We start from the raw sequence: 57,671 nt of genomic DNA, 5'->3' as shown, positions 1-57,671 counted from the left end.
CAGGTTATTATCCATTTTTTTATGTACTTTTGAGTTTGATTTTTACTTTATTTTGTGCTTTTGGAAGTTTATTTTATTTGCAAAATTTTCATATTATTCTAGGAATTTTAGCTTTTGTTTTATCGTTAGTGTTTTTACCAAAAATGCTTTATAAATTAGGCAAGAAATTAGCTGTTTTTTGGATAGCTAGAATTTGTTCTTTTTGCGCAAACTGGGAGAAAAATTCTCAAGGCGAACTTGAATTAAGAATGGATGATTTTGCTAGGGTTATTTTTGAAAAACTAAAAGAAAATGTAAAAGATAAAAATTATGAGATTATCTTAAGCGCACATAGCGTAGGAACGGTACTTTGCATAAATGTTTTAGCAAAAGTGCTTAGAAAATGTGAAAAAGAAAATATTTCTTTTGAAAATTTAAAGGTTTTAACTTTAGGTGAGTGCATACCTTTGGTAAGCTATCAAAAAAAATCTTTTGAGTTTAGAAAAGACTTAGAGTATTTAGGAAGTAAAAATTTAATATGGTATGATTTTACCTCTATTATCGATGGGGCTTGCTTTGCACAAGTTGATTTTATACGCACAAGCGGAGTAAAAGCACAATTTAGCCCAAAATACCTTTCGGCTAAATTTCATACCTTATATAAAAGCATAGATTATAAAAAAATTAAAAAAGATAAATATAAAGCACATTTTTTATATTTATTTGCCACACAAATTCAAGGAGTATATAACTTTTTTGAATTTATCATAGGTAAAAATAAACTAGAAGAAAAAATCAAATAGGAGAAAAACATGGGTCAGTGTCCTTTTCATCCAAAGCCTTATAAAAATAAAGCTTCTACATTAACTACTTTTTTACTAAAAAGAAGATCATGGCTTGATGGACTTTATGAGCGAAGCTATAAGATGATGATGGGTAGAGTAAAAATGCCTGGATTTGATTTATATGTAGTAAATGATCCAAAAGAAGTTAGACGCATTATGGTAGATGAGGTTAGAGAATATCCAAAAAGCCAACTTTTACATGAACTTTTAGAACCACTTTTAGGTATAAGTATTTTTACAACTAATGATAGAGTATGGGAAAAGCAAAGAGAACTTTTAAGACCTTCTTTTGAAATGACAAGGATTTCTAAGGTTTTTAATTTGATGAGTGAAGCAGCTTCTGATATGATGGCAAGATTTGCAAAGTATGAAGATAAAGTGATTATAGAAGTAGATGAAGCTATGACTTTTGTGACTGCAGATGTGATTTTTAGAACTATTATGTCATCAAAACTTGATGAGCAAAAAGGTAAACTTGTTTTGGATGCTTTTGTAACTGTGCAAGAAGAAACAGTTAAAACAGCTATGCGAAGAATGTTTCGTTTCCCAACTTGGCTTTCAAATCTTTTAGGTGAGAAAAAAAGACTTAAAGCAGGTGGAGTTATACGCAAGGTTTTATCAGATATTATAAAGCCAAGATATGATAATGCTCTAAATGATCAAGGAAAATATGAAGATATTTTATCATCATTGCTTATGGTGGTAGATGCAGATACTAATGAGAGATTTTCTTTTAATGAAATTTTAGACCAAGTTGCCATGCTTTTCTTAGCAGGCCATGAAACCACTGCAAGCTCGCTAACTTGGACGCTATATATTTTAAGTATTTCTCCAAATGAGCAACAAAAAGCCTATGAAGAAATCATGCAAGTTGCGGGTGATGAAGAGTTTAAAATAGAACATATTAGAGCAATGAAATATCTTACAAATGTGTTTAAAGAAAGTTTAAGACTTTATCCACCAGTTGGCTTTTTTGCTAGAGAAGCAAGAAATGATAACAAAATGAGAGATAAGCTTATTAAAAAAGGTTCAGGTGTAGTAGTAGCTCCATGGCTTATTCATAGACATGATAGTTTTTGGGAAAATCCACATGAGTTTGATCCAAGTCGCCATGAAGATAAAAGCAAGATTAAAAAAGACACTTATATGCCTTTTGGTATGGGAGAGCGTGTGTGTATAGGGCAGGGTTTTGCTATGCAAGAGGCTGTTTTGATTTTAGCTAATATTTTAAGGACTTATAAGTTAGAATTAGAAGAAAATTTTGTACCTGATATAGTAGGAAGACTTACTATAAGATCGGCAAATGGTATGAATATAAGATTTATAAAAAGGCAAAAATGAAAGAAAAATTAGCAGGAACTATACTACTTTGCGCTATCGTTCCTTTGGCGGTGATTAGTTATCTTTTTATTGTTATAGTGGGTACTTTTGGTAATCCTGCTAGGGTTAGGCAAGGTGTGAGAGCGCTTGATCATTTTGTCAATGCTACTTTGTTTAATGGTTATGCTTGGGAGTCTTTATCGTCTCATGCTTGGAGAGAGCGTGATAAAAGATGGGCTAAAATAGTTATTAAAATCACAGATTTTTTTGATAAAAATCACTGCCAAAAGGCAAATAAAAGAGAACAACCTATAGTGGATTTAGTTTTAGAAAGAAAGCTTACCGAACAAACTGTCGGTAAGCAGCTTTAATTTTCTCCAAATAAAGCTTTAAGATTTTTAAACGCTTCTTCTTGGTTATTAGTTTTATCTTCATTATTTACTTCATTAAGTTCTATCTCATATCCAAGAAGCATGCTAGCTAGGCGTATATTGATACCACTTTTTCCTATGGCTTTGCTTTTTTGCTCGCTATTTAGCGTTACAATAGCTTTTTTATCTTCAATACTAACTGAGTTTATAATGGCTGGAGCTAAGCTTCTTGTGATTAAAATTGCCATTTCGTTAGAATACTCAATGCAGTCAATATTTTCATTTTTTAATTCTTTGCTTACAGCATTGATTCTAACTCCTTTTATACCCACAGTTGCTCCTACTGCATCAACACTCGGGCTATTAGCTTGCAAGATGATTTTTGCTCTCTCGCCTGGAATTCTTGCACTTGCATAAATATTTATAAGGCCATCTTTGATTTCAGGAACTTCAGCTTTTAATAAAGCTTCTAAAAATTTAGGGCTAGTTCTACTAAGCTCCATTCTCATACCTGATTTATCAATATATACATGTCTAATCACAGCTTTAATCACATCGCCTACTTTAAATTTTTCACCTTTGATACGATTTTTTCTAGGTAAATATGCACGAAACTCATCAATTTCCACATAAGTATTTTCTTCACTATCTACTCTTACTACGCTACCAAAAACCATATGTCCTACCATTTTTTGGTATTTTTCATAGATTTTTTCTTCTAAGAGTTTTTGAATGTTATATTCTAATTCTTTATGTAAGATATTTACAGCAGTGCGGCCTAAATTTTCCAAAGAACATTCATAAGTTAGCTCATCACCAATTTCTACATCTTTAGCTTCAGCCCTTGCTTTACTTAAAGCGATAAAATGTTCATTTTCATTTTCTAATCTTTCATCATTATCAGCTACTACGATGATTTTTTGATAAAGTTGCAAATTTTTACCCGAATCAACAAAAAATTCATATTTATCGCCATAAATTTTCTTAGCAGTATTAATAAGTGCTTTTTTAACTCTTTCTCTTACATCTTCTATTTGTAAATTTTTCTCATTAGCAATGGATTCAATTATATCTGTGATTTTTTCCATAATGACAATACAACCTTAATTTTGGATTTTAAAAGTTTGAAGAATAAAATTATATCTTTAATAAGTTTAATTAAAAGTAAAATTTGCTATAATTTCAGATTAAAAAAACTTGAGGATGATGATATGGACTTAAAAATAGCAAGAACCTCTGTTGATGAAAAGCCAAAAAGTATAAGTTTAGAAAGTATTGAAAAGGCTGTGGATAAAGAAGGTCAAAAATTTTTCTATTTTGATAAAGACAATGCACATAAGCAATTAATCGCTTTAGTAGAGCATTTTGAAAAAAAAGGAAAATGTGTTTATCATAGAACAATCAAATATGGTTTAGATGATGCAGATTTTATGTATGAGGTACATATTCTTTGAGTAAAAAACTTTTTATACAAACTTTAGGTTGTGCTATGAATGTGCGTGATTCAGAGCATATGATAGCTGAACTTAAAGAAAAAGAAAATTACGAATTAACTCAAGATGCAAAAGAAGCAGATTTGATTTTAATCAATACTTGCTCAGTGCGTGAAAAGCCTGTACATAAGCTTTTTTCAGAAGTTGGAAGTTTTGAAAAAATCAAAAAAAATGGAGCTAAAATAGGAGTTTGTGGTTGCACTGCTTCGCATTTAGGAGATGAGATTTTTAAGCGTGCTCCTAATGTGGATTTTGTTTTGGGTGCTAGAAATGTTTCTAAAATCACAAAGGCTGTAAATACGCCAAAATTTTTAGGTAATGATATAGATTTTGATGAGAGTAATTATGCTTTTGCAGATTTTAGAAATAGCCTTTATAAGACCTATATTAATATCTCCATAGGTTGTGATAAGCATTGTACTTATTGTATAGTGCCTCACACAAGAGGAGATGAGATTTCTATACCTTTTGAGATTATTAAAAATGAAGCATTAAAAGCTGTTTCTAAGGGTGCTAAAGAGATTTTTTTACTAGGACAAAATGTTAACAATTACGGCAAAAGATTTTCTAATGCTCATGAAAAGATTAATTTTTCAGATCTTTTGGAAAAGTTAAGCGAAATCGAAGGTTTAGAGCGTATCCGCTTTACAAGCCCACATCCATTGCATATGGATGATAGATTTTTAGAGGTTTTTTCTAAAAATCCTAAAGTTTGTAAGTCTATGCATATGCCTTTGCAAAGTGGTTCAAGTGAAATTTTAAAGGCTATGAAACGCGGTTATACTAAAGAGTGGTATTTAGATAGAGCATTGAAACTTCGTTCTATGTGTAAAGATGTGAGTATTTCTACTGATGTGATTGTGGCTTTTCCAGGTGAGAGTAATAAAGACTTTGAAGATACCATGGATGTGCTTGAAAAAGTGCGATTTGAGCAAATGTTTTCTTTTAAATACTCTAAAAGACCGCTAACTAAAGCTGCGACTATGCCAAATCAAATTCCTGATGATGTAGCTTCAAAACGCTTGAGTGTTTTACAAGCAAGACATACAGAAATTTTAGATGAAATTGTTGTAAAACAAAAAGATAAAGAATTTGAAGTTTTATTTGAAGAATTAAGAAGTGAAGGTTTTGTAGCAGGTAGAAGTGATAATAACTTTTTGATTCAAGTTAAAGGCAGTGAAGAGTTATTAGGACAAATGAAAAAAGTAAAAATCACCAATCCTAGGCGTATGGTGTTAAATGGCGAAATCCTTTAAGATTAATCTTTTAGCCTTTGGAATTTTTTTATTACAATGGCTGATTTTTTTAACTTGTAGAAAGGTTTATTTAGGGCAAAAGCTTCCAAAAAGATCATGCGTGATACTTTTTTGGCATGGGCGTCTTGCTCTAATGCCTTTTGCTTATCGTAAAATGGGTATTAAAGGAAAAAAAGCTTATGTGATGATTTCACACCATAAAGATGGAGAAATCATTGCTAGAAATATTGCTTTTTTTGGCTTAGATACTTTAAGAGGTAGCACAAGTAAAGGTGCTTTGGCTTTATTAAAACAATCTTTTAAAATTTTAGATCAAGGCGATGATGTGATTATCACTCCAGATGGGCCAAGAGGACCTTATCATAGTGTTTCAGATGGTTCTGTGATGATAGCTTTAAAAAAAAATGCTCCACTTTTTTTGCTAAATTACGAAGCAAGCTCTTTTTGGGAATTTAAAAGTTGGGATAAAATGATCTTACCTAAGCCTTTTTCTAAGATTACTTATAGATTAAGTGAAGAAATCAAAATACAAAATTTGAATTTAGAAGAAGCTAAAGTATTGATAAAAGAAAAATTTGATATGATAAATCAAATAGATAAAGGATAAACACCATGTTATCTTTTTTTAGAAAGTATATTTTACAGCTTTTAATTTGTATTTGTTATGATGAAAAACAATACATTATAAGATGTCATACTTGGAAAAAATCTCAACCAGTTGATACTTTTGAAAAAAGTTTTGAAGATAAAGAAAAAGCAATAGAATATGTTAAAAATTTAAGTAAAGACTTTCAAATTTATTATATTTGTACTTTTTTTACACCTATTGCTCAAGGTGTAGTGCCAAGTCCAAATTTTAAAGAGCTTTCTAATTTTGGAGTAGAAGCAAATAATGTTAAATGTATTCCTTTTAATAATGCTTTGTTGTATGTTTCCAATCAATCTTTGAGTTCTTACAAAGAAGATTATGAGGCTTTTGGTGGTTTAGATTTGCTTTACTCACCTTTTTCTTTGCTTTATCATTGTATAGCAAATAGAGGTTTTGAAGAAAAAATAGGCCTTTATGTGTATAGATATCATGATTTTGTTGCGATGTTAATTTGTAAAAATGAGATTATATTATTTGGAAGTTATTTTAATATAGCTAGTCAAAATTATGACGAAGTTGATTTTTTTGATGACATTAAAGAAGAATTTGATTTGCAAATTGATGATGAAAGCCAAGAAGAAGAAAATGAACAAAATTATGATTTAAAAAGTTTAGAAGAGATGAGTAAAGAACTTGATAAGCTTGAAGATTTAGATGAGAATGAAGAGCAGCTTCCTATGGAATCTTTAGAAAATTTTAGTTCAGATATGAAAATGATAGAATACATCATTTCAAGTGTAAAAGAATTTTATCATAATCCTTTGTATGATAATAGTTTTTTAGAAGAAATTGTAATTTTTGATGAGGAAAGTTTTAGTGCAACCTCGCTAGATTATTTAGAAAATGAGCTTTTTATAAAGCCAAAAGTAGAGCTTATAGATACTTTAAATTTGATGAATGAGCTTGTAGTTAAGGATTTGAAGCTATGAGATATAGTTTAATAAAGCCTAAGATAAAACCAGTTTTTAATCTTTTTACTAGAATTTGGATTTATTTTACTAGTATTAGTGTGTCTTTGATTTTTGTGGTGTTTATTGTTGTTGTTTTTAAAAGCTACTATGCATCTGTGCAACTTGATGATAAGAAAAAAGAATTGGCTCAAATCATAGCTCAAATTAATTCCAATAAACTTAAATATCAAGAATTAGTAAAACAAAATAATAAAGCAGAAATGATTTTAGGGGATTTAGAACAAGAACGAGAGAATGGTAAAAATAAAGTTTTATTAAAAAGTATTCAAAACCTTTTTACTTTAGTGCCTAAAAATATATCTTTAGATGAGGTTTTAATGGAAGATAGGTCGCTTATTTTAAGAGGTATTACACCTACTAAAGAAATGTTTGCCTTGTTGTTGGAAGCCCCATTAAGAAGTATTTTTTCAAATTCTCAAACAAGCTATTATCAATTAGAAAATGGGTGGTATCGCTTTGTTAGTGTAAATATTACTATACCAGAGGAAATGTATGAACAAAAAAGATAAGAGCTTAGAAGAAGCTGATATATTAAAGATATTGATTTATTCTTTTTCATTTGTTGCACTTTGTGCAATATTGATTTTATTCTTAATTGTACCTTTTTTGAAGGATTATAAAATCGAACATTCCAGATTAACCGCTCAACAAATTCAAAATACCAAAGCATTAAATGAATTACAAGCTTTGGAAAAGGTTATTAGAGATTTTCAAAGTACAAACGCGCAAAATTTAGCTCAAATCAATGCGGAATTTTCTCAAAAAGAATTAATGGATTTTATGAAAAATTATTTTGATGATGTTAAAATAAATCTTATTCCTATTAAAAAAAGACAAGAATATTTAAAATATCAATTTGGAGTTAGCGTAAAGATGAAGAATCCACAAGCTTTTTATTCTTTTTTAAATGATTTACAAAGATATAAAAATTTAATAGAAATAAGTACGCCTGTTGAATTTAAATCAGAAGAAAAACACATTGATCTTAAATTTAGAATCAAAGTGTTTCATGCTTTAGCTATTCAAAAATAATTACTTCATTATTTTGATAAGGAGAGATTTTTTCTTCCTTTTTACTATCTTGTTTTATATCTTGAGCTTCTAAATTTTCTTGTACTTTTGATTCTTCCTTAATTTCTTTTATATTGGTTTTTAAACTAGAAGTGATTTCTTTGTAAAAAGCAATAAAAACTTTATCAATTTCCAAAGCACTAGCTGCAAGACTTTCATTTACTTGGGTTGGGACAGCACTATAAACTTGTCTAAAACTTTCTATACTTGCTTGACCTTTTATAGGATAGTTTAAAATAATAGGATCATTTAATTTTGCAGAGCTTGTTGTGCTTTGGAAAGTATCTTCTTGATGCAAATTATTTAAATGACTTTGAGCTTCTAAAATAATCATAAAAGAAGATTCTACACTATCGCCTCCAAGACTTGAATTTCTTGTAACTTTATCCTCATATAAGTTAGCACTGATGGTAATATTAAAAACATAATCAGGATTTTCATTATCTATAGTATATCCTTTACTTTCTAATAGTGCTTTACTATCTTTAAATAGCTGTTTTTTTAGTAATTCTAGGCTTTTATTGATTCTTTGATTTAGGGTAGATTGTTCAAAATAAGAACTATAAAAAGTATTTTTAATAATTTCTATTTCATTGATTTTAACTTTTGGGCTATTTTCTTTTGTATTGTTATGTTCTTCAAAAGAACTTTTAAAACTTGGCATAGAAATATAATAAGTTTTTTGATTACCAGTGCAAGCACTTAAAAATAAAATTATGCTAAAAAATAATAATATTTTTTTCATTTTCTCTCCTTGTTATTTTTATAATTATACAATTTTTTGTTATATTATGTGTTTTATTATAAAGGCTTTTTTATGGAATTTTGGCAAAATATTTATGCAAATTTTGATGTAGTGGCTTTTGAAATTTTTGGTTTAAAAGTGCATTGGTATGGTATTATGTATGTATTAGCCTTACTTGTTGCTTTAATGGTTGCAAAATACTATGCTATTAAAGACAATATGGGAATTTCAAAAGCTATGCTTGATAGTTATTTTATATGGGTTGAAATTGGTGTAATTTTAGGTGCAAGATTGGGTTATATTTTAATTTATGATGCAAATACTTTATGGTATCTTACGCATCCTTGGCAAATTTTTAATCCTTTTTATAATGGAGAATTTGTAGGAATTAGAGGTATGAGTTATCATGGTGCTGTTATAGGATTTTTAATAGCAACTTATGCTTTTTGTAAAAAAAATAAACAAAATTTATGGAAATATTTAGATTTGGTTGCTATTAGTGTGCCATGTGGTTATATTTTTGGGCGTATTGGAAATTTTTTAAATCAAGAGCTATTTGGTAGAGCTACGGATGTACCTTGGGGTATTTATGTAGATGGGATATTGCGTCATCCTTCGCAACTTTATGAAGCATTTTTAGAAGGTTTTATAGTTTTTATCATTTTATTATTGATAAAAAAATATAAAAAATACAATGGAGAGCTTATTGCTTATTATACAATTTTTTATGCTTTAGCGCGTTTTGTTTGTGAGTTTTATAGAGAGCCTGACTTTGGTATAGGCTTTGTTGCTTTTGGTATGAGTATGGGCCAAATTTTAAGTATTATAATGTTTTTATTAGGACTAATTTTATCTTTTTATTTAAGAAATATTAAAAAAAATTTATAAATTTTTATTTTTTTTAAGAATAAAAGTTCTATAATTGCTCCGATATTATAAATTATCAACTTTTTAAAGGAGTAAATATGAGCCAACTCATTGAAGGTTTTTTAGGCAAGAGTGTTGATGGCAAAAAAAGCAAAATGCCAGCAAAACTTGACTATATTCAAAGTGCAACAGGCTTGATTTTAGGCTTGTTTATGTGGGCACATATGTTTTTCGTTTCTACCATTTTGGTTAGTGATGATTTTTTTGATTCAGTAGTTCACTTTTTGGAACTAAAATTTATCATTGATAGCCCTATGATGAGCTACATCACTTCTTTTTTAGCTGCCTGTGTTTTAGTGATTTTCTTTGTGCATGCAGGTCTTGCAATGAGAAAATTTCCTATCAATTTTAGACAATATCAACTTTGTAGAACACACTTAAAATATATGAATCATGGTGATTCTTCTTTATGGTGGGTTCAAGCTGCAACTGGTTTTGTAATGTTTTTTCTAGGTTCAGCGCATTTGATTTTTGTTATAACTAATGCAGATAAAATCAGTGCTGATATGTCAGGCGATAGAGTGGTAAGTCATTTTATGTGGTTATTTTATATTGCCTTATTAATCTGTGTTGAGTTGCATGGAAGTATTGGTTTATATAGATTATGTGTAAAATGGGGTTGGTTTGAAGGTAAAGATGCAAAAGAAAGTCGTAAAAAACTTAAAAAAGCAAAATGGTTTATTAGTATTTTCTTCTTAGTTTTAGGTGTATTAAGCTTAGCTGCTTTTGCAAAAATAGGTCTTAATAATTACCAAAACAACTCTGTAGCACAAATAGTAAAAACTTATGATGGAGCTAAATATGAACATACAATATAGTGATGCTTTAGTTATTGGTGGTGGTCTTGCAGGTTTAAGAGCTGCTATTGAAGTTGCAAAAAGTGGTCAGAGTGTAACTTTATTAAGTATTTGTCCAGTTAAAAGATCTCACTCAGCTGCTGTACAAGGTGGTATGCAAGCAAGTTTAGGAAATAGTGTAAAAGGCGAAGGTGATAATGAAGATGTGCATTTTGCTGACACAGTAAAAGGATCTGATTGGGGCTGTGATCAAGAAGTAGCTAGAATGTTTGCGCAAACTGCTCCAAAAGCGGTTCGTGAGCTTGCTGCTTGGGGTGTGCCTTGGACTAGAGTTACAAAAGGACCTAGAACTGTTGTTATAAACGCTCAAAAAACTACTATCGAAGAAAAAGAAGAAGCGCATGGTCTTATAAATGCAAGAGACTTTGGTGGTACTAAAAAATGGAGAACATGTTATATAGCTGATGCAACAGGGCATTGTATGTTATATGGTGTGGCAAATGAAGCGATTAAACATCAAGTTAAAATCATTGATAGAATGGAAGCAGTAAGATTAATTCATGATGGTAAAAAATGTTTAGGAGCTATTGCTAGAGATTTAACTAATGGAGAATTAATTGCTTATGTTGCTAGAGGAACTATGATTGCAACAGGTGGTTATGGTAGAATTTATAAACAAACTACAAATGCTGTTATTTGTGAGGGAACAGGAGCTGCTATTGCACTTGAAACTGGACTTTGTAGACTTTCAAATATGGAAGCAGTGCAATTTCATCCAACTCCAATCGTGCCAAGTGGTATCTTACTAACTGAAGGTTGTAGAGGTGATGGTGGTATCTTAAGAGATGTTGATGGTTACCGCTTTATGCCTGATTATGAGCCTGAGAAAAAAGAACTTGCAAGTAGGGATGTTGTAAGTCGTAGAATGATGGAGCATATTAGAAAAGGAAAAGGGGTAAAAAGCCCTTATGGAGATCATTTATGGCTTGATATTTCTATCCTTGGTCGTGCTCATGTTGAAAAAAATCTTCGCGATGTTCAAGATATTTGTAAAACATTTAATGGTATTGATCCTGCTGATGAGGGTCCAAAAGGCTGGGCACCAGTTTTACCTATGCAACATTACTCAATGGGTGGTATTAGAACAAAACCAACCGGTGAAAGTCAATGGCTAAATGGTCTTTTTGCATGTGGTGAAGCAGCTTGTTGGGACATGCACGGATTTAACCGCTTGGGTGGAAATTCATGTTCAGAAACTGTTGTTGCAGGTATGATCGTAGGGGATTATTTTGCACAATATTGTAAAGAAAATGGTTCAGAAATTGATATAAACATCGTTAAATCTTTCCTTTCTAAAGAGTATGATTATTTAAAATCTCTTGTAAGTAAAGAAGGAAAACATGATGTATTTGAAATCAAAAACAGAATGAAAGACATTATGTGGGAAAAAGTAGCTATCTTTAGAACAGGTCAAGGTCTTGAAGAAGCGGTTAAAGAACTTGAAGAGTTATATCATAAATCACTTGATCTAAAAGTGCATGATAAAGAATTAAAATGTGCAAATCCAGAGCTTGAAGAAGCTTACAGAGTTCCAAGAATGCTAAAAATTGCTTTATGTGTTGCTTATGGTGCACTTTTAAGAACAGAAAGCCGTGGGGCTCATTATAGAGAAGATTATCCAAAAAGAGATGATTTAAATTGGATGAAAAGAACAAATACTTACTGGGTAGAAGGTGAAAGTATGCCTAGAGTTGAGTATGAAGATCTTGACATTATGAAAATGGAAATCCCACCTGCATTTAGAGGTTATGGTGCTAAAGGAAATATCATTGAAAACCCATTAAGTGAAAAACGCCAAGCTGAAGTTGATGCGATCCGTGAAAAAATGGAAGCAGAAGGCAAAGGTAGATATGAAATTCAACATGCTTTAATGCCTTATGAATTACAAGCTAAATTTAAAGCGCCAAATCAAAGAATAGGAGTTGATTATGAGTAGAAAATTAACAATAAGAGCATTTAAATATAATCCATTAAGTAAAATTTCTAAGCCTCATTTTGTTACTTATGAGCTTGAAGAAACTCCATTTATGACGATTTTTGTGTGCTTAACTCAAATCAGAGAAAAAATGGATGCGGATTTGAGTTTTGACTTTGTATGTAGAGCAGGGATTTGTGGAAGCTGTGCTATGATGATCAATGGTAAGCCAAAACTTGCTTGTAAAACATTGACAAAAGACTATCCAGATGGCGTTATAGAGCTTATGCCTTTACCTGCATTTAGACATATCAAAGATTTGAGTGTTAATACAGGTGAGTGGTTTGATGGTATGTGCAAACGCGTTGAAAGCTGGGTACATAATGAAAAAGAAACAGATATTTCTAAACTTGAAGAGCGTATTGAGCCAGAAGTTGCTGATGAGACTTTTGAACTTGATCGTTGTATAGAGTGTGGAATTTGTGTTGCTTCTTGTGCGACTAAGCTAATGAGACCTGACTTTATCGCAGCTACTGGACTTTTAAGAACAGCTAGATATTTACAAGATCCACATGATCATAGAACTATAGAGGATTTTTATGAATTAGTGGGCGATGATGATGGTGTATTTGGATGTATGTCTTTACTTGCATGTGAAGATAATTGTCCAAAAGAACTGCCTTTACAAAGTAAAATTGCTTATATGAGAAGACAGCTTGTCGCTCAAAGAAACAAATAATCCTAGCCCCCAAGAAAAGGGGGCACTTAAAACCTTACTAAAACAAATTTGGCAAAATCATAGTGTTTATCTTGACACAAATACACTTTTTGATGAAAGTTTAATTGATGCTCAAAAAGCAGCAATTCTTTTAAGTACTAATCTTGATAATTATGAAAGATTTAGCGCTTTAAATGAATTTAAAAATTTGATGAAAAGCTTAAATTTACGCTTAGATCTTTATGGTATACAATATGCACAGGTTTGTTTTATTAATGCTTTAAATTTAGGAATTTTAGACAAAAACGAGCTTTTAAAAGCCTTGGAAAAACTTCAAAAAATCACCGATAATACTTTAATATATGCTTTTGTATCTAGGCAAAAAGTTATTCAAAAAGATTACAAGCAAGAAGTTAAAAACTCACATCAAACACTAGATCTCATTAATCAAAACTTACAAGAGCTTTGCGAGGATGAAAAAGCTCAAAAACTCTTACAAGAAGCTTTGGTTAAATTTAGTAATATTGATTTTTCTATCGCGGTAACGGGTGTGGTAAATGCAGGTAAATCAAGCATGCTAAATGCGCTTTTAAAAAAAGATTTTTTAGGTGTATCTAATGTGCCTGAAACTGCAAATTTGAGTGTTTTAAAATACGGCAAAGATCAAAAAGCTAAGATATATTTTTGGAGTGATGAAGAATGGCAAGATATTTTAAAAAGCTCTAAAGATAATCAAGACATGCAAGAACTTATAAAACAATTAGAGCAAAATTTTAATCTAAATGAATATCTTGAAAAAGAAAATAAAAATATAGAAATAAAAATTGAAGAATTAAAAAATTACACTAGTGCAAAAAACAAAATCTCAGCACTTATTAAAAAAATAGAGCTTTTTTCATCGCTTGATTTTTTAAAAGATAATGTTTGTATAGTTGATACCCCAGGACTTGATGATGTTATTATCCAAAGAGAGCTTTTAACAAAAGCGTATATAAGCAAGGCTGACTTTTTAATCCACCTTATGAATGCTTCTCAAAGTCTTAGTCAAAAAGATTGTGATTTTATTATAGAATGTTTGCTAACTTCAAGGGTAAGTAAGCTTTTGATTGTGCTTACTAAGGCTGACTTGCTTAGTCAAAAAGACTTGCAAGAAGTAATTAACTATACTAAAAATAAACTCAAAGAAAATTTAGCACAAAAGCAGCTTAGCCAAGAATTATTAGATAATTTAGATTTTGTGTGTATTTCTTCAAAATTAGCTAATGATTTTTATCAAAAAAAAGGTGGGAATTTAGAACAAAGTAATATTTTAACACTAGAAGAACTTATAGCTAAAAGTTTATATGATAAAAACAAAATTGCTCTAAGTGCTTATAAAAAAGAATTATTATTACATTTAGAAAAAATAGAAGAAAAAATTAAATTTTCTAATAAAATGCTAAATTATGAAAACTTTGAGCTTGATAAGCAAAATCAAGCTATTGTTAATGATTTTAAAGCAAAAAAAGAAAAATTAATGCAAGTAAAAGCAGAACTAAGTGCTATTTTTAACACAAAAGATGAAAATACTCAAGAAATTTTAACACTTTTGCATTTACTAGCTAAGAAATTAAAAGAAAAACTTATAGATGAGCTAAAATATAATCAAAATAATAAAATCAAAAACAACACTCAAAGACTAAATATTATCATTGATACGACTTTAAAAGATGGAATTTTTGATCTTTTAAGAGAGCTAAAACAGCAAAGTGAGTATAAAATTAATGAGCTTAAAAACACTCTAAGTGTGAAATATGATTTTTTAAAAGCTATTTTAGAGCAAAATTGTGATGATTTTAAAAGTAAGGTTGAAACAAAAATAGAAAGCATTTTTACCAATGATCTTTTTATGGCATTAAAAGCAGGACTTTTAAAAAATTTAGAATCCACGCAAGATATTTATAAATTAGAAAGTTCTTTAGAAAATCAAATTTTAGAAAAATTACAAACATTTAATATAGAAAAAATCGCACTAGATTTAAAAAATAATCAAGAATTTTTTACTAATTTAGAATTTAGTTTAAAATTATACGAAAAAGAACAAGAAGAGCAAATCAAAGACTTAAAAGACTTGATTTTACAAATAGAACAAAATGAACAAAATTCCAAAGAGTTTTTAGAAAAAAACAATACAAAATTACAAAGTTTAAAGACTTTAAAAACGGAGCTTTTAAATGCAAAATGATTTGATTAATGATTTTTTAAAAGCTTATGAAAATGCTTATTGTAAAAGTTTTGATGATAGTTTTGAAGGAAAAATTTTAGCAATCAAAAATGCATTTTTAGAACCGAGTTTGCATTTAAATGATGTCTTTTTAAAAGATCTTGAAATGATTATAGCTAGCTATAAAAGAGCCATTAATGTGGCTATTATAGGGCAATTTTCTAGTGGTAAATCTACGCTTTTAAATTTAATTTTACAAAAAGAATGCCTGCCAACAGGCGTGGTGCCAGTGACTTTTAAGCCTACTTTTTTACGCTATGCTAAGGAGTATTTTTTAAGAGTTGAATATGAAGATGGCAGTGATGAGATTGTTGATATAGACGAACTTTCTAAATTTAGCGATCAAAGAAATGAGCTAAAAGAAACTAAAAGTTTGCACCTTTTTGCACCTATTGAGCTTTTAAAAGATATCACACTTATAGATACCCCAGGTTTAAATGCAAACACCACCGATACGCTAACTACTTTTAAAGAACTTTCTTTTATACATAGTGCTATTTGGCTTAGTTTGATTGATAATGCAGGTAAAAAAAGTGAAGAAGATGCTATAAAAGCAAATGCTAAGCTTTTAGAGCGTGGCGGAATTTGCGTGCTAAATCAAAAAGATAAGTTAAGTCAAGATGAGCTAGAAAATGTTTTAAATTATGCACATTTAGTTTTTGATAAGTATTTTGAAAAAATCATCGCAATTTCATGCAAAGAAGCAAAATTTGATTTACAAAAGTCAAATTTACCTTTACTTTATGAGTATTTAAAAGAACTTGATTATGAGTGCATTAAAAAAGATTTTATTAAAGAAAAACTTAGTAATTTATGCGAACTTTTGTCAAATCAATATGATTTGTTTCAAAATGCGCTAGAGCAATTAGAGCTTAAATTTAATACTGTTTTGCAAACTTTCAAAGCAAGCAAACTAGAGCAAAAAATCAAAATTTTAAATCATAATTGTTTAGATAAATTAAAACTTGTTGGAGAAAAAATTGCTCAAGAAATTTTAAAATTTATCAAAGAAAAAGATAGTAGTTATTATAAAGAAGCTAAGGGTTTATTTAAGAAAAATCTTTATGAAAAAGTTGCTTATAAAGCACCATATCTTTCAAGTGATGATGCGTTTTTGGCTATGTTTTATAACTCTGAAGCAATGAATAAGGAATTTAAAAGATTAAAAAATGAAATCGCTTTAGAATTTAGTCAAATTAAAGATGATTTTTCCTTATTTTTTACTCATTTAGAAGAGCAAATTTTGCTTTTTAAGGCTCAATTTTCAAATTTACAAAAAGAAAATGCCTTAGAAAGTGAAAAAGAATTTGCTAGTTTTAGAAGCTTTGCTAGTGCTAGTGAAGAACTTTTTTTAAAAGATTTTAAACAATTATTGTTTAAAAGCCAACTTGAACTTGATCTATTTTTAGAAAAGCTTAATCTAAAGGCTTTGGCAAATTATGAAAGTGCTACTAAACTTACTTTGGGATTTTTTAGTACTAAAATGAATGCGAGTAAAGAATTTTACGAGCTTGATAGTACCGAGTTTAGCTTGTATCATCCAAAAGCAAGTGAAGTGCACCAAAGAGTATTAACCGAGCTTAATGTATATGAATTTGAAGATTTGCTTTTAAATAAGCCTGTGGTTTTTAAAATTTATAAAAATTATATGCAAAGTTTTGTTGATTTTATTGAGACTAAAAGACAGATTATTTTGAATTTAAAAAGTGAATTTGAGGCTAAAAAATCAATGATTTCTAGCATCAAATCCCAAATTTCTAAGCTTTAAAAATTTTTTCTAAGTGCGCTTTATAATTTGTGAAATATTCTTGTACTTGAGGATTTTTGATTACATCGTTTGCTATGAAAGTAGGCAAAGCACTCATTCCTAAAAACTCATGTGCTTTGTGAAAGTGTAAATACACTCCATCAACTCCGGCTCCATTAAAGAATTCATTCTCATCATCAAAAGCTTGCATTGGAGCATTCCAAGTTAGCGAAAGCATGTATTTTTTATTTTTTAAAAGCCCACCTGTGCCATAATTTTTAGTAGGTTCATTATGACTTCTACCATCGTTTTTATAAAACACTCCATGTCCTGCTGTGAAAACATCGTCAATGTATTTTTTCACTATCCAAGGCTCTCCCATCCACCAACCAGGCATTTGCCAGATCAAAACATCAGCATTTAGAATTTTTTCTACCTCATCGTTTGTGTTATAACCTTGATCTATGTGTGTTTGTTGGGTTTGTAAACCAAGTTCTTGTAAAGTCTTAAGTGCAAGCTCATGCAAGCTTGTGTTTAGTCTTCCTTTGGAGTGTCCAAATTCTTTTGCACCATTTAATAATAATACTTTTTGCATATTTTTCCTTTTTATGTTTTTTAAAATTATAATTTAACTATAACTATATTTCAATGCCGAAGTTTATGTAAGATACTATATTATAAGAAAGTTTAAAACAAATATGTTACTTTTTATGATTGATTTTTTTAAAATAATACAAAAATAGTATTATTTTTTTTATTTAAGACTATATTAAAAAATCAAGGAATAGAATTGATATGATTTGATATTGTCAATAAAAAGGAGGAAGATATGCAAGATAATGTCATTGATCGTAGAAATTTTTTTAAATTAAGTCTTTTAGGTGGCGGCGTGGTTGCTGCTAGCACTATGAGTGGTGGAGCTATATTGCATGCTGCAGAATTAACTCATGCGCACAAGAAAACACAAGGAGGTTCAAATAAAATAAGAGGAAAAATGTTTTTTCAAGTGCAGACTGATTTTGATAATCTAAGTGCAGCATGTGAGAGAATTTATCCAAAAGATGAGCAAGGTGATGGTGCTATAGGTTTAGGCGTACCTTATTTTATTGATAATCAATTAGCTTCAGCTTATGGTTATAATGATAGAGAATACTTACAAGGACCATTTATAGAAGGAATTGCTGAGCAAGGTTATCAAACCCCAATGAAGCGTAATGAGATTTTTTTAGAGGGTGTTAAAGCTTTGGAAATAATATCTCAAAAGCGTTATAAAAAAACTTTTTCATCTTTAAAAGGAGTTGAGCAAGATAAAATTTTAGTTGATTTGGAAAAAAATAAAATCGATTTCATAGGATTTAAATCTTCTGAATTTTTTACTCTTTTAAGGGATATGACAATAGCTGGAGTTTTGTCTGATCCAATTTATGGTGGCAATGACAATAAAAATGGATGGAGAATGATGCAATATCCTGGTGCTCAAATGAGTTATATTGACAAAATTGCAAGTGATGAGTTTTTTGACATAGAGCCTATGAGTTTAGCTGATATGGAGGGATAAATTATGGTAGAAGTATTAAAAAAAGTAGATGTGGTAACAGTAGGAGCTGGTTGGACAGGTGGTATAGTTGCAGCAGAACTTACCAAAGCTGGATTGACTGTCTTGAGCTTAGAGCGTGGTATGATGCAAACTACGGAAAATTTTGCAATGATTCACGATGAGTGGAGATATGGTATTAACTATGGTTTAATGCAAGATTGCTCAAAAGATACAGTAACTTTTCGCCATAACGTCAATGGTTTAGCTTTACCATATAGAAAAATGGGATCTTTTTTACTTGGAAGTAATGTTGGTGGTGCAGGGGTACATTGGAATGGTTGGACCTTTAGATTTTTACCTTATGATTTTGAGATTAAAACAAAAAGTTTTGAAAGATATGGTAATAAATTAGGTGATGATTATACCTTGCAAGATTGGGGTTTAACCTATAAAGATATGGAACCTTATTATGATAAGTTTGAAAAAACTTGTGGAATTTGTGGAGAAGAAAACCCACTTGCTGAAAAAATGGGTTTGTTTAGATCAAGTCCTTATCCGCAAGAACCTTTAGAAAATACTAAAATGCTTAAACGCTTCGAAAAAGCTGCAAAAGAAATGAAATTACATCCATTTAGATTACCTGCGGCTAATTCAAAAGGCGGTTATACTAATCCAGATGGTCAAGATCTAGCCCCATGTCAATATTGTGCTTATTGTGAGCGTTTTGGTTGCGAGTATGGTGCTAAGGCTAGTCCTATTAATACTGTCATACCTAAAGCCATGAGCACAGGAAAATATACTATAAGAACTCATAGTAATGTTATAGAAATACTAAAAAAAGATGGTAAAGCTACAGGAGTTAGGTTTGTAGATACTAGAACTATGAAAGAGTATATTCAGCCAGCAGATATTGTAGTGCTTACAAGCTATATGTTTAACAATGCTAAGCTTTTAATGGTAAGTGGTATAGGTGAGCAATACGATCCAAATACAGGCAAAGGTACTTTAGGTAAAAACTATTGTTATCAAATCAATATGGGAACAACAGCATTTTTTGATGAGCAATTTAATACATATATGGGTTCAGGTGCTTTGGGTACAACTTGCGATGATTATAATGGGGATAATTTTGATCACTCAAAAGAGAAGTTTTTACACGGAGCTATGATTTATAGTGTGCAACTTGGAAATCGCCCTATCCAATCAGCTCCTCTGCCAAAAGGAACTCCAAGTTGGGGAGCTGAATTTAAAAAAGCTTTAAACTATAATTTTACAAGAGCCATTACAGTGGGAGGGCAAGGCGCATCTTTACCACATAAAAGTAACTATTTGAGTTTAGATCCAACCTATAAAGATGCTTTTGGAACGCCACTTGTAAGACTTACTTATAATTTTACAGATCAAGATCGTGCTTTGCATAAATTTATAACAGATAAAACAGCTGAAGTAGCTAAAAAAATGCAAGGAGTGAGATCAATTAAAAAAGGAACTTATTTAAAAGATTATAGTATTGTGCCTTATCAATCTACACATAATACGGGTGGAACTACTATGGGTGCTGATCCTCGAACAAGTGTTGTTAATACTTATTTGCAACATTGGGATATGGATAATCTTTTTGTTGTGGGTGCAGGAAATTTTCAGCACAATAGCGGATATAATCCTACTGATACAGTTGGAGCTTTGGCTTATCGTTGTGCAGAGGGTATTTTAAAATATCATAAAAATGATAGACAATTAGTATAGATATATGTGAAGCATTTTGCTTCACATATTATTTTTCGCTACTATCTTTTTCTTTTTTCTTTTTCCATAAATGAAGCACAGCCCCGCATGCCCCACCAACAATAACAGCAATGATAAGATTTGTGATGAAATCCATCGAAACCATTTTTAATTTGTTTTCATTTTGATAAAAAATGATTTTGGATTATAATATAAAAAAGCATGATGCTATATAAAAGGAAAGTATATGGAAGAAAAGTGCGATTTTACAGAATGCGGATTTAATTATACTTTATCTTTGATTTCGGGAAAGTATAAGATGAGCGTTTTGTATTGTTTGTTTCGTTATGAAGTTGTAAGATATAATGAACTTAAAAGATATCTTGGTAATATTTCTTTTAAGACCTTAACACATACTTTAAGAGAGCTTGAAAATGATGATTTAATCACGCGTAAAGAATACCCACAAATCCCTCCAAAAGTAGAATACTGCCTTGCTAAAAAAGGTCAAAGTTTAATTCCTATTTTACAAGCGATGTGTGATTGGGGCGAGGCAAATCAAAAGGAAGAAAAATGATAGAATTATTAGATGGTATAAATTTAGAAAAATACATGGGCACATGGTTAGAAATGGCTAGAAAACCTGCCTTTTTTCAAAAAACTTGCAAAAGTGCTAAGGCAGAATATGAGCTAGAGTATGAAGGCTCTACGCCTATAATCAAAGTCAAAAATATATGCACTAAAGAAAATGGAGAAATCTCTCAGGCAAATGGCAAAGCTAGGGTAAAATCACCAAGATCTTTAGCGGTTAAATTTAGTATTTTTATGAATGTTTTTAACAAGCCAAATTATGAGATTATTTACATTGACACAAGCTATCAAGTTTCTATCGTAGGTAGTCCTGATAAAAAATATTTATGGATTTTATCAAGAGAGATTTTAGCAAAAGAGCAAATAAACTCTTTGCTTGAAATAGCCAAGCAAAGAGGTTTTGATACTAGCGATGTGATTTTTGATGAGTATTAATCCTGCTCACTCATATCGATTACATAACGGAATTTGGCTTTTCCTGAAGTGAGGTTTTCATAAGCTTTGTCAATCTCGCTTGGTTTGATGAGTTCAATTTCAGGATAAATTCCATGTTCTAAAGAAAAGTCAAGCATTTCTTGAGTTTCTTTAATGCCCCCAATAAGCGAGCCATATACTTTTTTACCGGCTTTATGTACAAAATGAATGATGTTAATGCTAGGACTTACTTCATGTGGAGGTAATCCTACTATAGCCATCTCACCACCAAATTTTAATAAATCCATATAAGCTAGCGGATCATAAGGGGTTGGTATGGTGGAAATGATGAGGTCAAATCTTTCTTTTACCGCACTTTTATCTGTACTAGTATAAAAATTACTCACACCCATAGCTAGAGCTTGTGCTTTTTTGTTTTCATTTCTTGCAAAAACACTTACTTTTGCACCCATTTTCACAGCATATTTTACTGCCATCATACCAAGCCCACCAAATCCTGCTACGGCTACGCTTGAGCCTTCTTTAATATTTGAAAATTTAAGCGGTGAGTAGGTAGTAATACCCGCACACAGCAAAGGCGCTATCTTTTCAAGTGGTGCATTTTTTGGTACATTGATAGCAAATTTTTCACTTACTACGATGTTGTTTGAGTAACCTCCATAGGTGTTTTCATTATCATGAAATACATCTTTGCAGTTATAAGTGTAGATGGTTTTACCATTTTCGCAAAATTGCTCTTGAGATTTTTTGCATGCTTCGCACTCTCCACATGAGTTTACCATGCACCCAACCCCAGCATAATCGCCTACTTTAAATTTACTCACATTTTCACCCACTGCGATGACTTCTCCTGCTATTTCATGGCCAGGTACGCAAGGGTAGGTTGCTTCGCCCCATTCACTTCTTGCAGTGTGTATGTCGCTATGGCAAATTCCTGCGTACTTGATAGCGATTAAGATATCGTTTTTGCCTACTTTATGGCGTGTAAATTCAAAAGGTGTGAATTTAGAATCTTTGCTAAGCATGGCATAACCTTTGCTTTTAACACGACCATTTTCTAAAAAGATTTTTGAGTCCATTTTCTCTCCTTTGTGGTTTTTGAAATTATATTAAAGCTAGGTTTTTATTGCAATAGGGAAAATAAAGTAAGATACTATACTAAAGGTGCGTAGAATTAATATGTTAAAAATTTTTGATTTTTTTAACATATTTTTTTATAATGTTAAAAAATTTTATAAATTTTAACATATGGAAAAAACATGAAAGAGTTTATACCGCCAAAACTACCTTTAGATATAAAATTAAACGCAAATATTTATAACCTTATCATCAAAGCTTCAAGAAAATTAGCCGAATTAAATGGACTTAGTAAAAGCATTCCAAACCCAAATATTTTAATCAATGCTTTAATTTTGCAAGAAGCTAAAGATTCAAGTGAGATAGAAAATATTATTACTACTCACGATGAGCTTTTTTTATCTAAAATTGATGAAAAGAAACTCACAAGGGCAACAAAAGAAGTAAAAGACTATGAAAATGCTTTAAAAAAAGGATATGAGCTTTTAAAAAAAGAGCAATTATTAAGAAATGCTCATATTTTAGAAATTCAAAAAAGATTAGAAGGAAATAATGCAGGTTTTAGAAAACAAAGCGGAACCATGCTTAAAAATCCTATTACAGGTGAAATCAAGCATATACCACCACAAAATTTTGATGATATACAAAAACTTATGAAAAATTTAGAGCAATACATTAACGATGATACTCTAGATGAACTTGATTTTTTAGTAAAAATGGCAATTATTCATTATCAATTTGAAAGCATACATCCTTTTTATGATGGAAATGGTAGAACAGGTAGGATTATAAATATACTTTATTTAGTGTATAAAGGGCTTTTGGATTTGCCTATTTTATATTTAAGTGCTTATATAGTTAAAAATAAAGATGAATATTACATTCTTTTGCAAAAAGTACGCGATGAAGGTGCTGTTTTAGAATGGATAGAATATATACTAAAAGGTGTAGAGCAAACTGCCATAAAGACAATTGAAACTATCATTATAATAGAAAAAATGATGAACGATGTAAGTGATATTTTGCAAAATAAAACAAATTTTTATAGTAAAGATTTTGTGGAACTTTTGTTTTCTCACCCTTATACAAAAATAGATTTTTTAATAAAAAAACTAGATATTTCAAGACAGAGTTCTTCAAAATATCTTAAAATTTGTGAAAAATTAGGGGTTTTAGAATGTGTTAAAATAGGTAGAAATAATTATTACATTAATACAAAACTTTTAGGACTTTTTAGAAAAGGAATTTTTTGATATTTTAGTATATTAAATTAAGGTTATGCATGAAAAATTATGATATATATGTATATGATGAAAAGTGTAGATATGTTTTAGGAAAGAAATCAAATAGTATTTTACTATGCATAGGAATCAATCCTAGTATTGCAACTGATAAAAAGCTGATCGAACCATAAAAAAATTAGAAAATATAATTAAATTTAATAATTATGAAAGCTTTGTAATGTTGAATATTTATCCAGAAATTTCAACTAATCCAAATAAACTTCCTTATGGATATAATGTTGATATACATAACAAAAATTTAGAGTATATAAATCACATTTTATGTGAATATAAAAATGTGGATATTTTGGCTTGTTGGGGAAATTTAATTAATATAAGAGAATATTTGCATGTGCTATTAAAGGATATTTTTACTCAAGATAAATTTAATAAAACAAGAAAATGGTTGTGTTTGGGAGTTACAAAAACTAATAACCCAAGACATCCATTGTATTTAAAAAATGATACCAAAATAATGCATTTTGATATGAAAAAATACTTATGTAAAAACTAAGGCATTAAAACAATATCCACTAAATCATTTTCTTTTATATCATCATGTGCTATCATTAATGCAGCTTTGTGGTTAAGGTTGTTGATGATGGCACTTGAGCCTTGTTTTTTGCCTTTTAAATTGGCATAAATTTTTCCATCTTTAAATTCCACATTACAAGCTACAAATTCTAAATGCGAACTTTTTTTCTTATAGTCAGTATTTGCAAATGCTTTAAATACATAGTCTTTTTCTTGTAAAAGCCAAGCATTTAAAAGTTCTCTTACATATAAATTAAACATTACCATAGCCGAGTATGGAAAACCCGGCAGGGCAAAGATGAATTTATCTTCAAATTTGGCTATTTTGATATGTTTTCCAGGTTTTACATCGACTTTGTCTAAGATGATTTCATACTCTTTAACAGCTTGTTTTAAAAAGTCAAAATCCCCCATGGAAACTCCACCGGTGGTAACTAAAATATCACACGCATTAAGTGCTTGTTTTAAAACACTTGGAGTTTTTTGCATATCATCTTTTAAAAGTGGAAAAATTCTAGCTTCAGCACCAAGTTTTTTTGCCATATTAGCTATGGCTACATGGTTTGATGAGCGAATTTGTGCAGGGTGTTCTAAGCTTTCGCCTAAGTCTTTGATTTCACTTCCACTACTTAGCACGCCTATGATAGGTTTAGCAAAAACACTAATGTGAAAATATCCAAGCTCAGCTAAAAGTGCTATTTCACTATAGCCTAGTTTTGTGCCTTTGGTGAGTAAAATTTCGCCCTTGGTGTAGCTCTCGCCCACCTTTCTCACAGCAAAGCCTTGTGAAACTTTTTCTTTTACATAAACCATATTATTTTTAACTTCAACTTTTTCCACAGGCACTAAGGTATCACAACCCTCACTCATTAAAGAGCCTGTAAAAGTTTTAACACATTCTTTATTTTGTATTTTAAAGCTTGGGAAAATTCCAGCAGGTACTTCGCCTATGATAGACAAAGCCTCATCTTGCTCACTAAATTTAATTGCATAGCCATCCATAGAAGCAGTAGGAAATTGAGGGTTGTTAGTAGAAGCTTTGATATCTATGGCTAAAATTCTATCTAAGCACTGTGTTAAAGCGATGTTTTCTATCTTTTCATATGTTTGTATGTGTGAATGAAGTATGTCTAAACTTTGGCTATAAGAAGTTAGCATTTTAGTCCTTAGTGCTTAAAATTCCTGCTCCTTGAAGTTTCAAAGAGCGTTCTTTGGCATAAATTTTTTTGCCATTAATGATATCATATTTCCATATAGGTGCGCTTGCTTTAAAATCTTCTACAAAATCATTAATTAACTTAAGTCCTAATTTTCTTTGCTTGCTTAAAACCCCAGCAAAATAAGAACTCTCATACACTTTAACCTCACCGATAGAGTGAGCAAACATCAAGCTTACATTTTCATTTGTAAGTTTTTGGCACCATTTTTCAAACCAAGTTTTTAATAAAGGCTCATATATATCAAAACTTAAAGCCTCAATCTCATCTTCAGCCCTCACTATACCGCAAAATGTGATCAAAGCTCCGCAGTTTTTATCTTTAGCATATTCATACCATCTAGCATAAATGCTAGGAATTTCTAAGGCTCCTTGGTGTAATTCAAACATAACTCATCCTCCACAAACCGGTGGTAATAAGCAAATTTTATCCCCATCTTTTAAGGTAGTTTCATCATCAAAAACCATTTCATCATTTAAAGCAACTGCACAAAGTTCAAGCCATTCTTTTAAGCTTTCATCTTGTCCTAAAATTGCTTTTAATTCTTTAAGATTGCTTACATTTAGTTCTAAGCTTTCTTTGTTAATTGGCCCTAGAAATTCAATTTTTACCATTTTTTTTACCTTTATTCTTTTATTTCTAAAATTCCCATCATTCCAAGATCTTCATGCTCTAAAATATGGCAGTGAAACATTCTAATACCGGTAAATTTTTGACTCATTCTAAGTCTTAATTCTTCTCCAGGTCTTACATTAATCGTATCTTGCAATGCTCTGAATTTTGCTTTTGTTATTTTACCCTTAAATTTAGAAGATATGAGTTCAAATTGTGTTCCATGTATATGGAAAGGATGATCCATATGCGATTTGTTTTTTATTACCCATTCTTCTACTTCATTTAATTTTGAGGTTAAATCCGTTCTATTCATATCAAATGTTTTACCATTGATTAAAAACATAGAGGCAAGGCTTTTTTTGATTTCTTCTTCACTTTTTTTACTAATACCATGCATTTGCATATGATCTTCGCTCATAATCACTTCTTTAAAACTTGTAGCTTCTTTTAAAGGTGAAAATTCTCGTAGCTTTTCAGGTATGTTTTCTATAGTTTTTTCTACTTTAAGATCAGCCAACATAAGAGTGTAAGGTTCTTCTTTAACAAGCATTTTATCGCGGTCATAATAAGTACTTTCAAGTTTAAATTCACCCTTACTTGCTTTGATTAGCACTTCTACTCTTGAAGCAGGACTTAAAAATAATTCATCTAATTCAACACCTTTTTCTATAAGCCCTCCATCAGTTCCTACTAAAATAAATTTAGCACCTTTAATGCGTAAATTTAAATATCTTGCCGCACAAAAATTATAAATACGAATTCTTTGAGCTTTGTCAAGTGTTATTTTTGGTTTTAATTGTCCATTGATAAGAACTAAATTTCCTTCTCTGCCATTTAGCCAATCAAATAAATTATTATCAGGAATTTGTGCGTTTTTATCTAAACGCAAATCACTAATCACCCAATCTTGTTCTTGTAAATGCGACAACGCATCTTTTTTAGCTTTTACTACAAATACCCCTGCTAAGCCTTTATAAACTTGCTTTGCTGTGGTGTAGTGTGGGTGTGGATGATACCAGTAGGTTCCTGCTGAATTTTCTCCAAGTTTAAAGCGATAAATTCTTTCTCTACCAGGCATGATAGGATCGTGTGGGTTGCCATCTTGCTCAGGTGGTATGTCAAGTCCATGCCAGTGGATAGTAGTTGGCTCTTTTAAACTATTTTTTACCAAAATTTCTACAGTATCACCTTCATAAACTTCTATTTTAGGTCCAGGTATAGAGCCATTGTAAGTAAAGCATTTTGTTTTTTTACCTTTAACAAGCTCTATTTGACTTTCTTTGATTTCTATACTTGATCTAAAGAAATTTTTCTTTGTACTTGTGTTTTTTAGAAGTTTTAAATTTGCTAATGTTTGTCCGCTAGGAAAGTCTTTTTCATCGAGTAGTTTAATGTTTGGATTTTCTAGTTTGATAAAAGAAGTATTGATTTCTTTTGTATCTTTTTGTGTATGTTTTGAGTGCATATTATGATGAGAATGATCCCCCATTGCATAAGTGCTGCTAATACTTGCTAAACCTAAAGCATTAAATTTTAAAAATAACCTTCTATCCATTAAATTTTTACTCCTAAATTAATTTTGATTTGGATTTTGATTATAGCTATTGTTTGATTAATGATTGTAAATTATAAAAACAAGATATAATTTTAATATGATTTGTTATACAAGTGGTTTTAAATCAAAAAATTAAGGACAAATAATGCTAATTAAAAATCATTTAGATAAAGACTTTCAAACTCCTGCTTATATTTTAGAAGAAGACAAGCTTAGAAAAAATTGTGAGCTTTTGGCTAAAGTGAGTGAGCAAAGTGGAACAAAAGTCTTGCTTGCTCTAAAGGGTTTTGCTTTTTCAGGTGCTATGGATATAGTGGGTGAGTATCTATCAGGTTGTGCTTGCAGTGGGCTTTGGGAAGCTAAATTCGCAAAAGAATATATGAATAAAGAAATTCATACTTTTTCACCTGCTTTTAAAGATGATGAAATAGATGAAATCATAGATCTTTCACACCATATAGTATTTAATTCTTTTAATCAGTTTAAAAAATTTAAAGATAAAGCAAGCCACAAGTCTCTTGGTTTGCGTTGTAATCCAGAGCTTTCAGTGGCTCCAAAAGAACTTTATAATCCTTGTGGTAGATTTTCAAGATTAGGAATTCGTGCGATTGATTTTGAAAATGAAGATTTAAGTGCTTTAAGTGGGCTTCATTTTCATGCTTTGTGTGAAGAAAGTGCGCATTCTTTAGAGCTTGTATTAAATGCTTTTGAGGCTAAATTTTCAAAATTTATTAAAATTATGAAATGGGTTAATTTTGGTGGAGGTCATCATATTACTAAAGAAGGTTATGACACGCAAAAACTAATTGATCTTTGTAAAAAATTTAGCGATAAATACGGTGTGCAAGTGTATCTTGAGCCAGGTGAGGCTGTGGGTTGGCAGTGTGGGACTTTAGTTGCAAGTGTAATAGATATAGTAGAAAATGAGAAAAAAATAGCTATTTTAGATACTTCAAGCGAAGCTCATATGCCAGATACTATCATTATGCCTTATACAAGCGAGGTTTTAAATGCTAGAATTTTATCAAGTCGTGATGGACAAAATTACAGCGAGTTAAAAGAAAATGAATTTGCTTATTTACTTAGTGGCAATACTTGCTTAGCAGGGGATATCATGGGTGAGTATGCTTTTAATCAAGAGTTAAAAATAGGACAAAAAATAGTATTTTTAGATCAAATTCATTATTCCATAGTTAAAAACACTACTTTTAATGGAGTAAGACTTCCAAATTTAATGTTCTTAGATAAGAATGAAAATTTATCTATGATAAGAGAGTTTTGTTATGAAAATTATTCAAAAAGAAACTAAAAATTGAGTTTTTTTGTAGTTTTTTGCAAATTTATGTTTTTTAAATAAAACTTTTTTTAAAATAAAAATGGAAACTGAAAATTAACAAAACTACAATGCTAAGCTTTTTCTAGCGTGTAATGTTTAGGAGTAATTTATGCATAGAGTTATACTAGCTCTTTTAGCCTGTTTTAACTTTCTATTTGCTCAAGAAAATTTTGAAGTTAAAAATACTCAAATTTGGGATGTGCAAAGAGTGATGAATATAGAAAGTTATCAAAATTTTGGTGCTTTGTGGACTAAACTGCAAGGTGAGTATATTGCAAGTGCTGTTTTGATTATACTTATAGTCGTAATTTCAGCTTTTGCTTTGCATTATATGGTCATAGGTCCAAAGAAATTTTCTCATGATGGTAAGAAAATTTATGCTTTTTCAGTATTTGAAAGATTGTTTCATTTTGTAGCAGCAATCTCTTGGATTATCCTTGTACCAACCGGACTTATTATGATTTTTGGATCGTATTTTGGCGGTGGATTTTTTGTAAGAATGTGTAAAAACTTACATGGTATTGCTACTATTTTATTTATCATTTCCATCATTCCTATGCTTTTGTGTTGGATTAAAAGAATGCTTCCTGCGAGTTATGATTTAAGATGGATGATGATAGTAGGTGGATATTTAAGCAAAGAGAAAAAACCTGTGCCTGCGGGTAAGTTTAATTTTGGTCAAAAATCTTGGTATTATATAGCTGTTTTTGGTGGCTTTTTGATGATAATCACTGGTGCGTTTATGTTTTTCCTTGATTTTAATTCTACTTCTTTGCAATCTATTTTTGGAATTTCTCATATAGATATTTTAAGAGCTTCAGCTATCATCCATAATATTTTGGGTATTTTATGTGCAGTATTTTTTGCTATTCATATTTATATGGCCGTATTTGCTATTAAAGGAAGTATCCATTCTATGATTAGTGGTTATAAAGAAGAAGAGGAAGTTTATATTTTACATTCTTATTGGTATAAAGAATTAAGCGATAAAAAACAAATCAATCCATCGTTTACTTACGATTCTAAAACAAAATTTTAAAATCTCACTTGATTTTTTTAAATTTTCCTTGTTATAATCAAATAAAAATAACAAGGAAAATTAATGATACAAGATATTGATCTTTCGCGCAAATATTTTTATGAATTTTTTTCAAAAGCTTTTAATTTTATCGACGAAAATGAGTTTAAAATTTGGCATGAGCAAGTTTTAGTTTTAGCTCAAAGTCCTTTAGATGATAGTTTAAAATTTGATTTTGAAAAACTTAGTGTATGTGATTTTGCAAGTTTTAAAGAAGAACAAAATGGAGTATTTTTTGATTTTTCTTATGTGAATGTGCCTATTAGTGCTTCTTTTTATGATGAGGGTAGAGATGATGGCAAAATGAAGCTTCAAGCCTGTGAAATCATTAGAAAAACCAAATTTAGAAAAAAAGAAGATTGTAGGCAAAGTGAAGATGAATTTGGCTTTTTGTTTGCTTTTATGGCAAGTATTATTGAGCATGATTTAAAAGTTGCACAGCAATTATTTCGTTTTGTGATAAACCCTGTAATAGATGAGTTTATAGAAAAATTACAAATCCACAAAAACTCAAATTTTTACATTGCTATTGCCAATATTATGAAAGTCTTTTTTGTAAATGAAAGAGCTTATTTGGAAGTACAAGCACCTATAAAAAAAGAAGGTAAAAGTGTAGCAGATGAGGCTTTACAAAGACTTCCTTATGAGCCAAGACTTCCTACTAAATTTAGCAAAACAAATATAGAAGAACTTAGTAAATTATAGAAATTAATATGTATTTTGTTACCAAAATACATATTATCAAAACCATCTTTTTATGAAAATAGAAATTAAATAAAATCTTAAGTGAAAATATGCAAAATTTATTTTGTTAAGTGTATAAATACTTTGAAAATAAGTATTTATAGTTATTCTTTACTTTTATTTCAAAGGAGAGAACATGGAGGCCAATCAAAGAAGGGATTTTTTAAAAAAATCTTTGAAAATTGGTGCTTTAGGGGTAGTAGCTGGGGCAAGTGTGAATGCTTTAGCTAAAGATGATTACCAAGAGCAAAATACCGTAGTTTTAGGAAAAAGTACTAAAAAAGAAGTGCTTTATAGAAAAACTATGCATTGGGAAAAATACTACAAAATAGCTTATTAATTAAGAAAGGAAGAAGATGGCATTAGCAAGAAGAAATTTTCTTAAGCTTGCTGGTATTGCTGGTCTTGGAAGTGCGGCTTTTGGTAGTGAAAACAAAGCTATTAGAGCTGCAAGTGAACAAGAAGTAGCAAATCCTTATCCAGATTCTAAGATTGTTAGAACAATCTGTAGTATCTGTAGTGCAGGCTGTGGAATTAAAGCAGAAGTACAAGATGGAGTTTGGGTGCGTCAAGAAAACGCTATAGAACATCCTATTTCTCAAGGATCACACTGCTGTAAAGGGATAGATCAAATCGATCTTACTAAATCAAAGCAGCGTATTAAATATCCTATGAAAAAAGAAAATGGCAAATGGGTACGTTTAACTTGGGAGCAAGCTATCAATGAAATTGGCGATAAAATGCTTGAAATCCGTAAAGAAAATGGACCTGATAGTGTTATGTTTTTAGGTTCGGCTAAATTTAATAACCAACAAGCTTATTATTTTAGAAAATTTGCAGCATTTTGGGGTACTAACAATATAGACCACGTTGCTAGAATTTGACACAGCGCAACAGTCGCCGGTGTGGCGAATACATGGGGTTATGGCGCTATGACAAATCATTTTGGTGATGTGACTAAACACTCAAAAATGATGATTATTTTTGGTGCAAATACTGCTGTGGCAAATCCTATCGGATTTAAACACTTATTACAAGCAAAAGATCGTAATAATGCTAAATTGGTAGTTGTAGATCCTGTATTTACAAAAACTGCAGTACATGCTGATGAATATGTAAGAATTCGTCCAGGCACAGATATAGCTTTAGTTTATGGTATGCTTCATTTGATCTTCAAAAACGGTTGGGAAGATAAAGAATTAATCAAAACTAGAACTTATGGTGTTGAAGAAATAAAAGCAGAGGCTGCTAAATGGACTCCTGAAGTTGTAGAAGATGTAACAGGCGTTCCAGCTGCTCAACTTGAAAAAATTACAAGAATGCTAGCTACAATCAAACCTGCTACGCTATTTTGGGCTTTAGGTATTACTCAACACTCGGTAGGTAGCTCCAACACAAGAATTCTAGCTATCTTACAACTCGTTCTTGGTAATATAGGCAAACCAGGTGCAGGAACAAACATCATTAGAGGTCATGATAATGTTCAAGGTGCTACTGATATGGGCTGTTTGGCTGATACTTTACCAGCTTATTATGGGCTTGATGATAATGCGTGGAATCATTTTGCTAATTTTTGGAATGTAGATAGAGAATATTTAAATTCAAGATTTTATTCTAAAGAATGGATGCATGAAAAAGGTTTTTCACTAGCAAAATGGTGGCAAGGCGTTTTACATGAAGAAAAAACTTATTCTAACTCACCTATCCGTGTGCTTTGGGTGCAAGGAACGGGTATTACTTCTATGGCGCATACGGTAAAAATTCAAGAAGCGCTTAAAAAACTTGATATGATTGTAATCGCTGAACCTTTTGTAAATGAAGTAGCAGTTTTAGCAGATCGTTCTGATGGTATTTATATTATCCCTGCTTGTACTCAATTTGAAACAGAAGGTTATGTCACTGCGACTAATCGTGCTATGCAATGGCGTTCTCAAGTAGTAAAACCAATTTATGAAAGCAAAGAAGATCAAGAGATTATGTTTGCTTTTGCTAAAAAATTCGGTTTTTATAAAGAATACACTCGCGGTATGAAAATGGAATTGAAAGATCATAAGCTTGTGCAAACAAGAGATGATAATGATGATAATTTTATATGGCCTGATGATGCTACAAGAGAAATGAGTAATGGTCTTTTAAGCATAGGCTTAAGAGGTATTTCAGCTGAACGCTTAAGAAAACACCAGCAAAATTGGGAACATTTTGATCCTGATACTCAAAGAGGTATTGGTGGTAAAGTTAAAGGCGAATACTATGGTTTACCTTGGCCTTGTTGGGATGAACAACATCCGGGAACTTCTATATTATGGAATACTGATGTGCCTTATGAAGAAGGCGGTATGGGCTTTAGAAACCGCTTTGGTTTAGAGCATGAAGGACATTCTCAATTAGCAGATGATGCCTTTACTCCAAAAGGATGTAAAGTTAAAGGTGGTTACCCACAAATCACTAAGGCAAATATTGAAAAAGTATTTAATATCAAACTAAGTGATAGCGAAAAAGAATTAATGGGCGCTAGCTGGAGTACAGATATTTCAGGTATTATTTTAGAAAAATGTAGAGAAAAGAGTGCTTGCTGTTTAGGTAATGCAAGAGCTAGAATGAAAGTTTGGGAATTTGCAGATCCTATTCCGTTACATAGAGAGCCTATTCACTCACCTCGTTGGGATTTGGTTAAAAAATATCCTACTTGGGGCGATCAAGAGAAAAACTTCAGAGTTGAGAGTAAATTTATCAGCGAGCAACAAAAGAAAGATTGGAGCAAAGAGTTTCCAACTATCATTTCAAGTATGCGTTTAGTAAATTTAAGTGGTGCAGGTATGCTTGAGAGAACTAGTAAATATCTTGCTGCAATCACACCTGAAATGTTTGCTAATGTTCACCCTGAACTTGCCTTAAAATATGGTATAAATGATGGAGATATGATGTGGATTCATTCACCGCAAGGTACTAAGATTAAAGTAAAATGTGTGCATAATCATTCTGTTACACCGGATAGAATTTGCTTGCCTTATAACTTTGCGGGTATTATGCAAGGAGTGGATTTAAGTTATAATTATCCTGAAGGCACTAGACCTTATACTATAGGTGAAAGTTCTAATACGGTTACTAACTATGGTTTTGATATAAATACGCAAATTTCTGAATTTAATGCAGGACTTTGCAGACTTGAAAAGGCTTAAGGGGTAAGTTATGGCTAGAATGAAATTTTATGTAGATAATAATCGCTGTATTTCTTGCTTTGCTTGTCAAGTGGCTTGTTCAAGTGCGCACGAAGTGCCAGTGGGGATTAATAGAAGAAAGGTAATCACTCTAAATGAAGGCATAGAAGGAAAAGAGTTTTCAACAACTCTTGCCTGCCAACACTGCACAGATGCTCCATGTGAGCAAGTTTGTCCTGTAAAATGCTTTTATATTAGAGCTGATGGTATTGTTTTACATGATAAAAAAACTTGTATAGGTTGTGGGTATTGTCTTTATGCATGTCCTTTTGGTGCTCCACAATTTCCAAGAGATGGTGCTTTTGGTATCAAAGGTCAAATGGATAAATGTACTATGTGTGCAGGTGGTCCTGAACCTACTAACTCTCATGAAGAAAGAGAACTTTATGGACAAAATCGTATCGCAGAAGGTAAAGTACCTATGTGTGCTGCGGTTTGTTCTACAAATGCACTTTTGGTTGGTGATGCAGCTGAAGTTAGTGCAATGTATAGAAAAAGAGTTTTGCTTAAGGGCCAAAATTTAGGACTTGATGCAAAATAACCCAAAGGGTGTTTACAGGCACCCTTTTTTACTACTTATAATCCAAGGTTAATTCATGGAAGAATTAAATTTAAAAATTCAAAAAAATCTTGATGAAAATAATAAACTTACTTGTAAAAAAGCACTAGAGCTTTTAAAACAATACTCCAAAGAAGATTTTCAAGCTAGTATAAAAAAAATGGATGTAAAAATTTCAGATTGCGAGTTAGGTCAATTTGGAAAGTTAAATAAAAATATAGCAAAAAGTGAAATTTTAGAAAAATTAGAAACAAAACTAGATTCTAAGCGTCGCATATCATGTAAAGATGCTTTAGAATGTGCTAAAAACTTTAATATGGCTGATATGAGAGCTACGCTTAAAACTTATAAAATTGATGTTAAATACTGCGAACTTGGTTGTTTTGAAGAAAAAAAAGGTAAAAAATTTCATATAAAAAGCAAAATTTGGGTAGAAAATCCTGATGGAGAATTACTTTTTGGTAAAGGGAAAACAGATATTTTAGAATTAGTTGGAGAATGCGGAAGTATTTCCCAAGCGGCTAAACAACTAGGGATGAATTATAAAAAAGCTTGGCTTTATATACAGGATTTAGAAAAAAATATGAAAGAAGAATTACTCATTGCTAAAAAAGGAAGAGGAAGTGAAGCTGGTAGTAAGCTTACTCCAAGAGCTTATGAGTTAATTCAAAATTTTAAAATTTTACAACAAGATGTAGAAGAATACACTAATAAACGCTTTAAAGAATTATTTTTCAAGAAAAATCAAGAAAAAGATAAAACTTAATTTGAATACAAGTTATAAAAATATATCATTAAGTAAAAAAGGTAAAAAATGAAAATTGATTGTAGAGATTTAGCTTGTCCGCGTCCTGTGATAGAGACAAAAAAGGCTTTAGAAGAGTTAAAAGAAAATGAAAATTTAGAAATTCTTTTAAATTCTCAAGCTTCTAAAGAAAATGTAATGAGGTTTTTAAAATCTTTAAATTTGAACTTTAGTGTGAAAGATGTAAATGATGAAAGTATTATTAGCATTATAAAAGATGGTGATATAGTTCAAATTCAAGAACAAAATTTACAAGAATATAATGTGTTGTTTTTAAAAAGCGATAAAGTAGGTGAAGGGGAGCTTGGGAAAAATCTAATGCTAGGTTTTTTAAAAACCTTAAAAGATTTACCTAATAAACCTGTAAAAATCCTTTGCGTTAATGATAGTGTTTTAATGAATACTGATTGTTCTCATATGGCTTTTGAAGCTATGAAAGAGCTTGAAAATTTAGGGGTTGAAATTTATAGTTGTGGGGCATGTTTGGAATTTTTTGGTAAAACTAAAGAGCTTAAAATAGGCAAAATAGGTAATGCTTATGAAATTTTAAATGAACTTTTTGGAAAGGCAAAGATTATTTCTTTATGATATATAAAGATCAAAAACTAACTCAATATGTAAAAGCTGCGGGTTGAGCTGCCAAACTAGACTCGGTGGGTCTTGACAAAATTCTTGGCATTTTAAAACCGCATGAAAACATTTTAAGTGGTATTAATAATAATGAAGATGCAAGTGTTTATAAGCTAAATGAAGATTTAGCTTTAGTGCAAACACTTGATTTTATCACACCTGTGGTTGATAGTGCGTATCATTTTGGTGTTATAGCTGCTGCCAATGCTTTAAGTGATGTATTTGCTATGGGTGCTGAGGTGATTAATGCCTTAAATATTGTAGGCTTTGATACTTGTCATTTTAACAATGAAATTTTACTTGAAGTTTTAGAAGGTGCTAGAGCTAAGGTTGAAGAAGCTGGTGCTGTACTAGTAGGTGGCCATACTATAGAAAATGATGAATTTATTTTTGGTCTTAGTGTGACAGGTGTAGTTCATCCTAAGAAATTTATAGCTAATAATAGTGCAAAAGATGGTGATGTTATTTTACTTACTAAGCCTATAGGTAGTGGCATTATTAGTACTGCTATCAAGGCTGGTTTGCTAGAAAAAGCAAAGATTTTAAAAGCAATAGAGCAAATGAGTTTTTTAAATCTTTACGCAAGTCGTATTTTAAAGGGGTTTAAAAGTCTTAGTGCTTTAAGTGATGTTACTGGTTTTGGCCTTTTGGGGCATTTAAAAGAAATGTTAAATGAAGAAATTATGATAGAAGTGTATAAAAATGAAATTCCTTTAATGGATGGAGTTTTGCCAATGGCTAATATGGGGATAATCCCAGCAGGAGCTTATAAAAATAAAGATAGCCTAAAAATTTGGGTTGATAATTTAAATGAAAAAGATGAGGATATAGTGTATTTTGATCCTCAAACTTCAGGTGGACTTTTAGCTGCAATGAGTGAAAAAGATGCAAATGAGGCTTTGAAAATTTTGAAAGATTACAATATAGAGGCAAAGATTATTGCTAGATGTGTAAGAAATACTCATAATTATTTATTATTACGCTAATATTTTATTTACAATTAAAAATATATGTTTATATTTGTTACTTTTTTACATAAAAAAATAAATTATAAATAAATATATGTTGATTTTTGTGGCTATTTTTGTATCATAAAAGATATTAATTACTAAATGGAGGAAGAAATGATACAAAAAGCTTTGCAATTAGCTGAAGAATTACAAAGAAAAATAGAAAGTAATATCTCTCAAAGTGAAAAAGAATTTCACGCCAAAATGCAAAAACTTTTAAACAATCCTAAAAATAAAGTGATGTTGATTGAACTTTTAGATCGCTCTTTTAGATGTAAAGATAAAAGTGCGAGTTTTGAGCTTATAGAGCATACTTTAAACAAATATGGTATAGCAGATTTTTTTAGTGCTTTTGAAAAATTTTTGCTTTTTTCATTTTTAAATTTTGGAAAATTTGCACCAACTCTTAGTGTGCCATTTTTCATTAAGCATTTAAGAGAAGATACTAAAGCTATGGTTTTAGATGCAAACCCTAGTGTTTTAGAGCCTCATATGCGTAAAAGAAAAGATGAAGATAAAATTACCTTAAATGTAAATTTAATTGGTGAAGAGGTTTTGGGTGAGGCTGAGAGTGCTTATAGAGTAAAAAAATATGAAGAAGCATTAAAAACAAGCTATATTACTTATATTTCAATTAAAATCACTACCATTTTTTCTCAAATTAATATCATTGATTTTGAATACTCTAAAGATGAAGTGGTAAAAAGATTGGATAAATTATATGCTCTTGCTTTAGAAGAAGAAAAAAAGCAAGGTGTGTCTAAATTTATCAATCTTGATATGGAGGAATTTAGAGATTTAGAATTAACCGTTGAAGCTTTTATGGAAAGTATTGCAAAGTATAATATTAAAGCAGGTATCGTTTTACAAGCTTATCTTCCTGATTCTTATGAATATTTGAAAAAACTTTTTGCTTTTTCAAAAGAAAGAGTTTTAAAAGGTATGAAGCCTATAAAAATTCGCTTTGTTAAAGGAGCGAATATGGAAAGTGAAGAAACTATAGCTTCGCAAAGAGGTTGGGCTCTACCTACTTTTTATAAAAAAATTGACACAGATAGTAATTATAAGAAAATGCTCGATTTTGTCTTAGAAGGCGATAATTATAAATATATTAATGTAGGTATTGCGAGTCATAATTTATTTGAAATTGCTTATGCTTATACTAGAATTTCACAAGCAGGAGCTTTATCATCTTTTACTTTTGAAATGCTCGAGGGTATGAGTTTGCAATGCTCTTATGAGCTTTCTAAAATGCATGATCTTATACTTTATGCACCGGTGTGTGATGAAGCGCATTTTAATAATGCCATTGCTTACTTAGTAAGAAGACTTGATGAAAATACTAGTGAAGATAATTTCATGAGATATTTTTTCAACCTTAAAATCAATGATAAAAATTGGCAAATGCAAAAAGAATTATTTATAAAATCATTAGAAGGCGTTGCTAGTTTGGATAATTCTACTCATAGAACTCAAGATAGAAATAATGAAACAAAGGCTATTAGTTCTTATGAGAGTAAAGAATTTAAAAACGAACCTGATACAGATTTTATCTTAAAAGCAAATAGAGAATGGGCTAAAAATATAAGAACTAAATATGAAAATTTAGAAAATTATGATGTGTATCCGGTTGCAAAAGAAGAAATTAAAAATGAAAATTTACAAGTAATAGAAGTTAAAGATAAAATCAAAAATCGCACTATAGGTAAAGCACATTTAGCAGGCCAAAAAGAGATTAAATATGCTTTAGATGTAGCTAAGAGCTCAAATTTTAGTGATTTAAGTCATGATGAAATTTATAAGATTTTAGCAAAAACTGCTCAACTTGTTAGAGATCGTAGAGGAGATTTAATAGGTATAGCAGCTTTAGAGGTAGGAAAAACTTTCTTAGAGATTGATCCTGAAGTTAGTGAAGCTATAGACTTTTTAGAATTTTATCCACATTCTTTGGAAAAACTAAAAGAGCAAAATCCAAATACTACTTTTAAAGCAAAAGGCATAGGTGTGGTAATTGCACCATGGAATTTTCCAGTAGGTATTTCAGTAGGAACCATAGCAGCACCTTTGGCTGCAGGCAATAAAGTAATATATAAGCCATCATCTTTATCTATGCTAACAGGTTATATGCTTTGTAAATGCTTTTGGGATGCAGGAATTCCTAAAGATGCTTTGATTTTCTTACCTGCTAAAGGTAGCGATATATCAAAATACTTGCTTGTTGATCAAAGTGTGAAATTTTCAGTATTAACCGGTGGAGAAGAAACTGCTTATGCAATGCTCAAAGCTAATCCAACCTTACTTTTAAGTGCTGAAACAGGCGGTAAAAATGCAACTATTGTTTCTAAATTTGCTGATCGTGATAGTGCGATTAAAAATATCATTCATTCAGCATTTTCAAATTCAGGTCAAAAATGCTCTGCTACTTCTTTACTTGTTTTAGAAGAAGAAGTTTATGAAGATGAGGAATTTAAAAAGACCTTAGTAGATGCTGCTAGTTCTATGGCGGTTGGAAATCCATTTGTATTTAAAAATAAACTTGGAGCTTTAGCAGATAAACCAGATGTAAAACTGCAAAAAGCATTAGATGAGTTAGCTCCATATGAAAGTTGGGCTTTAAAGCCTAAATTTGTAGATGATAATCCTTATCTTTTAACTCCAGGGATTAAATATGGTACAAAAAAAGGTGATTTTACACACATGAATGAGCTTTTTGCGCCAATTTTAACTGTAATGAAAGCAAAAGATTTAAAAGAAGCTATTGATATAGTAAATTCTACAGGTTATGGACTTACAGCAGGATTTGAAAGTTTAGATGAGAGAGAATGGGAATACTTCCACACTCACATAGAGGCAGGAAATATTTACATCAATAAACCAACAACAGGAGCTATAGTTCTTAGACAACCTTTTGGTGGTATTAAAAAATCAGCCATTGGTTTTGGTAGAAAAGTTGGAATTTATAATTACATCACTCAATTTTTAGATATAGAGCAAAGTCAAGTTGATCAAAATGTCTTAGATAATGAATTAGTATCAAATTTAAATGCTTTAAGCTTGGATTTAAATGAAAAAGATAAAGCTGATTTTGAAGTCATTAAAGCTATAGCAAGAAGCTATGCTTATCATGCAAAACATGAATTTGCTAGTGCAAAAGATTATGTTAATATAAGAGGTGAGGATAATCTTTTTTCTTATACAAAGGTTAAAAATATCGCTTATAGAGTGCATAAAGATGATAGTTTAAAAGATATTTTAGGGGTTATTTTAGCAGCTAGTGTGCTAAATATTGATCTTATTTTAAGTTATGATGAGCATGAAAAAATAGATCTTGTACAAAAGATTAATCAAAAAATTAGTTCAAAAACTTTATTCCTTAAAGAAAGTAAAGAAAATTTCATTAGCAAAATAGCTGATTATGAAAGAATTCGTTATTTTGCTCCATTAAATATTAATGATGAAATTTTCATAAAAGCAGCAAGTTGCGCAAAAATCATTGCCAATGCTAAGCCTTTAATGAATGGGCGTTTTGAGTTGCTTTTATATCATAATGAAAAAGCTTTAAGTATATCTTTCCACCGTTATGGAAATCTAGGCATTCGTGCTTTAAAATAAAAAGGAGAAAAAATGGAGGTTGTGCACATTAATACTCAAATTGCGATAATGTTTGTCGCATATTCAGCATTAATGCTTTTTATTGGATTTTATTTTTATAAACAAAATAAAAACTCAGAGGATTATTTTTTAGGTGGTCGTTCTATGGGGCCGGTAGTTTCAGCACTTAGTGCTGGAGCTTCTGATATGAGTGGTTGGCTTTTAATGGGTTTACCGGGAGCTTTATATGTAAGTGGTTTAGCTGAAAGCTATATTGCAATAGGTCTTAGTATAGGAGCATTTTTAAACTGGGCTTTTGTAGCAAAAAGACTTAGAATTTATACTAGTGTGATTGCAAATTCTATTACAATTCCAGATTATTTTGAGACAAGGTTTGATGATGATAAGCATATATTAAGAGTGGTTTGTGCTATTGTTATTTTGATTTTCTTTACTTTTTATGTTTCTTCAGGACTTGTAGGTGGAGCAAAGCTTTTTGAAGCAACTTTTGGAATCCAATATGATTATGCACTTACTACAGGAACCGTGATTATAGTTGCTTATACATTTTTGGGTGGATATAAGGCAGTTTGTTGGACGGATTTGATTCAGGGTTTATTAATGATGAGCGCCTTGATTATCGTACCTATAGTGATGATTTATCATTTGGGTGGCTTTAGTGAAGCTGTTAATATAGTCAAAGAAATTAAGCCAAATACTTTTTCTATGGGGGAAGGATTAAGCTTTTTGGGTATAGTTTCAGCGCTTTCTTGGGGGCTTGGGTATTTTGGTCAGCCACATATTTTGGTGCGTTTTATGTCTATAAGATCAACTAAAGATATTCCAACTGCTACTTTTGTAGGAATTTCTTGGATGGTTATATCTTTAATTGGAGCTTGTTTGATAGGTATTTTAGGTATAGCTTATGTGAGTAAATTTGAGCTTAGTTTGCAAGATCCTGAAAAGATTTTTATCGTAATGTCGCAATTGCTTTTCAATCCTTGGATAGCAGGTATTTTATTAAGTGCTATTTTGGCAGCCATTATGAGCACAGCAAGTTCGCAATTGCTTGTTTCAAGTTCAACTATAGCAGAGGATTTTTATAAAAGAATTTTTAACAAAGAAGCGTCCAATAAAACAGTGATGACTTTGGGTAGATTTGGTGTTTTAGCAGTAGCTGTGATAGCTTTTATTATTTCTACTGATAAAAACTCAAGCGTATTAAGTATAGTAGCTTATGCTTGGGCAGGGTTTGGAGCAAGTTTTGGTTCTGTAATGCTCTTTTCGTTATTTTGGTCAAAAATGACTAGATATGCTGCTATTGCAGGTATGATTACCGGTGCAGTTGTAGTTGTAGTATATAAAAATTTCTTAGCAGAGTGGCTTGATTTTCCTATTTATGAAATCATTCCAGGATTTTTAGCTGCTTCTGTTGTGATTATTTTAGTGAGCATGGTAACTAAAGTTCGCCCAGGAACTAAAGCAGCTTATGAAACAATGCTAAAACATCTCTAATACTCTCGCAATATGCGAGAGTAACTATGAAAAAATATTAATCAAATAAGTATTTAAAGGTATTGCAACAATATCAATTAAAACAGCACCGCATAAAGGTACTATTAAAAAAGCTTGTCTTGAAGTTAAATTATATCTAGAACAAACTGCATTCATATTTGCTACTGCATTTGGTGTTGCACCTAAACCATGTCCCATAAGTCCGGCACACATAATCGCACTATCATAATTTTTTCCGCATAATCTAAAAACTATAAAAATTGTAAAGAATAGTAAAGCTAAAACTTGCACAATCAAAGTAATAAAAAGAGGTGTAGCAACAGCACTTAGTTCGTTTATTTTTAAATTTATCATAGCCATAGTTAAAAAAATACCAAGGCTTAATTCACTTATAGTATCTATTGTATATTGATTTAGCTTGAAAATATTAAAAGAATCATTAATATTTCTTACAACAATAGCAACAAGCATAGCACCAACATAACTAGGCAAAGAATAGCCGCTATATTGTGTAAATTTGGAGCTTAAAAAAATCCAATACACATAATACATAATATTAAAAATAAAGATTTTAAAAAATCTTTATAATTTGCATTGTGAATTTCATGCTTTAGAGGATCTATATCTTTAATATCTTGATTAGTTGTGATTTTTAATTTGTGTTTATTTATAAGATATTTTGCTACAGGACCTCCGAGTAAAGACCCTGAAATCAGTCCAAAGGTTGCCGCTGCCACTGCTAAAACTTTAGCGTTATTTAAGCCACTTAATTCTTCAACCATACCTCCAAAAGCTATAGCATTTCCATGTCCTCCTTCCAAAGAAACAGCACCACATAAAATTCCATATAGTTTATTTAAATCGAATAAACTCATCATGGAAATGCCGATAAAATTTTGCATTAAAGCCATAAACCAGCAACAACCTAGATAGATTAAAAGTACTTTTCCTCCTACTTTTAAGAGTTTAAAACTTCCACTTAATCCTATTACGGTAAAAAAAGCTACCATTAAAGGAGTTTGTAAACTTGTATCAAAATCAACTTTAATCTCAATAAAACTTAAAATCCAAATGATTATACTGATTAAAAATCCACCTATAACTGGTGCGGGAATGCAAAATTTTTCTAAGATTAAAAAACGTTTTTTCAAAAACATACCAAACAATAAAACCCCGATACTAATAGCTAATACACTTAAACTATCAAATTTCATATCATTCCTTTACTTAATAAAAAATATGCTAGATAAGCAGCGATTTTTGCAGTGTGATTGTCTATATCAAATTTAGGATTAAATTCACAAATATCTGCTAAAGCAACTTTTTTGCTTTCAAAAATAATTTTTATCGGAGTTAAAATTTCTTTTAAATTGATACCAAAAACAGCAGGGGCGCTTACAGCAGGAGCTATGCTTTGTGAAAATACATCCATATCAATACTTAAATAAACAACTTCATTTTGTTTTAAGAAGTTTTTAATGACTTCTATACATTTTTCAAATTCAGTATCTAAAACATAACTTGCTTTCATATTATCCATAGTTTGAAAAAGTGCTTTTGTGTTAGATAATTTACTTGCACCCAAGCAAAGATAAGAAAAATTATAATTATTTTCTTTTGCATATTCATAAGCTTTGTAAAAAGAATTTCCAGAAGTATGTAACTCCTGAATTCTTACATCAAAATGTGCATCAAAATTTATAACTCCTACACTTTTTTTGTAATCTAAAAGCGCTTTGATACAAGCTAAAGATGTTTCGTGTCCACCTCCTAAAATTACACCATAATGATTATTATGTAAAATTTCTAAGCACTTGTGATAAAGTAGTTCATCGCCTAATTCTAGGGTATCAAAATTTTCAATATCTCCTAAATCATCAAAATCAAAATCATCATGTATAGCAAAATTTGCCATATTCTTTCTTATAATTTTTGGTGCTAATTCACTTCCAATTCTACCATTATTTCTCTGCACACCCAATGATGAACAAAAGCCTAATAATTTATTATTTGAAGAGTGATTTAAACATTTAAATAATCGTTTATGGATAATTTCATCACCATCATTTCTCCCTTGCCACATGTATTCCTCCTTTTTTGTGTTTAATTTCAATGTAAGATATTTTTTTAAATATTTTTGTATTTTGAGAAATAACATTATTTATTTGTGTATTTTAGTAGCAATAATTTATTGATTAAATAATTTTTTATTATAGTAAAAAATATTTGAAAATACTAAGGTATAGCTTTTAATGCATTTATGATAAAAGTTTCTTTAAGTTTTATTTTAAAATAAGAAAATACTATATATTTACTACTTGAAACAAAAAGGAGATTTATGCAAAAAAATAATCAAAAAACTTATGATTTATTTTTGATAGTGACATCTATCTTGGCGGTTTTTATGGTGATTGTAATTTTACTTATAAATCCTAGCAAAGCTTTAGAAGTAGCAAATTTTCTTTTTAGTAAGCTTACACATATGTTTGGCTCATTTGTTCAACTTTTTGAGTTTATTTGTGTAGTTTTTATTTTCTACTTGGCTTTTTCTAAAATAGGTAATATTAAATTAGGTGATGGGATAAATCCTTATTCAAATACTGCTTGGATTTTTATGTTTATTTGTGCAGGACTTGGATCTGCTACTATGTATTGGGCATTTATGGAATGGGCATATTATTATTTAGCACCTGGGTTAAATATTACTCCAAAATCTACAGAAGCTTTAAGAAGTGCAACTTCTTTTGTGTATTTGCATTGGGGTATTACGCCTTGGGCTGTATATGCTTTAAGTTCTATTGCAATGTGTTTTCATTTTTATATTTTTAAAAATAAAAATTTAAAAATTTCAAGTTTAATAGCAAATATCTTGCATATTAATCAAAATATAGTGCTTGATAAAATCATCGATGTTGTGTTTTTATTTAGTACTTTTGGTGGACTTGTGCTTACTACAACCCTTTCTATAATTACAATTAGTGCTGGACTTTCTGGAATTTTTGATATTAATGATGGTTTTTATTTAAAATTTATTCTTTTAGCTATTGTTACAGCTGTTTTTACCTTTTCTAGTTTTGTTGGATTATCAAGTGGTATGGCAAAACTTGCTAAAATATCTTGTATCTTGTGTTTTGTGTTTGCAATATTGGTATTTATTTTAGGAGATAGTGTATTTATATTAAATAATATAATAAATAGTATAGGGGTATTTTTTAGTAATTATGTTTCAATGAGCTTATATAATGATATTGCTGGTGTAAGTAGCTTTAATTCTGATTGGACAGTTTTTTATTGGCTTTATTGGATTACTTACACTCCTGCTGTTAGTATTTTTGTGACAAAAATTTCTAAAGGAAGGACCATTCGTCAAGTAATTTTTGGTCTTATTGTGGGTGGATGTATTGGGACTTGGTTTTTCTTTGGAGTTTTGAGTTCATATGCAATAGATATTTTTCAAAGTGGAATCTTAGATGTTCCAAATTTTATTAGTTCAAATGCTGGAGAAGCTGGAGTGGTAGCATTGGTAAAAACACTACCATTTGGTACTATTTTTGCTCTTTTTTATTTCCTGCTTATGATGGTATTTTTGGCTTCTCATATGGATGCTACTGCATTTACTATTTCTTGTGTAAGCACAAAAATAGATAGTGAAAATCCTAGTAAATATTTAAAAGTTTTTTGGTGTATTATGCTTGGATTAATTCCTCTAGCAATGCTTTATATAAATGCAGATTTAAATACCTTAAAAGTTGCAGTTGTTTTGAGTGCTGCTCCTTTTTTGGTAATACTTGCTATTAGCTTTTATGGGCTTATTAAATGGATAAAAAGGATGGATAATGAAAATTACTAAGGTTGAACCTATATGGTTAAGGACAAAAACTTTTGATGAGTCTTGTGAGTGGGGTGAAGATGCCTTTATATTAAGAATTTATACAGATAATAATCTTTATGGAATAGGGGAAAGTGATAGTGCTGCAGCAGTTTTAAAGATAATGTTTGAGCAGCCTAGTACTCATGGATCTTGTAGAAATTTAAGTGAAATTTTAATAGGACAAGATCCAAGAAATATTAAGAAGATTATGGATGATTTGATTGAGGGAAGTGCGTATTATGGACTTAGCGGAGCATTAATTTGTGCTTTAAGTGCAATAAATATTGCTTTATATGATTTACTTGGAAAAATTTATGGTGTAAGTGTAGCTACCATACTTGGTGGAAAAAGAAAAGACTTTTTAAATGCATACGCTACTTTTATTCCGAGTGAAAATATGGAAGAAAATATTTCTAGAGTAAAATACTTAAAAGAAGAAGGTTTTAAACTATTAAAATTTGGTGGTGCAGGCTTTGGTAATAATGCATTATCTGATAAAGAGATTATCAAGAATATTAGAGGTGCAGTGGGTGATGATATTAAACTTAGTATTGACTTAGTAGGGCTTTGGAAAAATTTTTCTTATGCAAGAGAAAGATTTTTGGAAATTGAAGAATATAACTTAGAGTGGATAGAAGAACCAGTTAGTGCAAATAATTTTTATGATTATGCAAGACTTAGCGAACACTTACCTTGTAAGATTACGGGTGGAGAGAGTTTTTACACGCTAAATGAGTTTGAAAATTTTATTAAAAAGTCAAAAGTTTCTATTGTGCAACCTGATATTACTAGATGCGGTGGTTTTGACACTATGTTAGAAATTGAAAAAATATCTTTAAAATATGGTTGTGATTTAGTCCCGCATGGTTTTTCTACAGGAATTTTACTTGCTGCTACGGTGCAGTTTCTAGCAAGTACTAAATATTGTAATTTGATAGAGTATTCTCAATCAACAAGTGTGCTTTTTACTCATTTGGTGAAAAATTTAATCCCTTGCAAAGATGGTATAGTTGAAGTCAATGATGCTGTGGGTATAGGAGTGATATTGGATGAAAATTTAATAGAAAAATATCGTATAAATATAAAGATTTGAGTAAATACTCAAATCTAATTTTTAAGGTTTTTGAATTAAAAATCTAAGCGTTGGTCCATCTTGATCTATCTCTAAAATTTCAAATCCGCGATTTTTCGCATCTTGAGGTATAGAATTAATACTTTGTGGGCAATCACATAAAATTTCTAAGACTTCACCTGATTTTAATTCTTTTAATGCATCAATGGTAGCTATAGCAGGATATGGGCATGCCTCGCCTTCTAAATTTAAACTATAATGAATAATCATAATTTTCCTTTGTTGTGTTGGAAGAATAATCTTTTAAATTTTAAAACAAAAAAAAATAAAATAGCAAACAAAGCTAAATTGATTAATAAGCCATTAAAATAACCAAAATCATTTAAAAGATGAATTTTTATACCATTTGTTAGTATTTTTGGGAAATGATCATAATTTAAAGCTAAGATCATAGTACCGATGATATTGGCAATACCCACTATAATAAAATGACTTTGTCCCTCGCAAGCTCTATACATCCAACCACACTCGCATCCTCCGGCAAAAACTATTCCAAATCCAAATAAAAAAGCACCTATAGCAAGGTTTGGCGATATTTCTATTACTTTGCTAGTATGCCCTTGTAATATAAAAGCAAAAGCTATTAAACAAGCTATGATCATACCTATTAAAGCGCCTTTTATAGCATTGTCTCTACCAAATAAAAATAAATCTCTAAAGCAAGAAGTGAAGCAAATTTGAGCCCTAGAAATGATAAAACCAAAAACAAAACCAAATATTAATGCTAAAGGAAAAAAGCTTTCTTTGTTTTTAATATCAATATTTTGTTTTTGTAGTATAAATACAACATAAGTTATAAAAATTATAAATATACCAAGTCCTATGTAAAAATATATTTTTGAAATTTTATTTTGTGTTTTTAATTTTTGATTTTCTTTGCAAACGCGTTGTAACCTTGCTTTTGGCTTAAATAAGGCAAGATTGCAAACCTTAACACCTAGATAAATTCCTAAAATCATAAATAAAGTAAAAACCCAAGTATGTAAAGAAAAATAAGGTAAACCTGTAAAGAAATTTGCTAAATTACAACCAAAAGCAAGTCTTGCACCAAAGCCTGATAAAATTCCTCCTATAATAGCTTGAAAAATTCGAATTTTGCTAGCAGGCAAACGCCATTTAAATTTATTTGCTAAAAATGCAGCTACTAAGCATCCTATAAACATACCTATGAGCATGATACCATCAATTCTTGTTAAGGGACTGCCACTTAAATTTTGCTTTTGGTAGTAAGTGTAGGAGCTTAAATCCATACCAAAAAATTCTAAAATTTCTCCACCCCAGCGTGTCATTTCACCTGTAACAGCCCAAACACTACCAAAAATTCCAAAATAAATAGCACTTAAAATTCCAAGTATAATCATGCCTTTGGAATTATCCCAAAAATTTATAAAAAAAGATTGTTTGAAAGAATGCATTGATATATCCAAAAATTGTAATTGTCAAAACTTGACACTGAAAAACAAACATTATAACTAAAAAATATAATATTTCAAAGTATTTTTACACGCTTATAATTTCATATGTTTAATTTTTGTTTCAATTAAAAATATTAAGATATAATATCATTTTTGGAAGGTTAGCTTATCTGGTGATGGCCACTGACTTCAAATCAGATGAAAGGGTAGTTGACTACTTTTTGGGGAGTTCGATTCTCTCACCTTCTCGCCAAATTTAAGTCAAAATGGAGTTTTTTTATGAGTAAAGCAGATATTGTCGTTGGTATCCAATGGGGTGATGAGGGTAAGGGTAAGATAGTTGATAAACTATGTGAAAATTATGATTATGTTTGCAGAAGTGCAGGTGGACATAATGCAGGTCACACTATATGGGTTGATGGTATAAGATATGCTTTACATTTAATGCCATCAGGTGTTTTAAATAAGCAATGTATTAATGTTATAGGTAATGGAGTTGTAGTTAATCCTGATGTATTAATTAGTGAAATGGCTCAATTTGAAAATTTAGAAGGAAGATTATTTATAAGCGATAGAGCCCATTTAAATTTAAATCATCATGCTTTGATTGATCAAGCAAGAGAAAGACTTAAAGGCGATAAAGCTATAGGAACAACAGGCAAGGGTATAGGGCCAAGCTATGAAGATAAAATAAGTCGTAATGGACATAGAGTAGGGGAATTGCTAGAGCCTGAAAAACTTTGTGAAAATTTAATGAAAGATTTTGAACTTAAAAAAACTTATTTTGATGTTTTAGGTATTGCAATGCCTAGTTATGATGAAATTTTAAAAGATTTAAAACGCTTTAAAGAAGTGCTAGCACCATATATTACAGATACTACAAGAATGCTTTGGAAAGCTTTAGATGAGGATAAAAAAGTATTGTTAGAAGGCGCGCAAGGTTCTATGCTTGATATTGATCATGGAACTTATCCTTATGTAACTAGTTCAACGACTATTTCAGCTGGAGCTTTAAGTGGTTTGGGATTAAATCCAAAAGAAATTGGAAAAGTTATAGGCATAGTAAAAGCTTACACAACAAGAGTGGGAAATGGAGCTTTTCCAAGTGAAGATTTAGGCGAAGATGGTGAAAAAATAGGACTTATTGGTAAAGAAATCGGTGTAAGTACAGGTAGAAAAAGAAGATGTGGTTGGTTTGATGCAGTTGCGGTAAGATATACTGCAAGATTAAATGGCTTAGATACTTTATCATTAATGAAACTTGATGTATTAGATGGTTTTGAAAGTGTTAAAATCTGTAAAGCATATGAATATAAAGGACAAGAAATAGACTATGTACCTTGTGATTTAGAAAACGCTAAGCCTATTTATGAAGTAATGGAAGGTTGGGATAAAGTTGCAGGGATTAGAGATTATGATTTGCTACCTGAAAATGCTAAAAAATACATTAAGCGTTTGGAAGAATTAAGTGGCGTTAGAGTAGGTTATATCTCCACAAGTCCTGAAAGAGAAGATACTATCATTTTATGAAAAGCAAATATTCTTCTGTGATTAAGCTTAGAAAACAACAGTTTGATAAAGCAGAGGCAAATTTGACTAGAACAAGACAAAAGCTTTTGTTGTGTGAAGAAGAATTTAAAGAAGCTTTAAAAACATGCGAAAGCTTGACTTTGGCTGATAAAGGTTCGGTGGCTTTGTTAAGATCGTCTTTAAAAATGCAAGAGATTGCAAGAGAGGGTAAGCAAAGAATTAAACAAAAATTAGACCTAACTAAAAAAGAACTTGCACATCATCAACATTTATACAAAAAGGCTCATTTGGAATTTGAAAAAATTAAGGTTTTAGAAAATGAAGAATTAAAAAAAATCCAAAAAGCTTTACAAAAAGAAGAAGAAAAATTTATAGATGAACTTGCTATAACAAGACATTTTAATAAGGATAAATGATGAAAAAAATAATATTTTTATTGATTTTCTTAAATTTTGTAAATGCACAGCAAAATTGCGAGCAGTATTTTGAAGCAAGAAAAGAGCAAATGCAAGAGCAAATTAGAGAATATGATGAAGCAAGACAAAGTTTAGAGGCTTATAGAGCTTCTTTTGAAGCTTTGCAAAAAGAAAAAATGCAAGCTTTGGAGCAAAAAGAAGCTGATGTTAATGCAAGTTTAGAGCAAATAAAAAGTTTAAAAGAGCAAAATGAGCGTATATTAGAAGCGACTAAACAAAATCTTCAAGTTATTAATGATAAAACTATGGGGCGTATCACAGAAATTTATGCTAAAATGAAAGATGTGGCTGTGGCAGGTATATTAAGCGAAATGGAACCGGATGAGGCTTCAAAAATTCTACTTTCGCTAGACCCTAGAAAAATTTCATCCATTATGGCCAAGATGGATCCAAAAAAAGCTTCCGATTTAACACTACTTTTGAAAAATTTAGATCAAAATGCAAGTTCGCAGTAAGTTTTAAGCAGTTTTTACCTTTTTTTTAGTATTATTTCAAAATAAAAATAAAAAGGTGAATAAATGCGTATCAAACCAGCTCATATACCTTATATAGCAAATAAAATAATACTTGATTTAATGCATTCTTCTTTTGTTAAAATTAAAGATGATAGTCAAAAACTTTTAAAAACAGCAAAAGAAATTATAGAAATAGATGTTTTAAATGAGCGTAAACTTGATGAAAAAGCAAAAGAAATTTTAGAAAGCCAAGAAGATGAAATTGAGTTTATGCAAATAGATAGAAAAAGTATGTTTTGGATGATTAAGAAAAAACTAGCAAATGAGTTTAAATTTATGCTTGATAGTGAAGATAGATACAATAATCTTTCTCATAAAATTTTAGAAAATTTAGTGGAAGAAGATTTGATAAACTACAATGTGTCAGAAAATCGTGTTAAAAATCTCATTTTTTCAAGTATTATGTCTTATTTAAAAGAGTATGAAAATTTAGAAGATTTAGTCTATGAAAAAATTTCAAATTATAAAAGAAAACTTATTCCAGGTTCTGAAGAATATGAATTGGTATTTGAAAAGCTATATCAAGAAGAGCTTAGAAAAAAAGGACTTTTATGAAAGCATATATTTATATAGAAAATGATGTTTTTTTAAGCGCAAAGGCTTTTGGACAAAGTGGAACTTTTTTTGGAGAGCTTGTTTTTAATACTTCTTTAACTGGGTATCAAGAAATTATTTCTGATCCATCATATGCAGGTCAGTTTGTAGTATTTTCAATGCCAGAAATTGGTATAGTTGGTATTAATGATGAAGATAATGAAAGTAAAAATGTATTTGCTAGCGGAATGATTATAAGAGAATTAAATGAAGATTATTCTAATTTTAGAGCCAATGATTCTTTAAGTGCTTATTTGAAAAAGCATGAAAAAATAGGGCTTTGTGAAATTGATACTAGATTTTTAGTTAAAATGATCAGAGATCAAGGAAATTTGAGAGCGGTAATATCTACTGAAATTAAGGACAAAGAGGAGCTTAAAAAAATGCTTCTTTCTAGTGCTAAAATTGATGAGGTAAATTATGTAGCACAGGTTAGCACTAAAAGCTCTTATAAACATAGTAAAGGTGCTTGGGATCATAGCAACAAAGCTTATGAGAATGTAAAAGCAAATGGTAAAAAAGTAGCTGTGATTGATTATGGTGTAAAAGAAAATATTTTAAATGAGCTTGTAAGTGTTGGACTTGAGGTAGAGGTTTTTCCTTATAATACCAAGGCAAAAGATTTGATTGATTTATATCAAAAAGGTAAAATTCATGGTGTATTTTTATCAAATGGGCCAGGTGAGCCAAAAATTTTAAAAGATGAAATCGCAGAGATTAAAAAACTAGCAGAAGCTAAAATTCCTATGCTTGGTATTTGTTTGGGACATCAACTTTTAAGTAATGCTTTTGGTTATGAAACTTATAAAATGAAATTCGGCCAACATGGAGCAAATCATCCTGTTATTAATCTTACTAATAACACAGTAGAAATTACAGCACAAAATCATAATTATAATATTCCTGAAGAAATAGCAGAGGTCGCAACTATTACTCATAGAAATTTGTTTGGTGATAATGTAGAGGGTGTGAGATATAAAAATTATCCTATTATATCAGTGCAACATCACCCAGAAAGTTCTTCGGGGCCACATGAGAGCAAGTATATTTTTAAAGAATTTTTAGAGCTTTTGTGAGTTTAGATTTTATTGCTTTAGCAAGTATAGCTTTTCTTTCTAGTTTTGGGCATTGTTATGGAATGTGTGGAGGTTTTGTTTTAGCTTATACTCAGCTTTCAAAGCAAATTAAACTCCCTTTTTTTCTTTTAATTTTCTCATATCATCTATCTCGAATTTTTGCTTATGTTTGCTTGGGTATATTTTTTGGAGTTTTTGGAAGCTTGCTTTCATTTAGTGAATTTTCAAAAGGCATAATGTTTTTTATAATTGGAATTTTTATGATAGCATTAGCACTTGCTTTGATTTTTAAAGGAAAATTTCTAAGTTTTTTTGAAAATTCTTTATTTTTTGAATGCGTAATTAAAAAAAACATCTCTAGATTGATTCAACAAAAATCTTTCAAGAGTACTCTTTTTTTAGGATTTTTAAATGGCTTTATGCCTTGTGGTTTGGTGTATTTTTATATAGCCTTTGGAATGAGTATGCAAAGTGTGTATTTGTCGGCTTTAATTATGCTTGTTTTTGGTTTTTCAACTTTACCAGCATTGATATTTCTTGCGTATTTTTCTAAAACATTAAATGAAAAATTTCAAAAAATAGCTAGTTTAATTTCCTATATTTTAATTTTTTGTTATGGTGTGTATTTTTCTTATATAGGCTTTGTTTTTACGCGATAATTTATTAATAAATAATAAATAATTAGACATAGTTTAAGCTAAAAAAGATATTAAGTATCGTATAATATAAAGATCGCATAATTGCAGAAAAAAACTTAAGGAGAGGAAATGCACCCAGGAAATGCATTAAACTATGACTATACGGTTGCTAAATATTTTATGTTTGCTACCTTATTGTTTGGTGTTATTGGTATGGCTATTGGAACGCTTATTGCCTTTCAGATGGCTTATCCGGATTTAAATTATTTAGCCGGTGAGTATGGTACTTTTTCAAGACTTAGACCATTGCACACTTCAGGTGTAATTTTTGGTTTTATGCTCTCAGGAATTTGGGCTACTTGGTATTATATTGGTCAGCGTGTGCTAAAAGTTAGTATGGCAGAATCAAGTTTTTTAATGTTCATTGGTAAATTGCATTTTTGGCTTTACATGATCACTATGATTATAGCTGTTATTACTTTGTTTGCAGGTGTTAGCACTTCAAAGGAATACGCAGAGCTTGAATGGCCACTTGATATATTGGTAGTTTTAGTTTGGGTTTTATGGGGTGTAAGTATTTTTGGGCTTATTGGAATTCGCCGTGAAAAAACTTTATATGTTTCACTTTGGTATTATATAGCTACTTTCCTAGGTATAGCAATGCTTTATTTATTTAACAATATGGCTGTGCCTACTTATTTTGTGAGTGGAATGGGTGATTGGTGGCATAGTGTTTCTATGTATGCAGGGACAAATGATGCATTAGTTCAATGGTGGTATGGACACAATGCAGTTGCATTTGTATTCACTGTTGGTATCATCGCTCAAATTTATTATTTTCTACCAAAAGAAAGTGGACAACCAATTTTCTCATACAAATTATCTTTATTTGCATTTTGGGGCTTAATGTTTGTTTATTTATGGGCAGGTGGACACCACTTGATTTATTCTACAGTGCCTGATTGGATGCAAACTATGGGTTCAGTTTTTTCAATCGTTCTTATTTTACCTTCTTGGGGTTCAGCAATTAATATCTTACTTACTATGAAAGGTGAGTGGAGTCAATTAAGAGAAAGTCCATTAATCAAATTTATGATTTTAGCTTCAACTTTCTATATGTTCTCAACTTTGGAAGGACCTATTCTTTCTATTAAATCAGTTAATGCATTAGCACACTTTACAGATTGGATTCCAGGACATGTTCATGATGGTACTTTAGGTTGGGTTGGCTTTATGACTATGGCTGCACTTTATCACATGGTGCCTAGAATGTTTAAAAGAGAATTATATAGTAAATCGCTAATGGAAGCTCAATTTTGGATCCAAACTACAGGTATAGTATTGTACTTTAGTTCTATGTGGATAGCAGGTATTACTCAAGGTATGATGTGGAGAGCTACAGATGAGTATGGTAACTTACTTTATACTTTCATTGATACTGTTGAAGCTATTATTCCTTATTATTGGATTAGAGCTGTAGGTGGCTTGTTGTACTTAGTAGGATTTTTCATGTTTGTTTATAATATTTATAAATCAATTTCAGTGGGTAGAGTGCTTGATAAAGAGCCAAAAAGTGCTTCACCTATGGCAGCATAAGGAGGAAAAATATGTTTAGTTGGTTAGAAAAAAATCCATTCTTTTTTGCTGTGGCAGTATTTATAGTGATCGCATATGCAGGTATTGTGGAAGTTTTACCTGATTTTGCTCAAAATGCAAGACCAATTGAAGGTAAAAAGCCTTATACGGTTTTACAACTTGCAGGACGCCATGCTTATATTAAAGAAAGTTGCAATGCATGTCATTCACAACTTATTCGTCCTTTTAAATCAGAAACAGATCGTTATGGTATGTATTCAGTTAGCGGTGAATATGCTTATGATAGACCATTTTTATGGGGTTCAAAAAGAACTGGACCTGATTTATTGCGTATAGGTAATTTTAGAACTACAGATTGGCATGAAAATCACATGTGGGATCCAGTTTCAGTTGTTCCTGGTTCTATTATGCCAGCTTACAAACATATGTTTAGCAATAATGCAAATATAGAAACAGCTTATGCAGAAGCACTAACTGTAAAAAAAGTTTTCAATGTTCCTTATGATGTTGAAAATGGTACAAAACTTGGTACTTGGGAAGAAGCTCAAGCAGAAGTTAAAGCAGAAGCCCAAGTTATAGTAGATCAAATGAAAAATCAAGATGTTAAAGATGCGTTTGCTAGAGGTGAAATTAGAGAAATTGTCGCTTTGATTGCGTATCTTAATAGTTTGAAATAGGAAAAATTATGGATTTAGAACTAATAAGAGAGTTGCAAGCTTATGGCTTTTTTGCCCTTGTAGTATTCTTAGTGGTAGTTTTGTATTCTTATTGGTTTCATTTGTATAGATCTGAAAAAACAGGTAGAAGAAACTATGAAAAATATGCTGATTTAGTATTACATGATGAAATTGGTGATCGTGTTTTAGAGCAAAATAAAAGGAGTGCTTAATGCAATGGTTGAACTTACAAGATAATGTTAATTTATTATCTTTTATTGGAGCAATTCTTATCATATTGATTACGCTTGTTGTGGTAGGAAAATTGTTTAAAAGTATGAAAGAAGAAAAAAGTCAGGGTGAGCTAAGTGAACATAGTTGGGATGGTATAGGTGAATATAAAAATCCTATACCACTTGGCTGGGCTGTGGTATTTTTCTTAGCTATAGTATGGTGTATATGGTATTTTCTTTGGGGGTATCCTTTAAATAGTTATTCTCAAATTGGTCAATATAATAAAGAAGTGCAAGCGCATAATGAGAAATTTGCACAAAAATTTGCAAATTTAAGCAATGAAGATAAGCAAGAAATGGGTAAAAATATCTTTTTAGTTCAATGCTCTTCTTGTCATGGTATTACAGGCGATGGTATCAATGGAAAAGCTCAAAATCTTAATGTTTGGGGTTCAGAAGAGGGACTTATAGAAGTAATTACTAAAGGTTCTAAGGGCTTAAATTATCCTATGGGTGAGATGTTAAGTGCAGCAGATAATGGTATAGATGAAGCTGATATTCCTGCAATTGCTGCTTATGTTGCTTCTGAAATTTCAGCAATTAAAAAAACTGAAAATCCTCAACTTGTAGCAAAAGGAAAAGAATTATTTGTCACTTGTACAGTATGTCATGGTGAAGATGGAAAAGGAACTATTGATGGTCAATTAGTGGCTCCAGATTTAACAAAATATGGTAGTGCAGAATTTGTAGTAGATGTTTTAAATCGTGGTAAAGCAGGTAGTATAGGTGTAATGCCTCATTTTAACAATGGCTTGTTAAATGAGCTTCAAAAAGAAGCAGTTGGCGAATATGTGATTTCTCTTTCAAGGGGCGAATAATGGAAAATTCAAACAGATGTGTATTTTCACTTTCAGGCGTTAGCGGAATGTTAATAGCAACTATTTTATTATTATCGATTTTAGCAGGATTAACTATTTTGGGTCTAAAAACACAACAAGATGTTATGCAAAAACCTTATAAAATAGAAAATGCAGAACAAATTAAAATGTTTGACTCTAAAAGAGAAGAACATATCATTATAAAGGAATGATTATGGCAAAAGTTCTTGAGTATTTAATTATAGCCGGTTTAGTTGTAGCGGCTGGAATCACTGCTTGGTCGGTTTTAACTGCAAATCATCTTTTTATAGGATGAAAAATATATTTAAAGGCGGTTTTTTAGCCGCCATTTTTATTTGTTTTGCTAATTTTTTACATGCTGAAATATTGTTAAATGATAATATCTTAAACACTGCGATAGAACAAAATATCACTACAAGTTCTAGACAAATTTATGAATTAACTGGAGTAAATATCGCTTTAGCATTAAGTGATAAAAAAGATTTTGAAAGTTTAAAAAATTATGAAGCTAATTTAAGTAAACCATATATTTTACTTGTATTTTCTAAAGCTTCACATAAGGTAGATATACTTGCAAGCGATGATGCTTTGGCTTTTTTTGATAAAGAAGGTGTTTTGAGTCCTTATCCTGAAAAAGGAACAATTTTACCTATACTTGCAAATCCTAAACAAAAAGATATTTATAATGCAGCTATTTTAAATGGTTATGCAGATATAGCCGATCAAGTAGCAAATTATTTTAATATAAAACCTTTTTATGGAAATTCAAATCGTGATACTTTAAATATCATGAGAATTTTAATCTATGGATTTTTATGTGTTGCAATTTTAATGCTAGTTCAAAGAAAAATCAAAAGG

58 protein-coding genes, 1 tRNA gene and 1 pseudogene (2 of these 60 cut by a window edge) are annotated in these 57,671 nt (G+C 30.5%); 48 read left to right on the top strand and 12 right to left on the bottom strand.

Annotated elements, in window-relative coordinates:
- The 3 genes in view from L8W40_RS03320 to L8W40_RS03310 are tightly spaced (at most 9 nt apart) and all read left to right on the top strand, a layout consistent with a single transcriptional unit that may run on beyond the window.
- On the top strand, positions 1 to 782 hold the 3' portion of the coding sequence (locus L8W40_RS03320; RefSeq protein WP_263664658.1) for a DUF829 domain-containing protein. 349 nt of this gene lie to the left of the window's left edge; 782 of the gene's 1,131 nt are visible here — the last part of the coding sequence; its start codon lies beyond the left edge, outside the window; it ends in the stop codon at positions 780 to 782.
- Positions 783 to 791: 9 nt separating this feature from the next.
- Complete coding sequence (locus tag L8W40_RS03315) at positions 792 to 2,165, top strand: cytochrome P450 (RefSeq protein ID WP_263664657.1); 1,374 nt, start codon at positions 792 to 794, stop codon at positions 2,163 to 2,165.
- Positions 2,162 to 2,515 carry a membrane protein gene (locus tag L8W40_RS03310; RefSeq protein ID WP_039627957.1) on the top strand — a complete coding sequence of 118 codons (354 nt, stop codon included), beginning with the start codon at positions 2,162 to 2,164 and terminating at the stop codon, positions 2,513 to 2,515. The genes L8W40_RS03315 and L8W40_RS03310 overlap by 4 nt, the downstream gene beginning before the upstream one ends.
- Here L8W40_RS03310 and nusA read toward each other — a convergent pair.
- Positions 2,512 to 3,603, bottom strand: a complete 1,092-nt coding sequence (nusA, locus tag L8W40_RS03305; RefSeq protein WP_039617565.1) for a transcription termination factor NusA — start codon at positions 3,601 to 3,603, stop codon at positions 2,512 to 2,514. The genes L8W40_RS03310 and nusA overlap by 4 nt on opposite strands.
- 123 nt (positions 3,604 to 3,726) lie before the next feature.
- Between nusA and L8W40_RS03300 the strand changes: the two genes are divergently transcribed.
- The 6 genes from L8W40_RS03300 to L8W40_RS03275 are packed head-to-tail and all read left to right on the top strand — an operon-like array spanning position 3,727 to position 7,916.
- Complete coding sequence (locus L8W40_RS03300) at positions 3,727 to 3,969, top strand: HP0268 family nuclease (protein ID WP_070255886.1); 243 nt, start codon at positions 3,727 to 3,729, stop codon at positions 3,967 to 3,969.
- Entirely contained in the window at positions 3,966 to 5,264 is a 1,299-nt protein-coding gene (gene miaB / locus L8W40_RS03295) for a tRNA (N6-isopentenyl adenosine(37)-C2)-methylthiotransferase MiaB (RefSeq protein WP_263664656.1), read from the top strand. The genes L8W40_RS03300 and miaB overlap by 4 nt, the downstream gene beginning before the upstream one ends.
- Positions 5,248 to 5,871 carry a lysophospholipid acyltransferase family protein gene (locus tag L8W40_RS03290; RefSeq protein ID WP_220566267.1) on the top strand — a complete coding sequence of 208 codons (624 nt, stop codon included), beginning with the start codon at positions 5,248 to 5,250 and terminating at the stop codon, positions 5,869 to 5,871. The genes miaB and L8W40_RS03290 overlap by 17 nt, the downstream gene beginning before the upstream one ends.
- Positions 5,872 to 5,876: 5 nt before the next feature.
- Positions 5,877 to 6,842 carry a hypothetical protein gene (locus L8W40_RS03285; RefSeq protein ID WP_220701583.1) on the top strand — a complete coding sequence of 322 codons (966 nt, stop codon included), beginning with the start codon at positions 5,877 to 5,879 and terminating at the stop codon, positions 6,840 to 6,842.
- Complete coding sequence (locus L8W40_RS03280) at positions 6,839 to 7,393, top strand: hypothetical protein (RefSeq protein WP_133319439.1); 555 nt, start codon at positions 6,839 to 6,841, stop codon at positions 7,391 to 7,393. Before L8W40_RS03285 ends, L8W40_RS03280 begins: the two co-directional genes overlap by 4 nt.
- A complete protein-coding gene (locus L8W40_RS03275; RefSeq protein ID WP_263664655.1) occupies positions 7,377 to 7,916 on the top strand; it encodes a hypothetical protein in 540 nt (179 codons plus the stop codon). The genes L8W40_RS03280 and L8W40_RS03275 overlap by 17 nt, the downstream gene beginning before the upstream one ends.
- On the opposite strand, the gene L8W40_RS03270 is transcribed toward L8W40_RS03275, so the two are convergent.
- Positions 7,903 to 8,700 (bottom strand): membrane lipoprotein lipid attachment site-containing protein, encoded by a 798-nt coding sequence (locus L8W40_RS03270; protein WP_263659466.1) that lies wholly within the window; start codon positions 8,698 to 8,700, stop codon positions 7,903 to 7,905. The two genes, L8W40_RS03275 and L8W40_RS03270, sit on opposite strands and share 14 nt — an antisense overlap.
- Before the next feature lie 72 nt (positions 8,701 to 8,772).
- On the opposite strand from L8W40_RS03270, the gene lgt reads away from it, so the two are divergent.
- The 6 genes from lgt (at position 8,773) to L8W40_RS03240 (ending at position 17,148) form a co-directional block, all read left to right on the top strand.
- Complete coding sequence (lgt, locus tag L8W40_RS03265) at positions 8,773 to 9,588, top strand: prolipoprotein diacylglyceryl transferase (protein ID WP_263664654.1); 816 nt, start codon at positions 8,773 to 8,775, stop codon at positions 9,586 to 9,588.
- A gap of 77 nt (positions 9,589 to 9,665) precedes the next feature.
- A complete protein-coding gene (locus L8W40_RS03260; RefSeq protein ID WP_070255907.1) occupies positions 9,666 to 10,445 on the top strand; it encodes a fumarate reductase cytochrome b subunit in 780 nt (259 codons plus the stop codon).
- Positions 10,429 to 12,420, top strand: coding sequence for a fumarate reductase flavoprotein subunit (locus L8W40_RS03255; protein WP_263664653.1), 1,992 nt, complete (start codon positions 10,429 to 10,431; stop codon positions 12,418 to 12,420). The genes L8W40_RS03260 and L8W40_RS03255 overlap by 17 nt, the downstream gene beginning before the upstream one ends.
- Positions 12,413 to 13,138 (top strand): fumarate reductase iron-sulfur subunit, encoded by a 726-nt coding sequence (locus tag L8W40_RS03250; RefSeq protein WP_012661078.1) that lies wholly within the window; start codon positions 12,413 to 12,415, stop codon positions 13,136 to 13,138. Before L8W40_RS03255 ends, L8W40_RS03250 begins: the two co-directional genes overlap by 8 nt.
- Positions 13,116 to 15,341 carry a dynamin family protein gene (locus tag L8W40_RS03245; RefSeq protein WP_263664652.1) on the top strand — a complete coding sequence of 742 codons (2,226 nt, stop codon included), beginning with the start codon at positions 13,116 to 13,118 and terminating at the stop codon, positions 15,339 to 15,341. The genes L8W40_RS03250 and L8W40_RS03245 overlap by 23 nt, the downstream gene beginning before the upstream one ends.
- Positions 15,331 to 17,148, top strand: a complete 1,818-nt coding sequence (locus tag L8W40_RS03240) for a dynamin family protein (protein ID WP_263664651.1) — start codon at positions 15,331 to 15,333, stop codon at positions 17,146 to 17,148. Before L8W40_RS03245 ends, L8W40_RS03240 begins: the two co-directional genes overlap by 11 nt.
- Here L8W40_RS03240 and L8W40_RS03235 read toward each other — a convergent pair.
- Positions 17,138 to 17,722, bottom strand: coding sequence for an NAD(P)H-dependent oxidoreductase (locus tag L8W40_RS03235; RefSeq protein ID WP_133319433.1), 585 nt, complete (start codon positions 17,720 to 17,722; stop codon positions 17,138 to 17,140). The two genes, L8W40_RS03240 and L8W40_RS03235, sit on opposite strands and share 11 nt — an antisense overlap.
- A gap of 234 nt (positions 17,723 to 17,956) precedes the next feature.
- On the opposite strand from L8W40_RS03235, the gene L8W40_RS03230 reads away from it, so the two are divergent.
- The 4 genes from L8W40_RS03230 to L8W40_RS03215 all read left to right on the top strand — a co-directional run bounded on the left by L8W40_RS03230 (position 17,957) and on the right by L8W40_RS03215 (position 21,415).
- The gene (locus L8W40_RS03230) at positions 17,957 to 18,685 is read left to right on the top strand and encodes a gluconate 2-dehydrogenase subunit 3 family protein (protein ID WP_133319432.1); all 729 of its coding nucleotides are present in this window, start codon (positions 17,957 to 17,959) and stop codon (positions 18,683 to 18,685) included.
- Positions 18,686 to 18,688: 3 nt separating this feature from the next.
- Positions 18,689 to 20,410, top strand: coding sequence for a GMC family oxidoreductase (locus L8W40_RS03225; RefSeq protein ID WP_263660546.1), 1,722 nt, complete (start codon positions 18,689 to 18,691; stop codon positions 20,408 to 20,410).
- Positions 20,411 to 20,636: 226 nt separating this feature from the next.
- Positions 20,637 to 20,966, top strand: a complete 330-nt coding sequence (gene rrpA / locus L8W40_RS03220) for a MarR family transcription factor RrpA (protein ID WP_263662095.1) — start codon at positions 20,637 to 20,639, stop codon at positions 20,964 to 20,966.
- Positions 20,963 to 21,415, top strand: coding sequence for a lipocalin family protein (locus tag L8W40_RS03215; RefSeq protein WP_263661085.1), 453 nt, complete (start codon positions 20,963 to 20,965; stop codon positions 21,413 to 21,415). The genes rrpA and L8W40_RS03215 overlap by 4 nt, the downstream gene beginning before the upstream one ends.
- Here the strand turns inward: L8W40_RS03215 and L8W40_RS03210 are convergent.
- Positions 21,412 to 22,494, bottom strand: a complete 1,083-nt coding sequence (locus L8W40_RS03210) for an NAD(P)-dependent alcohol dehydrogenase (RefSeq protein ID WP_263664650.1) — start codon at positions 22,492 to 22,494, stop codon at positions 21,412 to 21,414. The genes L8W40_RS03215 and L8W40_RS03210 overlap by 4 nt on opposite strands.
- Positions 22,495 to 22,674: 180 nt before the next feature.
- On the opposite strand from L8W40_RS03210, the gene L8W40_RS03205 reads away from it, so the two are divergent.
- From L8W40_RS03205 to L8W40_RS03195, 3 genes are read left to right on the top strand one after another with little or no spacing between them, the layout of a single operon-like run.
- On the top strand, positions 22,675 to 23,745 hold the full coding sequence (locus tag L8W40_RS03205) for a Fic family protein (protein WP_263664649.1): 1,071 nt from the start codon (positions 22,675 to 22,677) through the stop codon (positions 23,743 to 23,745).
- A 29-nt stretch (positions 23,746 to 23,774) separates the two neighbouring features.
- Complete coding sequence (locus tag L8W40_RS03200; RefSeq protein ID WP_263664648.1) at positions 23,775 to 23,906, top strand: DUF1643 domain-containing protein; 132 nt, start codon at positions 23,775 to 23,777, stop codon at positions 23,904 to 23,906.
- Positions 23,903 to 24,289, top strand: coding sequence for a DUF1643 domain-containing protein (locus tag L8W40_RS03195; protein WP_318529478.1), 387 nt, complete (start codon positions 23,903 to 23,905; stop codon positions 24,287 to 24,289). The genes L8W40_RS03200 and L8W40_RS03195 overlap by 4 nt, the downstream gene beginning before the upstream one ends.
- On the opposite strand, the gene L8W40_RS03190 is transcribed toward L8W40_RS03195, so the two are convergent.
- From L8W40_RS03190 to L8W40_RS03175, 4 genes are read right to left on the bottom strand one after another with little or no spacing between them, the layout of a single operon-like run.
- Positions 24,286 to 25,467, bottom strand: a complete 1,182-nt coding sequence (locus tag L8W40_RS03190; RefSeq protein ID WP_263664646.1) for a molybdopterin molybdotransferase MoeA — start codon at positions 25,465 to 25,467, stop codon at positions 24,286 to 24,288. The genes L8W40_RS03195 and L8W40_RS03190 overlap by 4 nt on opposite strands.
- A 1-nt stretch (position 25,468) precedes the next feature.
- On the bottom strand, positions 25,469 to 25,915 hold the full coding sequence (locus tag L8W40_RS03185; protein WP_263664645.1) for a molybdopterin synthase catalytic subunit: 447 nt from the start codon (positions 25,913 to 25,915) through the stop codon (positions 25,469 to 25,471).
- 3 nt (positions 25,916 to 25,918) lie between these two features.
- The gene (locus L8W40_RS03180) at positions 25,919 to 26,140 is read right to left on the bottom strand and encodes a MoaD/ThiS family protein (RefSeq protein ID WP_263664644.1); all 222 of its coding nucleotides are present in this window, start codon (positions 26,138 to 26,140) and stop codon (positions 25,919 to 25,921) included.
- 11 nt (positions 26,141 to 26,151) lie between these two features.
- Positions 26,152 to 27,696 carry a multicopper oxidase family protein gene (locus L8W40_RS03175; protein WP_263664643.1) on the bottom strand — a complete coding sequence of 515 codons (1,545 nt, stop codon included), beginning with the start codon at positions 27,694 to 27,696 and terminating at the stop codon, positions 26,152 to 26,154.
- A 145-nt stretch (positions 27,697 to 27,841) separates the two neighbouring features.
- On the opposite strand from L8W40_RS03175, the gene nspC reads away from it, so the two are divergent.
- From nspC to putP, 11 genes are all read left to right on the top strand, one after another.
- Positions 27,842 to 29,005 carry a carboxynorspermidine decarboxylase gene (gene nspC / locus L8W40_RS03170; RefSeq protein ID WP_263664642.1) on the top strand — a complete coding sequence of 388 codons (1,164 nt, stop codon included), beginning with the start codon at positions 27,842 to 27,844 and terminating at the stop codon, positions 29,003 to 29,005.
- 136 nt (positions 29,006 to 29,141) lie between these two features.
- Positions 29,142 to 30,071 carry a formate dehydrogenase subunit gamma gene (locus tag L8W40_RS03165; protein ID WP_039627999.1) on the top strand — a complete coding sequence of 310 codons (930 nt, stop codon included), beginning with the start codon at positions 29,142 to 29,144 and terminating at the stop codon, positions 30,069 to 30,071.
- A 63-nt stretch (positions 30,072 to 30,134) separates the two neighbouring features.
- The gene (locus L8W40_RS03160) at positions 30,135 to 30,815 is read left to right on the top strand and encodes a molecular chaperone (protein ID WP_263661078.1); all 681 of its coding nucleotides are present in this window, start codon (positions 30,135 to 30,137) and stop codon (positions 30,813 to 30,815) included.
- A gap of 175 nt (positions 30,816 to 30,990) precedes the next feature.
- Entirely contained in the window at positions 30,991 to 31,194 is a 204-nt protein-coding gene (locus L8W40_RS03155) for a twin-arginine translocation signal domain-containing protein (protein WP_133319416.1), read from the top strand.
- Positions 31,195 to 31,210: 16 nt separating this feature from the next.
- Complete coding sequence (locus L8W40_RS03150) at positions 31,211 to 34,033, top strand: formate dehydrogenase subunit alpha (RefSeq protein ID WP_263661077.1); 2,823 nt, start codon at positions 31,211 to 31,213, stop codon at positions 34,031 to 34,033.
- A gap of 10 nt (positions 34,034 to 34,043) precedes the next feature.
- Positions 34,044 to 34,613: a formate dehydrogenase FDH3 subunit beta gene (fdh3B, locus tag L8W40_RS03145; protein ID WP_133319414.1), complete on the top strand. Its 570-nt coding sequence runs from the start codon at positions 34,044 to 34,046 to the stop codon at positions 34,611 to 34,613.
- Between the two features lie 55 nt (positions 34,614 to 34,668).
- On the top strand, positions 34,669 to 35,397 hold the full coding sequence (locus tag L8W40_RS03140; RefSeq protein WP_263664641.1) for a winged helix-turn-helix domain-containing protein: 729 nt from the start codon (positions 34,669 to 34,671) through the stop codon (positions 35,395 to 35,397).
- A 48-nt stretch (positions 35,398 to 35,445) separates the two neighbouring features.
- Positions 35,446 to 36,024, top strand: a complete 579-nt coding sequence (gene yedF, locus L8W40_RS03135; RefSeq protein WP_133319412.1) for a sulfurtransferase-like selenium metabolism protein YedF — start codon at positions 35,446 to 35,448, stop codon at positions 36,022 to 36,024.
- Positions 36,021 to 37,052 (top strand): selenide, water dikinase SelD, encoded by a 1,032-nt coding sequence (gene selD / locus L8W40_RS03130; RefSeq protein ID WP_263664640.1) that lies wholly within the window; start codon positions 36,021 to 36,023, stop codon positions 37,050 to 37,052. Before yedF (L8W40_RS03135) ends, selD begins: the two co-directional genes overlap by 4 nt.
- A 138-nt stretch (positions 37,053 to 37,190) precedes the next feature.
- Positions 37,191 to 40,688 (top strand): bifunctional proline dehydrogenase/L-glutamate gamma-semialdehyde dehydrogenase, encoded by a 3,498-nt coding sequence (locus L8W40_RS03125; RefSeq protein WP_263664639.1) that lies wholly within the window; start codon positions 37,191 to 37,193, stop codon positions 40,686 to 40,688.
- Positions 40,689 to 40,700: 12 nt separating this feature from the next.
- Complete coding sequence (gene putP / locus L8W40_RS03120) at positions 40,701 to 42,182, top strand: sodium/proline symporter PutP (RefSeq protein WP_263664638.1); 1,482 nt, start codon at positions 40,701 to 40,703, stop codon at positions 42,180 to 42,182.
- A gap of 24 nt (positions 42,183 to 42,206) precedes the next feature.
- Here putP and gltS read toward each other — a convergent pair.
- Together gltS and L8W40_RS03110 are read right to left on the bottom strand one after the other, a co-directional pair.
- Positions 42,207 to 43,339, bottom strand: a pseudogene (gene gltS, locus L8W40_RS03115) (sodium/glutamate symporter).
- A 53-nt stretch (positions 43,340 to 43,392) separates the two neighbouring features.
- The gene (locus tag L8W40_RS03110; protein WP_263661071.1) at positions 43,393 to 44,265 is read right to left on the bottom strand and encodes a formimidoylglutamase; all 873 of its coding nucleotides are present in this window, start codon (positions 44,263 to 44,265) and stop codon (positions 43,393 to 43,395) included.
- Between the two features lie 255 nt (positions 44,266 to 44,520).
- Here L8W40_RS03110 and L8W40_RS03105 point away from each other — a divergent pair, with 255 nt between their 5' ends.
- Both L8W40_RS03105 and L8W40_RS03100 read left to right on the top strand, forming a co-directional pair.
- Positions 44,521 to 46,032, top strand: coding sequence for a BCCT family transporter (locus L8W40_RS03105; RefSeq protein WP_263664637.1), 1,512 nt, complete (start codon positions 44,521 to 44,523; stop codon positions 46,030 to 46,032).
- Positions 46,019 to 47,146, top strand: coding sequence for a mandelate racemase/muconate lactonizing enzyme family protein (locus L8W40_RS03100; protein WP_263664636.1), 1,128 nt, complete (start codon positions 46,019 to 46,021; stop codon positions 47,144 to 47,146). Before L8W40_RS03105 ends, L8W40_RS03100 begins: the two co-directional genes overlap by 14 nt.
- 21 nt (positions 47,147 to 47,167) lie before the next feature.
- Here the strand turns inward: L8W40_RS03100 and yedF (L8W40_RS03095) are convergent, their stop codons facing one another.
- Together yedF (L8W40_RS03095) and yedE are read right to left on the bottom strand one after the other, a co-directional pair.
- Positions 47,168 to 47,395, bottom strand: a complete 228-nt coding sequence (gene yedF, locus L8W40_RS03095) for a sulfurtransferase-like selenium metabolism protein YedF (protein WP_133319404.1) — start codon at positions 47,393 to 47,395, stop codon at positions 47,168 to 47,170.
- Positions 47,392 to 48,600 (bottom strand): selenium metabolism membrane protein YedE/FdhT, encoded by a 1,209-nt coding sequence (yedE, locus tag L8W40_RS03090; RefSeq protein ID WP_263664635.1) that lies wholly within the window; start codon positions 48,598 to 48,600, stop codon positions 47,392 to 47,394. Before yedE ends, yedF (L8W40_RS03095) begins: the two co-directional genes overlap by 4 nt.
- A gap of 155 nt (positions 48,601 to 48,755) precedes the next feature.
- On the opposite strand from yedE, the gene L8W40_RS03085 reads away from it, so the two are divergent.
- The 13 genes from L8W40_RS03085 to L8W40_RS03020 all read left to right on the top strand — a co-directional run.
- A tRNA-Sec gene (locus L8W40_RS03085) sits at positions 48,756 to 48,853 on the top strand.
- A gap of 26 nt (positions 48,854 to 48,879) precedes the next feature.
- Positions 48,880 to 50,130 (top strand): adenylosuccinate synthase, encoded by a 1,251-nt coding sequence (locus L8W40_RS03080; protein ID WP_133319402.1) that lies wholly within the window; start codon positions 48,880 to 48,882, stop codon positions 50,128 to 50,130.
- Positions 50,127 to 50,546, top strand: coding sequence for a flagellar FliJ family protein (locus L8W40_RS03075; RefSeq protein WP_263664634.1), 420 nt, complete (start codon positions 50,127 to 50,129; stop codon positions 50,544 to 50,546). Before L8W40_RS03080 ends, L8W40_RS03075 begins: the two co-directional genes overlap by 4 nt.
- Positions 50,543 to 51,061 (top strand): MotE family protein, encoded by a 519-nt coding sequence (locus L8W40_RS03070; RefSeq protein ID WP_165955271.1) that lies wholly within the window; start codon positions 50,543 to 50,545, stop codon positions 51,059 to 51,061. Before L8W40_RS03075 ends, L8W40_RS03070 begins: the two co-directional genes overlap by 4 nt.
- Before the next feature lie 63 nt (positions 51,062 to 51,124).
- Positions 51,125 to 51,676 (top strand): DUF507 family protein, encoded by a 552-nt coding sequence (locus L8W40_RS03065; RefSeq protein ID WP_133319399.1) that lies wholly within the window; start codon positions 51,125 to 51,127, stop codon positions 51,674 to 51,676.
- On the top strand, positions 51,673 to 52,791 hold the full coding sequence (gene carA, locus L8W40_RS03060) for a glutamine-hydrolyzing carbamoyl-phosphate synthase small subunit (protein WP_263661068.1): 1,119 nt from the start codon (positions 51,673 to 51,675) through the stop codon (positions 52,789 to 52,791). The genes L8W40_RS03065 and carA overlap by 4 nt, the downstream gene beginning before the upstream one ends.
- The gene (locus L8W40_RS03055; RefSeq protein WP_263664633.1) at positions 52,788 to 53,450 is read left to right on the top strand and encodes a sulfite exporter TauE/SafE family protein; all 663 of its coding nucleotides are present in this window, start codon (positions 52,788 to 52,790) and stop codon (positions 53,448 to 53,450) included. The genes carA and L8W40_RS03055 overlap by 4 nt, the downstream gene beginning before the upstream one ends.
- A 108-nt stretch (positions 53,451 to 53,558) precedes the next feature.
- Positions 53,559 to 55,025, top strand: a complete 1,467-nt coding sequence (gene ccoN / locus L8W40_RS03050; RefSeq protein WP_039617631.1) for a cytochrome-c oxidase, cbb3-type subunit I — start codon at positions 53,559 to 53,561, stop codon at positions 55,023 to 55,025.
- A gap of 11 nt (positions 55,026 to 55,036) precedes the next feature.
- A complete protein-coding gene (gene ccoO, locus L8W40_RS03045) occupies positions 55,037 to 55,702 on the top strand; it encodes a cytochrome-c oxidase, cbb3-type subunit II (protein WP_133319396.1) in 666 nt (221 codons plus the stop codon).
- A gap of 8 nt (positions 55,703 to 55,710) precedes the next feature.
- A complete protein-coding gene (locus L8W40_RS03040; protein ID WP_263664632.1) occupies positions 55,711 to 55,914 on the top strand; it encodes a cytochrome c oxidase, cbb3-type, CcoQ subunit in 204 nt (67 codons plus the stop codon).
- The gene (gene ccoP / locus L8W40_RS03035) at positions 55,914 to 56,792 is read left to right on the top strand and encodes a cytochrome-c oxidase, cbb3-type subunit III (protein ID WP_133319394.1); all 879 of its coding nucleotides are present in this window, start codon (positions 55,914 to 55,916) and stop codon (positions 56,790 to 56,792) included. The genes L8W40_RS03040 and ccoP overlap by 1 nt, the downstream gene beginning before the upstream one ends.
- Positions 56,792 to 57,004, top strand: coding sequence for a DUF4006 family protein (locus L8W40_RS03030; RefSeq protein ID WP_133319393.1), 213 nt, complete (start codon positions 56,792 to 56,794; stop codon positions 57,002 to 57,004). The genes ccoP and L8W40_RS03030 overlap by 1 nt, the downstream gene beginning before the upstream one ends.
- Positions 57,005 to 57,104: 100 nt before the next feature.
- Positions 57,105 to 57,671, top strand: partial view of a hypothetical protein gene (locus L8W40_RS03020; protein ID WP_261529512.1) — the 5' portion only. Its footprint extends 9 nt past the window's final position; 567 of the gene's 576 nt are visible here — the first part of the coding sequence; it begins with the start codon at positions 57,105 to 57,107; its stop codon lies beyond the right edge, outside the window.

Source organism: Campylobacter sp. IFREMER_LSEM_CL1846 (assembly GCF_025772105.1).
Taxonomy (GTDB): domain Bacteria; phylum Campylobacterota; class Campylobacteria; order Campylobacterales; family Campylobacteraceae; genus Campylobacter_D; species Campylobacter_D lari_D.
The sequence above is the reverse complement of the archived record's forward strand: the minus strand, read 5'-3'. Positions and strand labels throughout refer to the sequence as shown.

Bases quoted from the DNA above. Each gene is read 5' to 3' on its own strand.
- nusA (WP_039617565.1), bottom strand. From the start codon at position 3,603: ATGGAAAAAATCACAGATATAATTGAATCCATTGCTAATGAGAAAAAT.
- L8W40_RS03300 (WP_070255886.1), top strand. From the start codon at position 3,727: ATGGACTTAAAAATAGCAAGAACCTCTGTTGATGAAAAGCCAAAAAGT.
- nspC (WP_263664642.1), top strand. From the start codon at position 27,842: ATGCTAATTAAAAATCATTTAGATAAAGACTTTCAAACTCCTGCTTAT.
- L8W40_RS03065 (WP_133319399.1), top strand. From the start codon at position 51,125: ATGCGTATCAAACCAGCTCATATACCTTATATAGCAAATAAAATAATA.
- L8W40_RS03185 (WP_263664645.1), bottom strand. From the start codon at position 25,915: ATGTTTGAATTACACCAAGGAGCCTTAGAAATTCCTAGCATTTATGCT.
- L8W40_RS03255 (WP_263664653.1), top strand. From the start codon at position 10,429: ATGAACATACAATATAGTGATGCTTTAGTTATTGGTGGTGGTCTTGCA.
- ccoN (WP_039617631.1), top strand. From the start codon at position 53,559: ATGCACCCAGGAAATGCATTAAACTATGACTATACGGTTGCTAAATAT.
- L8W40_RS03210 (WP_263664650.1), bottom strand. From the start codon at position 22,494: ATGGACTCAAAAATCTTTTTAGAAAATGGTCGTGTTAAAAGCAAAGGT.
- L8W40_RS03315 (WP_263664657.1), top strand. From the start codon at position 792: ATGGGTCAGTGTCCTTTTCATCCAAAGCCTTATAAAAATAAAGCTTCT.
- L8W40_RS03230 (WP_133319432.1), top strand. From the start codon at position 17,957: ATGCAAGATAATGTCATTGATCGTAGAAATTTTTTTAAATTAAGTCTT.
- L8W40_RS03240 (WP_263664651.1), top strand. From the start codon at position 15,331: ATGCAAAATGATTTGATTAATGATTTTTTAAAAGCTTATGAAAATGCT.
- ccoO (WP_133319396.1), top strand. From the start codon at position 55,037: ATGTTTAGTTGGTTAGAAAAAAATCCATTCTTTTTTGCTGTGGCAGTA.
- yedF (WP_133319404.1), bottom strand. From the start codon at position 47,395: ATGATTATTCATTATAGTTTAAATTTAGAAGGCGAGGCATGCCCATAT.
- fdh3B (WP_133319414.1), top strand. From the start codon at position 34,044: ATGGCTAGAATGAAATTTTATGTAGATAATAATCGCTGTATTTCTTGC.
- yedF (WP_133319412.1), top strand. From the start codon at position 35,446: ATGAAAATTGATTGTAGAGATTTAGCTTGTCCGCGTCCTGTGATAGAG.
- L8W40_RS03105 (WP_263664637.1), top strand. From the start codon at position 44,521: ATGCAAAAAAATAATCAAAAAACTTATGATTTATTTTTGATAGTGACA.
- rrpA (WP_263662095.1), top strand. From the start codon at position 20,637: ATGGAAGAAAAGTGCGATTTTACAGAATGCGGATTTAATTATACTTTA.
- L8W40_RS03190 (WP_263664646.1), bottom strand. From the start codon at position 25,467: ATGCTAACTTCTTATAGCCAAAGTTTAGACATACTTCATTCACACATA.
- L8W40_RS03280 (WP_133319439.1), top strand. From the start codon at position 6,839: ATGAGATATAGTTTAATAAAGCCTAAGATAAAACCAGTTTTTAATCTT.
- L8W40_RS03275 (WP_263664655.1), top strand. From the start codon at position 7,377: ATGAACAAAAAAGATAAGAGCTTAGAAGAAGCTGATATATTAAAGATA.
- L8W40_RS03100 (WP_263664636.1), top strand. From the start codon at position 46,019: ATGAAAATTACTAAGGTTGAACCTATATGGTTAAGGACAAAAACTTTT.
- L8W40_RS03075 (WP_263664634.1), top strand. From the start codon at position 50,127: ATGAAAAGCAAATATTCTTCTGTGATTAAGCTTAGAAAACAACAGTTT.
- putP (WP_263664638.1), top strand. From the start codon at position 40,701: ATGGAGGTTGTGCACATTAATACTCAAATTGCGATAATGTTTGTCGCA.
- L8W40_RS03165 (WP_039627999.1), top strand. From the start codon at position 29,142: ATGCATAGAGTTATACTAGCTCTTTTAGCCTGTTTTAACTTTCTATTT.
- ccoP (WP_133319394.1), top strand. From the start codon at position 55,914: ATGCAATGGTTGAACTTACAAGATAATGTTAATTTATTATCTTTTATT.
- L8W40_RS03250 (WP_012661078.1), top strand. From the start codon at position 12,413: ATGAGTAGAAAATTAACAATAAGAGCATTTAAATATAATCCATTAAGT.
- lgt (WP_263664654.1), top strand. From the start codon at position 8,773: ATGGAATTTTGGCAAAATATTTATGCAAATTTTGATGTAGTGGCTTTT.
- L8W40_RS03070 (WP_165955271.1), top strand. From the start codon at position 50,543: ATGATGAAAAAAATAATATTTTTATTGATTTTCTTAAATTTTGTAAAT.
- L8W40_RS03080 (WP_133319402.1), top strand. From the start codon at position 48,880: ATGAGTAAAGCAGATATTGTCGTTGGTATCCAATGGGGTGATGAGGGT.
- L8W40_RS03160 (WP_263661078.1), top strand. From the start codon at position 30,135: ATGATACAAGATATTGATCTTTCGCGCAAATATTTTTATGAATTTTTT.
- L8W40_RS03030 (WP_133319393.1), top strand. From the start codon at position 56,792: ATGGAAAATTCAAACAGATGTGTATTTTCACTTTCAGGCGTTAGCGGA.
- L8W40_RS03155 (WP_133319416.1), top strand. From the start codon at position 30,991: ATGGAGGCCAATCAAAGAAGGGATTTTTTAAAAAAATCTTTGAAAATT.
- L8W40_RS03270 (WP_263659466.1), bottom strand. From the start codon at position 8,700: ATGAAAAAAATATTATTATTTTTTAGCATAATTTTATTTTTAAGTGCT.
- L8W40_RS03205 (WP_263664649.1), top strand. From the start codon at position 22,675: ATGAAAGAGTTTATACCGCCAAAACTACCTTTAGATATAAAATTAAAC.
- L8W40_RS03225 (WP_263660546.1), top strand. From the start codon at position 18,689: ATGGTAGAAGTATTAAAAAAAGTAGATGTGGTAACAGTAGGAGCTGGT.
- yedE (WP_263664635.1), bottom strand. From the start codon at position 48,600: ATGCATTCTTTCAAACAATCTTTTTTTATAAATTTTTGGGATAATTCC.
- L8W40_RS03235 (WP_133319433.1), bottom strand. From the start codon at position 17,722: ATGCAAAAAGTATTATTATTAAATGGTGCAAAAGAATTTGGACACTCC.
- L8W40_RS03290 (WP_220566267.1), top strand. From the start codon at position 5,248: ATGGCGAAATCCTTTAAGATTAATCTTTTAGCCTTTGGAATTTTTTTA.
- L8W40_RS03040 (WP_263664632.1), top strand. From the start codon at position 55,711: ATGGATTTAGAACTAATAAGAGAGTTGCAAGCTTATGGCTTTTTTGCC.
- L8W40_RS03180 (WP_263664644.1), bottom strand. From the start codon at position 26,140: ATGGTAAAAATTGAATTTCTAGGGCCAATTAACAAAGAAAGCTTAGAA.
- L8W40_RS03175 (WP_263664643.1), bottom strand. From the start codon at position 27,696: ATGGATAGAAGGTTATTTTTAAAATTTAATGCTTTAGGTTTAGCAAGT.
- L8W40_RS03125 (WP_263664639.1), top strand. From the start codon at position 37,191: ATGATACAAAAAGCTTTGCAATTAGCTGAAGAATTACAAAGAAAAATA.
- L8W40_RS03260 (WP_070255907.1), top strand. From the start codon at position 9,666: ATGAGCCAACTCATTGAAGGTTTTTTAGGCAAGAGTGTTGATGGCAAA.
- L8W40_RS03285 (WP_220701583.1), top strand. From the start codon at position 5,877: ATGTTATCTTTTTTTAGAAAGTATATTTTACAGCTTTTAATTTGTATT.
- L8W40_RS03110 (WP_263661071.1), bottom strand. From the start codon at position 44,265: ATGTGGCAAGGGAGAAATGATGGTGATGAAATTATCCATAAACGATTA.
- L8W40_RS03215 (WP_263661085.1), top strand. From the start codon at position 20,963: ATGATAGAATTATTAGATGGTATAAATTTAGAAAAATACATGGGCACA.
- carA (WP_263661068.1), top strand. From the start codon at position 51,673: ATGAAAGCATATATTTATATAGAAAATGATGTTTTTTTAAGCGCAAAG.
- L8W40_RS03140 (WP_263664641.1), top strand. From the start codon at position 34,669: ATGGAAGAATTAAATTTAAAAATTCAAAAAAATCTTGATGAAAATAAT.
- L8W40_RS03200 (WP_263664648.1), top strand. From the start codon at position 23,775: ATGAAAAATTATGATATATATGTATATGATGAAAAGTGTAGATATGTT.
- L8W40_RS03310 (WP_039627957.1), top strand. From the start codon at position 2,162: ATGAAAGAAAAATTAGCAGGAACTATACTACTTTGCGCTATCGTTCCT.